This window comes from Halomonas sp. M20 (genome assembly GCF_020622265.1).
Taxonomy (GTDB): domain Bacteria; phylum Pseudomonadota; class Gammaproteobacteria; order Pseudomonadales; family Halomonadaceae; genus Modicisalibacter.
This window is the reverse complement of the sequence record NZ_JACNMQ010000004.1, coordinates 1-57,671: the sequence shown is the minus strand read 5'-3', so window position 1 is coordinate 57,671 and position 57,671 is coordinate 1. Positions and strand designations below refer to the sequence as shown.

45 protein-coding genes and 1 pseudogene (1 of these 46 running past the window's edge) are annotated in these 57,671 nt (G+C 58.6%); 35 read left to right on the top strand and 11 right to left on the bottom strand.

What is annotated here, in order from left to right:
- Both H7850_RS11555 and H7850_RS11550 read left to right on the top strand, forming a co-directional pair.
- A protein-coding gene (locus H7850_RS11555; protein WP_227369691.1) for a DUF294 nucleotidyltransferase-like domain-containing protein crosses the window boundary here: on the top strand, window positions 1-1,576 show its 3' portion. Its footprint begins 341 nt before the window's first position; 1,576 of the gene's 1,917 nt are visible here — the last part of the coding sequence; its start codon lies beyond the left edge, outside the window; it ends in the stop codon at window positions 1,574-1,576.
- Window positions 1,573-2,295: a 3'-5' exonuclease gene (locus tag H7850_RS11550; protein WP_227369690.1), complete on the top strand. Its 723-nt coding sequence runs from the start codon at window positions 1,573-1,575 to the stop codon at window positions 2,293-2,295. Before H7850_RS11555 ends, H7850_RS11550 begins: the two co-directional genes overlap by 4 nt.
- A gap of 69 nt (window positions 2,296-2,364) precedes the next feature.
- On the opposite strand, the gene H7850_RS11545 is transcribed toward H7850_RS11550, so the two are convergent.
- The 3 genes from H7850_RS11545 to H7850_RS11535 all read right to left on the bottom strand — a co-directional run bounded on the left by H7850_RS11545 (window position 2,365) and on the right by H7850_RS11535 (window position 7,725).
- A complete protein-coding gene (locus H7850_RS11545) occupies window positions 2,365-4,026 on the bottom strand; it encodes a BCCT family transporter (protein ID WP_227369689.1) in 1,662 nt (553 codons plus the stop codon).
- A 125-nt stretch (window positions 4,027-4,151) separates the two neighbouring features.
- Entirely contained in the window at window positions 4,152-5,816 is a 1,665-nt protein-coding gene (locus tag H7850_RS11540; RefSeq protein WP_413614156.1) for a BCCT family transporter, read from the bottom strand.
- Between the two features lie 268 nt (window positions 5,817-6,084).
- The gene (locus H7850_RS11535; RefSeq protein WP_227369688.1) at window positions 6,085-7,725 is read right to left on the bottom strand and encodes a BCCT family transporter; all 1,641 of its coding nucleotides are present in this window, start codon (window positions 7,723-7,725) and stop codon (window positions 6,085-6,087) included.
- A 391-nt stretch (window positions 7,726-8,116) separates the two neighbouring features.
- Between H7850_RS11535 and dnaX the strand changes: the two genes are divergently transcribed.
- From dnaX to H7850_RS11505, 6 genes are read left to right on the top strand one after another with little or no spacing between them, the layout of a single operon-like run.
- A complete protein-coding gene (dnaX, locus tag H7850_RS11530) occupies window positions 8,117-10,132 on the top strand; it encodes a DNA polymerase III subunit gamma/tau (RefSeq protein ID WP_227369687.1) in 2,016 nt (671 codons plus the stop codon).
- Between the two features lie 29 nt (window positions 10,133-10,161).
- Window positions 10,162-10,488, top strand: a complete 327-nt coding sequence (locus tag H7850_RS11525; RefSeq protein WP_227369686.1) for a YbaB/EbfC family nucleoid-associated protein — start codon at window positions 10,162-10,164, stop codon at window positions 10,486-10,488.
- Window positions 10,488-11,093, top strand: coding sequence for a recombination mediator RecR (gene recR / locus H7850_RS11520; protein ID WP_227369685.1), 606 nt, complete (start codon window positions 10,488-10,490; stop codon window positions 11,091-11,093). The genes H7850_RS11525 and recR overlap by 1 nt, the downstream gene beginning before the upstream one ends.
- Before the next feature lie 45 nt (window positions 11,094-11,138).
- Window positions 11,139-12,305, top strand: coding sequence for a ribonuclease D (gene rnd / locus H7850_RS11515; protein ID WP_227369684.1), 1,167 nt, complete (start codon window positions 11,139-11,141; stop codon window positions 12,303-12,305).
- Window positions 12,305-12,595: a YcgL domain-containing protein gene (locus H7850_RS11510; RefSeq protein WP_227369683.1), complete on the top strand. Its 291-nt coding sequence runs from the start codon at window positions 12,305-12,307 to the stop codon at window positions 12,593-12,595. The genes rnd and H7850_RS11510 overlap by 1 nt, the downstream gene beginning before the upstream one ends.
- Window positions 12,596-12,618: 23 nt before the next feature.
- Complete coding sequence (locus H7850_RS11505) at window positions 12,619-13,068, top strand: YcgN family cysteine cluster protein (protein ID WP_227369682.1); 450 nt, start codon at window positions 12,619-12,621, stop codon at window positions 13,066-13,068.
- Window positions 13,069-13,086: 18 nt separating this feature from the next.
- On the opposite strand, the gene H7850_RS11500 is transcribed toward H7850_RS11505, so the two are convergent.
- Window positions 13,087-15,144 carry a S9 family peptidase gene (locus H7850_RS11500; RefSeq protein ID WP_227369681.1) on the bottom strand — a complete coding sequence of 686 codons (2,058 nt, stop codon included), beginning with the start codon at window positions 15,142-15,144 and terminating at the stop codon, window positions 13,087-13,089.
- 49 nt (window positions 15,145-15,193) lie between these two features.
- On the opposite strand from H7850_RS11500, the gene H7850_RS11495 reads away from it, so the two are divergent.
- From H7850_RS11495 to H7850_RS11420, 16 genes are all read left to right on the top strand, one after another.
- On the top strand, window positions 15,194-15,622 hold the full coding sequence (locus H7850_RS11495; RefSeq protein WP_227369680.1) for a hypothetical protein: 429 nt from the start codon (window positions 15,194-15,196) through the stop codon (window positions 15,620-15,622).
- A gap of 13 nt (window positions 15,623-15,635) precedes the next feature.
- On the top strand, window positions 15,636-17,435 hold the full coding sequence (locus H7850_RS11490; protein ID WP_227369679.1) for a VWA domain-containing protein: 1,800 nt from the start codon (window positions 15,636-15,638) through the stop codon (window positions 17,433-17,435).
- Entirely contained in the window at window positions 17,428-18,216 is a 789-nt protein-coding gene (locus H7850_RS11485) for a class II glutamine amidotransferase (RefSeq protein ID WP_227369678.1), read from the top strand. The genes H7850_RS11490 and H7850_RS11485 overlap by 8 nt, the downstream gene beginning before the upstream one ends.
- Before the next feature lie 166 nt (window positions 18,217-18,382).
- The gene (locus H7850_RS11480; protein WP_227369677.1) at window positions 18,383-20,065 is read left to right on the top strand and encodes an AMP-binding protein; all 1,683 of its coding nucleotides are present in this window, start codon (window positions 18,383-18,385) and stop codon (window positions 20,063-20,065) included.
- A 78-nt stretch (window positions 20,066-20,143) separates the two neighbouring features.
- Window positions 20,144-24,205 (top strand): ATP-dependent RNA helicase HrpA, encoded by a 4,062-nt coding sequence (hrpA, locus tag H7850_RS11475; RefSeq protein WP_413614155.1) that lies wholly within the window; start codon window positions 20,144-20,146, stop codon window positions 24,203-24,205.
- A 58-nt stretch (window positions 24,206-24,263) separates the two neighbouring features.
- Complete coding sequence (locus H7850_RS11470) at window positions 24,264-25,391, top strand: beta-ketoacyl-ACP synthase III (protein WP_227369675.1); 1,128 nt, start codon at window positions 24,264-24,266, stop codon at window positions 25,389-25,391.
- Window positions 25,388-26,128, top strand: a complete 741-nt coding sequence (locus H7850_RS11465) for a VacJ family lipoprotein (protein ID WP_227369674.1) — start codon at window positions 25,388-25,390, stop codon at window positions 26,126-26,128. Before H7850_RS11470 ends, H7850_RS11465 begins: the two co-directional genes overlap by 4 nt.
- A gap of 13 nt (window positions 26,129-26,141) precedes the next feature.
- Window positions 26,142-27,320 (top strand): PP2C family protein-serine/threonine phosphatase, encoded by a 1,179-nt coding sequence (locus tag H7850_RS11460; protein WP_227369673.1) that lies wholly within the window; start codon window positions 26,142-26,144, stop codon window positions 27,318-27,320.
- A complete protein-coding gene (locus tag H7850_RS11455; protein WP_227369672.1) occupies window positions 27,307-27,825 on the top strand; it encodes an STAS domain-containing protein in 519 nt (172 codons plus the stop codon). The genes H7850_RS11460 and H7850_RS11455 overlap by 14 nt, the downstream gene beginning before the upstream one ends.
- Before the next feature lie 197 nt (window positions 27,826-28,022).
- A complete protein-coding gene (locus H7850_RS11450) occupies window positions 28,023-29,210 on the top strand; it encodes a Bcr/CflA family multidrug efflux MFS transporter (protein WP_227369671.1) in 1,188 nt (395 codons plus the stop codon).
- A 143-nt stretch (window positions 29,211-29,353) separates the two neighbouring features.
- Window positions 29,354-30,379, top strand: a complete 1,026-nt coding sequence (locus H7850_RS11445; RefSeq protein WP_227369670.1) for a PstS family phosphate ABC transporter substrate-binding protein — start codon at window positions 29,354-29,356, stop codon at window positions 30,377-30,379.
- Window positions 30,380-30,478: 99 nt separating this feature from the next.
- Complete coding sequence (pstC, locus tag H7850_RS11440) at window positions 30,479-31,735, top strand: phosphate ABC transporter permease subunit PstC (protein ID WP_227369669.1); 1,257 nt, start codon at window positions 30,479-30,481, stop codon at window positions 31,733-31,735.
- A gap of 19 nt (window positions 31,736-31,754) precedes the next feature.
- Entirely contained in the window at window positions 31,755-32,921 is a 1,167-nt protein-coding gene (pstA, locus tag H7850_RS11435; protein WP_227369668.1) for a phosphate ABC transporter permease PstA, read from the top strand.
- Window positions 32,922-32,958: 37 nt separating this feature from the next.
- A complete protein-coding gene (gene pstB / locus H7850_RS11430) occupies window positions 32,959-33,840 on the top strand; it encodes a phosphate ABC transporter ATP-binding protein PstB (protein WP_227369667.1) in 882 nt (293 codons plus the stop codon).
- Between the two features lie 49 nt (window positions 33,841-33,889).
- Complete coding sequence (locus H7850_RS11425; protein ID WP_227369666.1) at window positions 33,890-34,528, top strand: ATP-binding cassette domain-containing protein; 639 nt, start codon at window positions 33,890-33,892, stop codon at window positions 34,526-34,528.
- Window positions 34,519-35,322 carry an ABC transporter permease gene (locus H7850_RS11420; RefSeq protein WP_227369665.1) on the top strand — a complete coding sequence of 268 codons (804 nt, stop codon included), beginning with the start codon at window positions 34,519-34,521 and terminating at the stop codon, window positions 35,320-35,322. The genes H7850_RS11425 and H7850_RS11420 overlap by 10 nt, the downstream gene beginning before the upstream one ends.
- 47 nt (window positions 35,323-35,369) lie before the next feature.
- Here the strand turns inward: H7850_RS11420 and H7850_RS11415 are convergent, their stop codons facing one another.
- A complete protein-coding gene (locus H7850_RS11415) occupies window positions 35,370-36,557 on the bottom strand; it encodes an acetyl-CoA C-acyltransferase (RefSeq protein WP_227369664.1) in 1,188 nt (395 codons plus the stop codon).
- Window positions 36,558-36,813: 256 nt separating this feature from the next.
- Here H7850_RS11415 and H7850_RS11410 point away from each other — a divergent pair, with 256 nt between their 5' ends.
- Both H7850_RS11410 and H7850_RS11405 read left to right on the top strand, forming a co-directional pair.
- Complete coding sequence (locus H7850_RS11410) at window positions 36,814-38,472, top strand: AMP-binding protein (protein ID WP_227369663.1); 1,659 nt, start codon at window positions 36,814-36,816, stop codon at window positions 38,470-38,472.
- Complete coding sequence (locus H7850_RS11405) at window positions 38,472-39,233, top strand: SDR family NAD(P)-dependent oxidoreductase (RefSeq protein WP_227370014.1); 762 nt, start codon at window positions 38,472-38,474, stop codon at window positions 39,231-39,233. The genes H7850_RS11410 and H7850_RS11405 overlap by 1 nt, the downstream gene beginning before the upstream one ends.
- Window positions 39,234-39,343: 110 nt before the next feature.
- On the opposite strand, the pseudogene H7850_RS18320 reads toward H7850_RS11405, so the two are convergent.
- Window positions 39,344-39,913 (bottom strand): annotated as a pseudogene (locus H7850_RS18320) (AraC family ligand binding domain-containing protein); the annotation flags it as partial.
- Window positions 39,914-40,164: 251 nt separating this feature from the next.
- Between H7850_RS18320 and H7850_RS11395 the strand changes: the two are divergent.
- Together H7850_RS11395 and H7850_RS11390 are read left to right on the top strand one after the other, a co-directional pair.
- Window positions 40,165-41,976 carry an acyl-CoA dehydrogenase C-terminal domain-containing protein gene (locus H7850_RS11395; protein ID WP_227369662.1) on the top strand — a complete coding sequence of 604 codons (1,812 nt, stop codon included), beginning with the start codon at window positions 40,165-40,167 and terminating at the stop codon, window positions 41,974-41,976.
- 122 nt (window positions 41,977-42,098) lie between these two features.
- Complete coding sequence (locus H7850_RS11390) at window positions 42,099-43,175, top strand: AI-2E family transporter (protein ID WP_227369661.1); 1,077 nt, start codon at window positions 42,099-42,101, stop codon at window positions 43,173-43,175.
- 101 nt (window positions 43,176-43,276) lie between these two features.
- Here the strand turns inward: H7850_RS11390 and trxA are convergent, their stop codons facing one another.
- Window positions 43,277-43,600, bottom strand: a complete 324-nt coding sequence (trxA, locus tag H7850_RS11385) for a thioredoxin (RefSeq protein WP_227369660.1) — start codon at window positions 43,598-43,600, stop codon at window positions 43,277-43,279.
- Between the two features lie 312 nt (window positions 43,601-43,912).
- On the opposite strand from trxA, the gene cysB reads away from it, so the two are divergent.
- Window positions 43,913-44,884, top strand: a complete 972-nt coding sequence (cysB, locus tag H7850_RS11380; RefSeq protein ID WP_227369659.1) for an HTH-type transcriptional regulator CysB — start codon at window positions 43,913-43,915, stop codon at window positions 44,882-44,884.
- A gap of 7 nt (window positions 44,885-44,891) precedes the next feature.
- On the opposite strand, the gene H7850_RS11375 is transcribed toward cysB, so the two are convergent.
- From H7850_RS11375 to pabB, 4 genes are all read right to left on the bottom strand, one after another.
- Window positions 44,892-45,512 (bottom strand): phosphoadenosine phosphosulfate reductase family protein, encoded by a 621-nt coding sequence (locus H7850_RS11375; RefSeq protein ID WP_227369658.1) that lies wholly within the window; start codon window positions 45,510-45,512, stop codon window positions 44,892-44,894.
- 99 nt (window positions 45,513-45,611) lie between these two features.
- Window positions 45,612-46,400: an ABC transporter ATP-binding protein gene (locus H7850_RS11370; RefSeq protein WP_227369657.1), complete on the bottom strand. Its 789-nt coding sequence runs from the start codon at window positions 46,398-46,400 to the stop codon at window positions 45,612-45,614.
- Window positions 46,397-47,470: a FecCD family ABC transporter permease gene (locus H7850_RS11365; protein ID WP_227369656.1), complete on the bottom strand. Its 1,074-nt coding sequence runs from the start codon at window positions 47,468-47,470 to the stop codon at window positions 46,397-46,399. Before H7850_RS11365 ends, H7850_RS11370 begins: the two co-directional genes overlap by 4 nt.
- Window positions 47,471-48,868, bottom strand: coding sequence for an aminodeoxychorismate synthase component I (gene pabB / locus H7850_RS11360; protein WP_227369655.1), 1,398 nt, complete (start codon window positions 48,866-48,868; stop codon window positions 47,471-47,473).
- Between the two features lie 238 nt (window positions 48,869-49,106).
- On the opposite strand from pabB, the gene H7850_RS11355 reads away from it, so the two are divergent.
- The 6 genes from H7850_RS11355 (at window position 49,107) to prpD (ending at window position 57,343) form a co-directional block, all read left to right on the top strand.
- Window positions 49,107-49,838 carry a GntR family transcriptional regulator gene (locus H7850_RS11355; protein ID WP_227369654.1) on the top strand — a complete coding sequence of 244 codons (732 nt, stop codon included), beginning with the start codon at window positions 49,107-49,109 and terminating at the stop codon, window positions 49,836-49,838.
- Window positions 49,835-50,716 carry a methylisocitrate lyase gene (gene prpB, locus H7850_RS11350; protein ID WP_227369653.1) on the top strand — a complete coding sequence of 294 codons (882 nt, stop codon included), beginning with the start codon at window positions 49,835-49,837 and terminating at the stop codon, window positions 50,714-50,716. The genes H7850_RS11355 and prpB overlap by 4 nt, the downstream gene beginning before the upstream one ends.
- Before the next feature lie 48 nt (window positions 50,717-50,764).
- A complete protein-coding gene (gene prpC / locus H7850_RS11345; protein WP_227369652.1) occupies window positions 50,765-51,892 on the top strand; it encodes a 2-methylcitrate synthase in 1,128 nt (375 codons plus the stop codon).
- A gap of 84 nt (window positions 51,893-51,976) precedes the next feature.
- On the top strand, window positions 51,977-54,613 hold the full coding sequence (acnD, locus tag H7850_RS11340) for a Fe/S-dependent 2-methylisocitrate dehydratase AcnD (protein WP_227369651.1): 2,637 nt from the start codon (window positions 51,977-51,979) through the stop codon (window positions 54,611-54,613).
- Between the two features lies 1 nt (window position 54,614).
- Window positions 54,615-55,805 carry a 2-methylaconitate cis-trans isomerase PrpF gene (gene prpF / locus H7850_RS11335; protein ID WP_227369650.1) on the top strand — a complete coding sequence of 397 codons (1,191 nt, stop codon included), beginning with the start codon at window positions 54,615-54,617 and terminating at the stop codon, window positions 55,803-55,805.
- A 53-nt stretch (window positions 55,806-55,858) separates the two neighbouring features.
- On the top strand, window positions 55,859-57,343 hold the full coding sequence (prpD, locus tag H7850_RS11330; protein ID WP_227369649.1) for a 2-methylcitrate dehydratase: 1,485 nt from the start codon (window positions 55,859-55,861) through the stop codon (window positions 57,341-57,343).
- Window positions 57,344-57,671 lie beyond the last annotated feature (328 nt).

The window sequence follows — 57,671 nt, the reverse complement described above, 5'->3', positions numbered from 1 at the left end:
TCTTTGCGAGGAAAACGACGATTTCGCCGACTACGTCGAGGAGGGTGGGTCGGCACTGAAGACTACCGTGGAGCAGCAGCGTCATAATAGCGACATGATGACGTCCCGAGTGCGCAAGTTGATCCGACGCTATCCCACCATGGTCGAGCCATCGGCGACGCTGCAGGAGACCGCCATGCGCATGCGCGATGAGTCGTCAACCGCGGTACTCGTACTCAGCTTTCCGGATGAAGATCATTCACGGCAGTTTACCCTGGCGGATGGCCAAGCCTGGAAGCTGGCAGGAATCTTGACGGACCGCGACTTCTGTACCCGAGTGCTGGCCGCCGGCGTGACGCCGGAGTCACCGGTAACCGAGGTGATGTCCAAGGACCCGATTACCGTACAATCCGAGGAGTCCTTGTACGAAGCCATGCTCTGCATGCTGCGTAACAATGTACACCACCTGCCGGTGCTACATCGTCGTCGCCCGATCGGCATATTGCATCTATCGGATATCGTACGCTATGAGACCCATAGCAGCCTTTATCTGGTCAGCAATATCTTCAGTCAGTCCAATGTCGAGGGGCTCAAACGTCTGAGTGTCGAAGTGCATTCAGCCTTCGTGCAGCTGGTGTCGGAAGGGGCGGATTCCCAGATGATCGGCCGTGCGTTGTCCAGCATCGGTCGCAGCTTTACCCGGCGGTTAATCGAGCTTGCCCAGGAAGAGATTGGCCCGGCGCCGATTCCCTTTTGTTTCATGGCACTTGGCTCCATGGCGCGGGATGAACAGGCCATCGTCACGGATCAGGACAACGCCCTGGTCTTGAGCGACGATTTCGTCTCTGCAGACCACGACGACTACTTCCTGAAGCTTGCCACCTTCGTCAGCGATGGCTTGGCAGCCTGCGGATACAGCTATTGCAAGGGCGACATCATGGCCACCAATTCCCGTTGGCGGCAACCGTTGTCCGTGTGGAAAACGTACTTCTCGACCTGGATCGACGAGCCCAACCCCGAGCGTCTGCTCGACAGCTCGATCTTCTTCGATCTGGACGGCGTGTATGGCGAGGAAGTGTTCGTCGAGCAGTTGCAGGACCTGGTTGCGAGCAAGGCCTCGCAGAGCCCCTTGTTTCTTGCCGCAATGGCCCGTAATGCATGCAACCGTACGCCGCCGCTGGGGTTCTTTCGCACCTTCGTGATGGAAAAGGATGGCAAGCACGACAACTCCATCAATCTCAAGCGCCGGGGCACCGCGCCCTTTGTGGATCTGGTGCGGGTGCATGCCCTGGCCTGCGGCTCAAACGCCCAGAATACCTTCAATCGTCTCGAGGCCATCAATGCGGCTCGAATACTTCCCGAAGGGGGCAGCGCAAGGCTCGGTCATGCGCTAGAGTTCATTTCCATGGTGCGCCTGCGCCATCAGGTAATGGATATAGAGGCAGGGCAGCAACCGGACAACAACATCGAGCCGGAGAGCATATCCAGCCGCGACCGGCACTATCTGAAGGCGGCCTTCGAAACACTGAGTCATGCGCAAAAGTTCATCAAATTTCGCTATCCGATACCAACGAAGGGCCGCCGAACCGAAATATGACGTCTCTTCTTTCAAGCAAGCACGATCAGACAAACTGGGCGGACTACATGGCAAGCTGCGCCCAGGTGGCGCGGGATTCTGGTCTTCGGCGTTTTTACTCTGCGGGTATTCCAGATCCGCAAACGCCCATCGGTGACGTGCCATTGGTGGCCCTGGATCTGGAAACCACCGGGCTCGATGCAGTACGCCACGGTATCGTCAGCGTTGGCGCCCAGCCCTTTACGCTCAAGCGCATTCCCCTTGCGCAAAGCCACTATTGGGTAGTGCAGCCGCGCCAGCCATTAAGCGAGCAATCCATCACGTTTCATCACATCACCCACTCCGAGATCGAGACGGCGCCGGATCTTGGCGACATACTCGCGGAACTGCTGGAGGTTCTCGCAGGCAGTCTGGTGGTGGTGCATTACCGCAACATCGAGCGTCCCTTCCTCAATCGCGCTACCCGTACCCGAATGGGCGAGAATCTGCTGTTTCCCATGATTGATACCATGCAATTGGAGGCGCGAGTGCATCGCAAACGGCGCTGGGCCTGGTTGAAGCGGCTCAGCGGGCGCCCCTCTGCTTCGTTGCGCCTGGCGGAAAGCAGGGAGCGTTATCATCTACCGTTCTATACCGGGCATCACGCCTTGCTGGACGCGCTGGCGACGGCGGAGCTGTTCCAGGCTCAGATCGCTCGGCACTATTCACCGCAGACCCCAATCAGCGATCTGTGGTGCTGAGTACAGGCAGTTGGGTATGAAAAAAGCGGCCATGGCCGCTTTTTTTAACACCGGTTTCGATAGACTGACTCAGCCACGCGGCTCGCTCATGAGCCCCTTGACGATGGCGTAGCAGCAGGCAAGCAGCACCAGGGTGAAAGGCAGGCCCGTGGAGATGACCCCCGCCTGAAGCGCCGTCAAACCCCCGCCCAGCAGCAGAGCGATGGCAATGACGCCCTCGATGATGGCCCAGAAGACGCGCTGAACTCTGGGGGCGTTGACCTTGCCCCCGGCGGCGAGAGAGTCGATGACCAGGGAGCCGGAATCCGACGTGGTGGTGAAGAAGACGATGACCAGCACGATGCCCAGAAACGACGTGATCGACGAAAAGGGCAACTGGCCCAGCATGACGAAGAGCTGAAGTTCAAGATCCGCATTCTCGACGCCTTGGAACCCATCGGCAACGACCTGGTGGATGGCGGTATTGCCGAAAGCGGTCATCCAGATGATCGACACCACCGAAGGGATCAGCAGCACGGCAACCAGGAATTCCCGCACACTGCGGCCCCGGCTGATGCGGGCGACGAACATGCCCACCAGCGGCGTGATGCTGATCCACCAGGCCCAGTAGAAGGCGGTCCAGTCCTCGACGAAACCTCTGTCGTCACGACCGAAGGGGTTGGACAGGGCCGGTAGATGAGTTACGTAGGAAGCCAGGTTCTTGAAGAAGCCGCCAATGAGATACAGGGTCGGCCCCACGGCGATCACGAATACCAGCAGCAGGAACGCCAGCACCATGTTGATCTGAGAAAGACGCTGCACGCCCTTGTCCATGCCTGCCAGGATGGAGAGCAGGGCGATGGCGGTGATGCCCATGATCAGCAGCACCATGGTGATGTTGTTGTTCGGAATGCCGAACAGATGCTCCATGCCCGCGGTTGCCTGGGAAGCCCCGATGCCAAGGGAGGTGGCTAGACCAAAGAGGGTGGCGAATACCGCCAGGATATCGATGAGATGCCCTGGCCAACCCCAGATACGCTCTCCCAGGATGGGATAGAAGATGGAGCGCATGGTCAACGGCAGGCCCTTGTTGAAGGTAAAGAGCGCCAGCGCCAGGGCAACCACCGCATAGATGGCCCAGGGATGCAGCCCCCAGTGAAAGATGGTGGCCGCCATGGCGAGCTGCGTGGCCCTGGCGGAGTCATCGGACGCCGCGCCGAGAGGCGCCGAATCCGTGCGCAGGCCGCTCTCGGTGACGATACCGCCGGAGGCGTTGCTGAAGTGGGTGATCGGTTCGGCGACGCCATAAAATATCAGGCCGATGGCCATGCCCGCGGCAAACAGCATGGCGATCCAGCCGGTGTAGCTGAAATCCGGCTTCGCATGCTTGCCCCCAAGCCTGATCTTGCCGTAGGGCGAAACGATCAGACCGACGCACAACAGCACGAAGATATCCGCCGCCAGCATGAAGAACCAGGCTAGATTGCCGGTCAGCCAGGTGCGCATGCTGCCGAAAATCGGTTCGACCTCGTTTTGAAACGCCAGGGTGATGACGACAAAAAATACCACCATCAAGGACGATACGAGAAAGACCTTGCCGTGCAGATCGACATTCACGCCGAATTTGCGGGTCGTGATGTTGTCCTGCCCGATCACGTAATCGGTATCGATGAGGTTGGTGGGTCCTTCCGGAGTGGGAATGCCTTCACTGATGTCATCGTTAGTCGATGAGGTTGATGATTTCTTGTCCAAGAGCATCTCCTTGTCGTTTGTGCAAGACGTATCTCGAGAAAATAGAATCAAAAAGGGGCAAGCCTTTCTGTTGAAAAGCCTTGCCCCTTTATGCGTAAGCGTTTTCGCTATCTATTGGCCGGATATCAGCTACGGGGCTCGCTCATCAGTCCCTTGACGATGCCGTAGCAGCCCGCCAGCAGTATTAGCGTGAAGGGCAGGCCAGTGGAAACTGCCATGGCTTGCAGTGCGGTCAGCCCGCCACCCAGCAATAGCGCAATCGCAATGATGCCTTCAATGAGCGCCCAGAAGACACGCTGGCCCGTGGGAGCATCGACCTTGCCGCCGGAGGTGATGGTATCGATTACCAGGGAACCCGAGTCCGAGGAAGTGATGAAAAAGACCATGACCAGCACGATACCCACGAAGGACGTGACCGCCGTCAGGGGTAGCTGACCCAGCATGACGAACAGCTGCAGCTCCAGGGCGGCGTCTTTGACGCCCTCGAAGTTCTCGGTAACGATTTGGTTGATGGCGGTTCCCCCGAAGGCGGTCATCCAAAGCACCGAAATCAATGACGGCACCAGCAACACGGCGATCAGGAATTCGCGCACGCTGCGTCCGCGGCTGACCCGGGCAATGAACATGCCCACAAACGGTGACCAGCTGATCCACCAGGCCCAGTAGAAGGCGGTCCAGCCTTGGCGGAAGTTGTCGTCCTCGCGGCCGAAGGGGTTTGATAGCGCTGGTAAATGAATCACGTAAGAACCCAAGTTTTCGAAAAAGCCCGTGAGAATCGCCATCGTAGGGCCGACGAAGATCACGAACAGCAGCAGCAGAAAGGCCAGGCCCATGTTCAGTTGTGAAAGCCGCTGTACGCCCTTGTCGACACCCGCCACCACCGATAGCAGAGCGACCAGGGTGATGCCCAGAATCAGCACTACCATGGTGACGTTGTTGTCCGGGATGCCAAACAGGTAGCCAAGCCCCGCAGTCGCCTGGGAGGCGCCAAACCCTAGCGAGGTTGCCAGACCGAACAGGGTGGCGAAGACCGCCAGGATATCGATGATATGACCCGGCCACCCCCAGACGCGCTCACCCAGGATCGGGTAGAAGATCGAGCGCATGGTCAGCGGCAGGCCCTTGTTATAGGAAAAGATCGCCAGGGACAGCGCGACGATGGCGTAGATTGCCCAAGGGTGCAGGCCCCAATGGAAGATGGTGGCGGCCATGCCAAGCTCCATGGCGGCTTCCGCATCGCCCCCCGCGGCACCTAGAGGCGCCCAGTCGGTTCTGGCGCCGCCATCACCTGCCGTGATGCCTCCCATGGAAGAGGAGAAATGCGATATCGGTTCCGAAACGCCATAGAACATCAGTCCGATGCCCATGCCGGCGGCAAACAGCATGGCGAACCAACCCGCATAGCTGAAGTCCGGTTTGGCGTTCATGCCACCGATGCGTACCTTGCCCAGCGGTGATACCACCAATCCAAGGCACAAGAGTACAAAGACGTTGGCGGCCAGGATGAAGAACCAGTCCAGCTTGCCGGTGAGCCAACTGAGTACGCCACTGAAGATCGGCTCGACCTCGGTTTGCAGCGCCAATACCAGAACGACGAAGAATACGATCACCAGGGCTGAGATGCTGAAGACCTTGCCGTGAAGATCGATGGCCATGCCGAATTTACGGCCGCTGACGTTGTCCTGGCCAATGACGTAGTCCGTGTCGATCAGATTGGATTTGCCGGTCGGCGCTGGAACGCCTTCGGTGCTTTCGTCGTTCGTCGAGGGGGAGGATGGTTTATCGCTCAAGAGCGTCTCCTTGTTGTTTTCGTAAGAGTTTTTTCATAAGAATTGTTTGCGTAAGGCATGCAGCGGGGAAGTATAACTAAGCTTTGTCTGAAAAACCGGCAAGCGATGGCTAGGCAAGGCAAAAATTGGCGAAAAACTGGGTTTACAAAGTATAAATAAGTATTTTGACCAATTTTTAATGCCGTATGGGCACGCAGCCATTTTTCCGGCAGAGCGCAAAAGGGGTAAGGCTTTTCTTATAAAGCCTTACCCCACGGATTGCGAGCATCTAGCTGCGTGGTTCGCTCATCAGTCCCTTGACGATGGCATAACAGCCCGCCAGCAGAACCAGGGCAAAGGGCAGTCCGGTAGTAAGCACGGCGGCCTGCAATGCTTCCAGGCCGCCGCCCAGCAGCAGCGCAATGGCAATCGCCCCTTCGATGAGCGCCCAGAAGATACGCTGCGACTTGGGTGCATCCACCTTGCCACCGGAGGTAATGGAGTCGATTACCAGCGAGCCGGAGTCAGAGGAGGTGATGAAGAACACCATGACCAGCACGATGCCAACGAAGGACGTGATGGCCGATAGCGGCAGCTGGCCAAGCATCTCGAACAGCTGCAGCTCGACGGCGGCATCCGCGACCCCCTCGAAGCCGGCAGTGTACTGCTCGATGGCGGTACCTCCGAAGGCAGTCATCCATAGCACCGACACCAGCATGGGTACCAACAGCACGGCAATCAGGAATTCACGCACCGTGCGCCCACGGCTGACCCGGGCGATGAACATGCCCACAAACGGTGACCAGGAGATCCACCAGGCCCAGTAGAAGGCGGTCCACCCCCCCATGAAGCTGCTATCCTCGCGGCCGAAGGGGTTGGATAGCGCCGGTAGTTCCTTGAAGTAGGAGAGCAGGTTTTCAAAGAAACCGGTGGCGATCATCAGAGTCGGGCCAACGACGATCACGAACAGCAACAGTAAAAACGCCAGGCCCATGTTGACCTGGGAGAGACGCTGTACGCCCTTGTCCACACCGGCGACCACCGAGCCCAGCGCCACGAGAGTGATACCTATGATCAACACCACCATGGTGACGTTGTTGTTCGGCGTATCGAACAGGTAATGAAGCCCAGCCGATGCCTGAGTGGCTCCTAGACCCAGGGAGGTAGCCAGGCCGAACAAGGTGGCAAACACCGCCAGGATATCGATGATATGCCCCGGCCAGCCCCATACGCGCTCCCCGAGAATGGGGTAGAAAATCGAGCGCATGGTCAGCGGCAGTCCCTTGTTATAGGAAAATAGCGCCAAGGCCAATGCCACCACTGCATAGGTTGCCCAGGGGTGCAGGCCCCAGTGAAATATGGTAGCCGCCATACTGAGTGAAATGGCGCCCTGCTGATCACCCTGAGCGCCGCTCAATGGTGCCCAGTCGCCACCTTCAAATGCCGTGTTGAAGTGAGTCAGCGGTTCCGCCACACCATAAAACATCAACCCAATGCCCATGCCCGCAGCAAAGAGCATGGCAAACCAGCCGGCATAGCTGAAGTCTGGCGTGGACTTGGGACCGCCCAGGCGCACCTTGCCCAGGGGAGTAAAAATCAGAACCACCGTCAACAATACGAAGATATTGGCGGCGAACAGGAATACCCAACTGAGATTGCCGGTTAACCAGGTTCTCGCGCCGTTGAAAAGCGGCCCTGACTGGTCCGGAAAGGCCAGGGTGATCACGACGAAAAACAGAACCAGCAGCGACGATACCATGAAGACCTTGCCATGAAGGTCCACGTCGATGCCGAGTTTCTTGGTCTGAATATTGTCCTGACCGATCACGTAATCGGTATCGATCAGATTGGTTCGGCCTTCCGGCGAGGGAATGCCTTCGGTCCCTTCATTTGATTCTGGCGTATTGCTTGAATTGGAATTGTTCCCCATCAGTTTTCTCCATTGTCATGGATATGACTTTCAGTTGTGAATTCGATTTTCAAGACCATACGAAAATACAGAAATAGCGTGCGACTAGGCGCTATGCCGCTACTGGTCGGCCATGATGACATGAAATCATCACGGTAAGTACACGCTCATGGACAAGCGTGCTTGTATGAAATAAGTGCGAAGAGGCCCCCAGTATGCGGATTTTTCCGTCTTTATTCAAAATTACCCGGACCAGCAAACGGCAGATTTAAATTAATTCGGCGCATAATGAGCGCTTTTTCATGCCCAGGCGTTGCGCTTTGCGCGGCTCCCTCTAACGGCTAGAATATGGGTTGGAAGTCGTGGCGCTTCCCGCAAACCGATCATCCTCTCCGCAAGGAATCCGCGCTCAATGAGCTATCAGGTATTGGCCCGTAAATGGCGTCCGCGCACCTTCCATGAGCTGGTAGGCCAAGAGCATGTGCAGCGTGCGCTGGTCAACGCGTTGGATCAGGGCCGGCTGCACCATGCCTATCTGTTTACCGGTACACGCGGGGTGGGCAAAACGACCCTGGCGCGCATTTTGGCCAAATGCCTGAACTGCACCGCAGGCGGCCGCGGCGATGAAGGCGTTACTTCGCAACCCTGCGGCGAGTGCGACAGCTGTCGCGCCATCGACGAGGGCCGTTTTGTCGATCTGATCGAGGTGGATGCGGCTTCGCGTACCAAGGTGGAGGACACACGGGAACTGCTGGACAACGTGCAGTATGCGCCGGCCCAGGGGCGCTACAAGGTGTATCTCATCGACGAGGTGCACATGCTCTCCACTCACAGCTTCAATGCGCTGCTGAAGACGCTGGAAGAGCCGCCCCCTCACGTGAAGTTCTTGCTGGCCACCACGGACCCGCAGAAGTTGCCGGTTACGGTACTGTCCCGCTGCCTGCAATTTACTCTCAAGAACATGTCTCCGGAGCGCATCGTCGAACATCTGGATCGGGTGTTGGCCGCCGAAGACGTGGCCTTCGAACGAGATGCCCTGTGGCTGCTGGGCAAGGCGGCGGATGGCTCCATGCGCGATGCCATGAGCCTCACGGATCAAGCCATCGCCTTCGGGCAGGGAAGGATTGTTCGCGCCGACGTAGCCGCCATGCTGGGAACGCTGGATCAGCGCCTGTTGCTGGCACTCGTCGAGGCCCTGGCTGACGTGGATGCCGCGCGAGTGTTGAATGAAATTGCCGCATTGGCAGAGCAGGGGCCGGACTTCGCCGGCGTACTGGATGACTTGACCGGCGTTCTTCATCGCCTTGCCATTGCCCAGATGGTGCCGGATGCCCTCGATAACGGTCACGGCGATCGGGACGAGCTGCTTGCGCTAGCTGCGCGTTTCACCGCGGAAGACGTACAACTTTATTACCAGATCGGTTTGCAGGGTCGGGCCGATATGGACAGCGCTCCGGATGCGCGCACTGCTCTGGAGATGGCCCTGCTGCGCATGCTGGCATTTCGTCCTCAAGGCGTTCCCAAGCCGCCTCAGACACCGCTGCCGCTTCGTGGTGAATCCAGTCACGCTCAGCCGGCGCCCTCGTCTTCATCGACATCTGCCCAGGATGCATCCTCTTCCATGCCTTCCTCAGCGGAGAACGCGGAGCGCGACGATCAACAGAACGCCCGGCATGACGAGGAGGGGCTTGAAGTCGACAGCGCGCATCAAGCGGATGCGTTGCAGGATCTACCGCCTTGGGAAGCCTTGCCGGAAGCTCCACCTGCGTCTGCTGACGGGGCCTTGGTAGAGGCCGGGAAAGAACCGGTAGAAGAGCCAGAAGATGAGCCGATCCCGGTAGAGGAGCCTGAAGAAGAACCTGCCAAAGAAGAACCGATAGAAGACGCAAAGGTAGAGGCCGGCGAGAATTTTCAGAAAGATGAGGCTGCCGCAGAAGCGCATGCTTCGGACCCTGACGAAGCGTCGCTATCGCAAGAAAAAGAAGCGCCACAACCTCAGGAAAAGCCTGTGCTGTCCCAGGTGCCGGATATGCTGGATCATGATGCCTGGCTGGCCCTGTTTCCGCGCCTGACGCTATCCGGCTTGACGCGTAACCTGGCGGCCCACTGCATTCTGGATGAGGATGATGGTGCCCGGGTGCAGCTGCGGCTCGATCCGAGCCAAGCGGCCATGAACGCAGATGTTCATGTCGAGCGCATCCAGCGTGCGCTCTCCGAGATCGGAATCGAGCGGCGTGTAAGCGTGGAGCCACAAGCCATTCCCGAGAACATCGAGACGCCCAAGCTACGCAGCGATCGTGAAACCACAGAGCGTCATGCGGTGGCGGTTGAAGCCTTGCGGGGCGATCCCCACATTCAGCAGCTAGAGCAGGCATTTGGCGCTCGTCTACTGGAACAGACCGTCGCGCCTGCTGCGCAGGCCGATTGACTCCATAAACAACGCATAGAGGTAACAACATGTTCAAGGGCGGAATGGGCAACCTGATGAAGCAGGCCCAGGAAATGCAGGAAAAGATGCAGCAGGTGCAGGAAGAGATCGCCCAGGCCGAAGTGCTCGGTGAAGCCGGCGCTGGCATGATCAAGGTCACCATGAATGGGCGCCATGACGTGAGCAAGGTCGAGATCGATCCTTCGCTCATGGAAGAGGACAAGGAGATGCTCGAGGATCTCCTTGCCGCCGCGGTCAACGATGCAGTGCGCAAGGTCGAAAGCGCCTCCAAGGCCAAGATGGAAGAGGCCACTTCCGGTTTGAATCTACCTCCCGGCTTCAAGATGCCGTTTTAATGGGGTTTTCGCCGCTGGTCGACCGACTGCTGGAAACCCTCAGGGTACTTCCCGGGGTAGGGCCCAAGACCGCCCAGCGCATGGCGCTGCATCTACTGGAGCGGGATCGCGAGGGTGGGCAACGGTTGACGGAGGTGCTGGGGCGCGCACTCGCGGAAGTTGGCTATTGCCAGCGCTGCCGGACTCTCACGGAAGAGAGCATCTGCGCGCTGTGCAGCAGCTCCCGCCGAGACGAGGCTCTGCTGTGCGTTGTCGAATCGCCTGCGGACATGCTCGCCATCGAAGAAGCAGGGGGGTATCGTGGGCAGTACTATGTCCTACATGGTCATCTTTCCCCTCTCGATGGCATAGGCCCTGAAGACATCGGGCTCGACCGACTCGATGGTCGTCTCGATGAAGGGGGAGTCGAAGAGGTCATTCTTGCGACCAATCCGACCATCGAAGGCGAGGCCACGGCACACTATATTGCCGAACAGTTGCGTGAACGGGGCATACGCCTGTCGCGGCTGGCCTATGGAGTGCCCATGGGCGGTGAATTGGAGTATGTCGATGGCGGTACGCTGAGTCGTGCCTTCAATGGCCGTCTGCCCTTTGGCAGTGAATGATTCGCCCCATCCACAACAAGTATTCAATAGATAACTGAAGTCACCATGTCGCTAACCCCCGCCCTAACTCCTGCATTACATTGGATCGATACCCCGGCTGCTCTCGAACAGGCATGCGGTACGCTTGCCGAGGCACGCTTTCTGGCACTGGACACCGAGTTCATTCGAGAATCCAGTTTTCACCCTATACCCGCCCTTATCCAGTTGAGTGCTGGAAACGAGGTGTATCTCATCGATCCTCAGGCGCTGGAGCCCAATACGGCACTCTTGCGACTACTGGGGCCGGAAGGGCCGCTCAAGCTGCTGCATGCCTGCGGCGAGGATCTGGAAGTGTTGTCCAATTGGGCCGGTGTGCCGGTAGCACCGTTGATCGATACGCAGCTGGCTCAAGCGCTACTGGGCGAAGATGCGGCCATGAGCTATCAGCGCCTGGTGGAGTACTGGACTGGCGATGTGCTGGCCAAGGACGAAACCCGTTCCGATTGGCTGGAACGACCGCTCAGCGAAGCGCAGTGTCGCTACGCGGCTTTGGATGTGGCGTATCTACCCATCATCTGGCCTCAGCAGCGTGAAGCACTAATGAAGCAGGGTCGCCTGGAATGGCTCGAAGCGGATTGTGCCACGCTGGTGGCCCAGGCAGGCCGTGATCCGGCTGAAGACAACGAGTGGTATCGCCGCAATCGCCAACTATGGCGTCTCAAACCACGGGCGACGGCAACCTACCGACAGCTGACCCTCTGGCGGGAAGCAGAGGTTCGAGAGCGCAACATGCCACGCAACTGGCTGGTCAGTGACAAGGTTCTGTTCGCAATTGCGGATGCCCAACCGCGCAATCGCTACGAGTTGGCCTCCGTCGAGGGTGTCAAACCGACAATGGTCAAGCGCGAAGGGGATATGTTGTTGTCGATAGTCAGCAACACGGCGGGTCTTTCACCGCAGCAGCTCCCGGAAGCGCTGCCTTCACCGCTGACCGGGCCTTTCAAGCGTCGGCTCAAGGCGCTCAAGCAGGTCGTCAGCGACAAGGCACGGCAGCTCGGGATCGCTGCGGAGATACTGGCACGCCGCCGCCAGCTCGAGGAGTTGGTGATTGCGGATATGAAACACTTGCCATTGCCGCTGCCCTCCGGGTGGCGGGGTGAATTGCTCAACGACTCCTTCGAGCATGCGCTATGCGATAGTCGGGTTGATTGTCATGCTGCGAGGAGTGACTGATGCACAGATTGTTGTGTGAGGTGTTCAAGAGTTCGCGCAAGGAGGAGATGTATCTGTATGTCGATAAGGCCAGAGGTCTCGTCGACGTGCCGGAGGCGCTACTCGAGGGTTTCGGCAAGCCCATATCCGTCATGACGCTGTTGCTCAGTGAAGACAAGAAACTGGCTCGCGTGGACGCTGCCCGGATAATGCAAGCCATCGATGAAAAGGGCTTCTATTTTCAACTGCCTCCGGCCAAGGAGGAATATCTACTTGATTTGTATCGCACGCCTACCGAAGCGCGGTACTGATATAGTCGTAATCAGGAGGCGATATGCGCAACCGTTTCTGGGAACGCTTCTCTCTGGAAGAAATGGATCACCAGGAGTGGGAGGCGCTATGCGATGGCTGTGGGCGCTGCTGTCTGATAAAGCTCGAGGATGAAGACAGCGGCGAGGTCCTCACCTTGGACGTCGCCTGCAAACTGCTCGATACCCGGCAATGCCGTTGTCAGGATTACACCCATCGTTTCGCCCGCGTACCCGCCTGCACCCAGATGAATCTACAGACCCTGCGGGAGTTTCATTGGCTGCCGGACTCCTGCGCCTATCGCCGGCTTCATGAAGGACGAGGCCTGGCGGATTGGCATCCTCTAGTTTCCGGGGATCCCCAAAGTGTGCACCGCGCTCGTATCAGCGTTGCCGATTTTGCCGTTTCCGAGCGCGATGTACCCGAGGACAGATGGGAAGACCACATCATCGCCGTACTGCCCTGCGAAGACTGAAGGCTGCAACTTCTTGGCTCAAACAGCCGTTTTTACCAATCCCAGAGCCCAAAGAATGAACCCATCCTGACGTGCATTGTCCCGCCATGCCTTGAAGCGGCCGGACGCGCCTCCATGACCTGCTTCCATGTCGGTGTGCAGCAGTACCGGCCCTCGCGCAGTATCCATTTCCGTCAAACGTGCATAGAGCTTGGCCGGCTCCCAATAGGGTACCCGTGAATCGTGCCAGCTGCCTTGCAGGAACACTGCCGGGTAGGGCTGAGTCGTCAGATTGTCCAGGGGCGAGTATGCGCGTATGCGCCGCCGAGCCTCCGGCTCCTCAGGGTTGCCCCATTCGGTATATTCCGCGGTGGTCAGGGGTAGATCCGGATTTTCCATGGTGCGCAGTACATCGACGAAGGGCACATCGAGAACCGCGGCACAAAATGCCTCAGGGTCGAGATTGAGACTGGCCCCTACCAGCAGGCCGCCTGCGCTGGCGCCATAGGCGGCAATACGCTCACCGTCCGCCAGGTCTGCCTCTACCAGCGCGTCACGAGTCGCCAGGAAGTCGTGAAAGCTGTTCTCCTTGTGCTCGAGCTTACCGGCCAGATACCAGGGTTCGCCGCGATCGCCGCCACCGCGAACGTGGGCCACCGCAAAGGCCACGCCTCGGGATAAAAGCTCCAGGCGAGAAACCGAAAACCAGGGGTCGAGCACCTCGCCATAGGCGCCATAGCCGTACAGCAGGGTCGGCAGTGGTTTCTTGCCGAGTAAATCCCTGCGGGCCACGATTGACACCGGAATGCGTTCACCATCCGAAGCCGTTGCCCATAGTCGCCGGGAGACCAGTTGATCCGGGAGCAGATCGCCATGGATTGGCATGGCCTTGAGCAGGCGGCGCTCGCCATTGTCCAGGTCGTGTTCGATCCAGCGGGGCGGCAATGTGAAAGACTCTTCGTGCAACCGCAGTTTGCGTGCGTCGAAATCCGGCGTATCTCCCAGCATCAGGCTGCAGGGCGACTCCGGCAGCGGCAGGCGATAATCCTGACCAAGCACATGGCGAGAATCGAATATCATGACCCGAAGTTGCATCTGTGCTTCATGGTGGTCGCGTTCCGCGATCACCAGGCCCCACTCGAAGGCATCGATGTCTTCCAGGGTGTGGGTCTGGCGGTGGGACAACAAGGGGTGCCACTGATCGGGGTCGTCTTCCGGGGCTACATCGAGCCGAAAGTGGGGCGCTTCGCGATTGTGCAGAATATAGAAGTGGCCCGGGCGATGATCGATGCCATACTCCACGCCGCTTTCCCGGGGTTTTACGCAGCGGGGCGGTGTTGCCGGCGCGTGAGCGGGGATCAGGTGGCACTCCGAGGTGTCCTTCGAGGCAGTTTCCAGTACCAGCCATCGGCGTGAGCGGGTTTTGCCCATGCCGACCCAGAACTCGGTATCGCTCTCTTCGAAGATCCGCTGTGAATTCTGGGTGTCCAGCATGAAACACCAGACGCTGGCGGGGCGCTGAGTCGCATCGTAGCGGGTATACAAGAGCGTGCGATCATCCTCTGCCCAGACCAGTTCCGGACCGATGTCGCTCAAGAGTTTGCGCGGTGCGCCATTCGGCAACTGACGCAGATAAAGATCGAAGTATTCGTTCCCTTGAGTGTCCTCGGTCCAGGCAATCAAGGTTTCATCCGGTGAGATGGCCAGATCCCCAAGCTCGAAAAAGGGCTGTTCCGTGGCTCTTGCTTCAAGATCGAGCACCGACTGTCTGGCGGTATCATCATCGTTGGGATGGCGCCACCAGTGTGAATAATCCGCGTCCGCGGCGGTTTCGCTCCAGTAGGTAAAGCGCTCCAGCGGAGTTTTCAGGCTGGAAACCGCCAGTTCTCGCCGGGACAGATGCCCTCGGTAAAGATCCTCGATCAGAGGTTCGAGTGGCGACAACCACTGGGCGCACTGGGCATTGACCTGTTCGAGGAAATCGATGACCTGGGCATCGTCGCGATTTTCGAGCCAATGCCAATGAGGATCATCGTTGCGTTTGAAGTGCGTGATAGGCGAGCGGTGCGAAGGGCTAATCGGCGGCTGTGCTTTCATTGGGTGCGGTGTACCATGATCAACGAGTTCAGGACAAGGAAATAGAGTGATGTTGATATCCGATTCCATGCCATTGCTATGGCTGAGTTATCTTGCATTGTCGCTGTTTGTACTAGTGACTGGCTACCTCGGGATTCGCTGGCTGCCCCGGTTGCCACGGTTCGCGATCACGGGGCTGGTGGCAGGCGTATTGTGGATGCCTGCCGGGTTCACGCTGTCTCGCGTCGAGGGTCAAGCGGCCCACGAAGGCCTGGCGCCGGCGGTGGTCGTGAGCGGGGTTGCGTTTTTACAGAATGCATCGAAGACGTTTGGCAGCGCACTGGTGTTGCTGTTATTAGGGGCCGGGCTGGGAATCGCGTTAGGCGCCTTGCTATGGGGATGGTTGCGTCAACGCTCTTCAGGCGCGGAGCAACGACACGATGGGCAGAATCCCGCGCAGGCCACTTCTTCGCCACGGCGGGACCCGGTGGTGAGTTGAGAGGACGATGACAATGCGCGTACTGGTTGCCGGAATGTTGATGTTCTTCCTGCTCGAGGGCTCTGGTAGCTGGGCTCAGGAAAAAAACGGAAGCGGCGTCGAAAAGAGCGACGATGCCGACGTGCGCCTGGTAGTCGATGTATCCGGTAGCATGAAACAAAACGATCCCAACCGGTTGGGGAATAGCGCGCTCGAGTTATTGGTCTCTCTGCTACCCTCGGGCGTTACAGGCGGGCTATGGACGTTCGGGAGCGAGGTGAACAACCCGCTGCCAGCCTCGACCGTCGACTCAGCTTGGCGCCAACGGGCGTTGGCGCTCAAGCCCGAGCTGTCCAATTATCAGCAGTTCACCGATATTGAGCGTGCGGTACGGGAAACCGTCCAGGCCGGCGCGAATGGAACAAGACGAAATTTGATTCTGTTCACCGATGGCGTCGTCGATATTCCCGCCAATGGCAACGACAAACGCCAACAGGATGCCGCCTCTCGCAAGCGATTGTTGAACGAGCTGATTCCCAGGCTCGCCAAGGAGGGCGTCGTCATTCATACCATTGCCTTCTCGCCGGACGTGGATCAGTCCCTGGCGCGGCAAATGGCGGGCAAGACGGGCGGGCTTGCCGTGGTTGCTGAAACCCCCGAGGCATTGTTACGTGCCTTCCTGGACGTGGTCGATCGTATTTTTCCCGTCGATCAAGTGCCTCTGGAAGATGGCCATTTTGCAATCGATGGACAAGTTGACGGCTTCTCAGCCCTTCTGTTTCATGGTCCTGGTGCATCGCAGTTGACGCTGATCGGCCCCAATGGCGAGCGTTATACCGCCGACGATCACCCGGATAGCGTTCAATGGCAGACGCAGAATCGCTTCGATATCATCACCGTGCCTGAACCCGAGTCAGGGCAGTGGCGCATCGACGGCCCCATCGGAAAGGGTAGCCGTATCAATATCGATTCATCCCTGTCTCTGCGCAGCGCCGAATTGCCCACGGAGCTCTACATGGATTTCGTCACTCGGCTCGAAGCCTGGGTGGAAGGGCAAGGCGCTCTCCAAAAACCGGATGGCAAGCCCGCCGACCTGACGCTTCGTGCCGAGCTTGCAAACGCGCAAGGGCAAACCGTTCGCTCGGTACAACTGACCTCCGACAACGGGCATTTTTCAGGGAGTCTGCCCGCGCCGGATTTCGTCGGTAACGCTCGATTGTCGTTGATAGCGAGCAGTGAAGGTTTTCAGCGTTTGCGTCAGCAAGCGGTCAACGTACTGCCAGCGGTCAGCGCCCAGGTCGATCAGCCCGCCACCAGGGTCAAGCTGCAAGGCGAATACCCGCTTCTAAGCGATGACAACACGCGTATAAAAGCACAGCTGCAAGGTAAAGAGCTCCCCGTGGTTACCGTCGACTCGACGCAGTGGCGTATCGAGCTCCCGGAGCTTGATCCGGATATCTCGCTGCCGCTTCGTTTGACGGCCACCGCAACCTTGGGTAGTGAAACTCGCGTGCTCGAATTACCGGTGTTGATCCTCAATGACGACGCGCGCAGAGGTTTGGGTGATGCCAGTCTGGATCGCCAGGGGCTTAGCGGTGAGCGTATGGAACAGGCCCCCATTGACGCCAAGTCAGATGCTTCCCTTGCGGAAAAACTCAACACGAAGCTAAGCCGTATCGCCAACACGGTGCCGCGTCTGGTGCGGGAACATTACGACGACCCTGCGGCCTGGCTGGCGATTGCCGCTGGCATCGTTTTGCTGTGTATCATTGCGGTATGGCGGCGCCGCGCCACTCACCGGCATCGTCATCAAAGAGAGGAGCCGCATGTGTGAATTGCTTGGCATGAGTGCCAACGTACCTACGGATATCTGTTTCAGTTTCAGCGGTTTCCTGCGTCGGGGCGGCGACACCGGCCCCCACGGCGACGGCTGGGGCATTGCCTTTTATGAACAGGGGGGATATCGCGAGTTTCGGGATCCTCACCCTTCCTCCGCATCCCCCATCGCCCGCTTGATCTGCGACTATCCGATCAAGTCGAACATCGTGATCAGTCATATTCGTCAGGCCAACGTCGGAGCAGTCGGTCTGGCCAACACTCATCCCTATACCCGGGAGATGTGGGGGCGCCAGTGGTGCTATGCCCACAATGGCCAGCTCGAAGATTGGCAAACACTCGAATTATCGTTCTATCGCCCGGTGGGCAGTACCGACAGCGAACATGCGTTCTGCTGGCTGCTAGGCGAACTGCGCCAGCAATTTCCCGAGCCACCGGAAGAACCGAGGCTGTTGTGGGCGGCCCTTCACCGGTTGTGTGAACGGTTGAGAACCCTAGGCGTATTCAATCTGCTCCTTTCCGACGGTCAGCGTCTTTACTGTTTCTGTTCGACGAAGCTCGTCCATATCACCCGGCGAGCCCCCTTCGGTAAAGCACAGCTGCGCGATGCGGATCTGGTGATCGATTTTGTCGAGCACACGACCTGCAATGACATCGTATCGGTGATTGCTACGGAGGCATTGACCGACAACGAGGCATGGCAGCGAATGGACCCGGGAGAGTTGCTGGTATGGCGCCAGGGGGAGGTACTGGCCCGTTACTCGGCTGCCGATGTATAAATCTGGCAGAATATAAACCCTAGTTTCAAGCGGGTGTTTTAAAGTAGTCGACGCTGTTAGTCTGATGCCAAACGCTAACGCTCCTCCAGATGCGCTTTTCAAGTGCCGCCGGTCGGGGCAACAACAAGAAATCGCTATCGAGCGACAAAAATGCGGAGAGTGGCCCATGAGCCAGCACACCACTGAATCCATCCTGTCCGGTCCACCGCTCGAGGGGATGGATGCCTACACCTCGGTGATGGATATCTTTCATGCCTCGGTCGAGCGTTTTTCCGACAAGCCTGCCTTCAGTTGCATGGGAAAAGTGCTGACCTACCAGGAGCTGGGGCGTCTGTCAGCGGACTTTGCCGCCTGGCTGCAGCATGAAACCGATCTCGAGCCCGGCGATCGGATTGCCATTCAGTTGCCCAATGTCCTGCAGTTTCCCGTAGCGGTATTCGGTGCACTGCGTGCTGGCCTGGTGGTGGTCAACACCAATCCGCTCTATACGGAGCGGGAGATGCAGCATCAGTTCAGCGATTCCGGGGCCAAGGCGATCGTCATTCTTGCCAACGTCGCGGACAAGCTGGAGCGCATTGTCGAGCGTACGGACATCGAGCACGTCCTAGTCACCGAGATTGGCGATCTGCATGGGTTCCCCAAGCGCCAGCTGATCAATGTCGTGGTCAAGCACGTCAAGAAAATGGTGCCGCGCTATTCGCTGCCCGGCCATGTCGGCTTTCGTCAGGCTCTGGAGAAAGGCCATGGGCTTGAACACAGCGATGTTCCTCGTAATGCCGAGGACACCGCAGCACTGCAATATACCGGCGGCACCACGGGGCTTGCCAAGGGGGCGATGCTCACCCATACCAATCTGATCGCCAATATGCTGCAGGCCCGGGTGCAGATGTCGGGCGTGTTCAATGAGGGCAGCGAAACCATCGTGGCACCGCTGCCGGTCTATCACATCTATACCTTTACCGTTAATTGCATGCTGATGATGAACACGGGCAATCACACCGTACTGATTACCAATCCACGGGATATAGATGGCTTCATCAAGACGTTGAAGTCGATCCGATACACTGGTTTCGTGGGGCTCAACACCCTATTCAACGCCTTGTGCAACCGCGAGGACTTTCGCTCACTGGACTTTTCTGCCTTGAAGTTGACCATTTCCGGCGGCATGGCGCTGACCAAGGCGGTGGCCAAGCGCTGGGAAGAGGTGACCGGTTGCCCGGTAACCGAAGGCTACGGTCTGACGGAGACCTCGCCCATCGTCTCCTTCAACCCGCCGGAGGCGATTCAGCTGGGCACCATCGGCAAACCGGTGTCGGGGACCTCGGTCATGGTCATCGATGCGGATGACAAGCGTTTGCCTCTGGGTGAGATAGGGGAGCTATGCGTGAAAGGCCCTCAGGTGATGAAAGGCTACTGGCAGCGCCCGCAAGATACCGCCAAGGTAATCGACGATGAAGGCTGGCTGCGTACCGGCGATGTCGCGGTGCTGCAAGAGGATGGCTATATCCGCATCGTCGATCGCAAGAAGGATATGATTATCGTCTCCGGTTTCAACGTCTATCCCAATGAAGTTGAGGATGTGGTCGTCGCCCATCCCGAGGTGATCGAGGCGGCGGCTGTCGGCGTGCCGGATGAGACCAACGGTGAAACCATCAAGCTCTTCGTGGTCGCTCGTACACCCAGCCTGGACGCGGAGACACTACGTGCCTGGTGCCGCAAGGAGCTGGCGGCCTACAAGGTACCCAAGTTGATCGAGTTTCGCGATGAACTGCCCAAGACCAATGTAGGGAAGGTGCTGCGTCGCGAACTGCGTGACGACAAAGGAGACAAAACGCTATCGTCACGATGAATGCGATCGATTAGGCTACCCGCCATTCAAGCGATATAATGCATTATTTGCCCTGGCACTGCCGGGGCAATTTGTCTTATGCCATCTCCAACGAGGTTGTCCTTGAGCAGCACGCTCTCATCTTCTTCTACTGTTACACAACACGCCGAACTGACTGCCCTCAAGGCGCGACTCGACGACTGCCTATTGCAGGACGCTGTGAAACTGAAGCCGCGCCTGGATGGGCTCGAGCGTCGTGTGCGGCAGGGCAAGCCCGTGGATAGAGGGCTTGCGGAGATCAACCAGCGTCTGCAGGCTTCCCGGGAAAAGCTCTCCCTGCGGCGCAATCAAATCGTCAGCCTGAACTATCCGCCAGCGCTTCCCGTCGTCGAACATCGGGAGGAATTGCTCAAGGCGCTCGAATCTCATCAGGTCGTGGTCGTGGCGGGCGAGACAGGCTCCGGCAAAACCACCCAGCTGCCCAAGATGTGCCTGGAACTTGGCTTGGGGCGGCGTGGGCTGATCGGTCATACCCAGCCCCGGCGTCTGGCGGCCCGCTCCGTTGCAACGCGGCTTGCAGAAGAATTGGAAGTGCCCTTGGGCGAGCAGGTCGGCTATCAGGTCCGCTTCACGGATCAGACCAACGAACGCACCCTGGTCAAGCTGATGACCGACGGCATTCTGCTCGCCGAGACCCAGAACGACCCGGATCTCAGCCGTTACGAAGCGATCATCATCGACGAGGCCCACGAGCGCAGCCTCAACATCGATTTCCTGCTGGGCTATCTCAAGCGCTTGATGGCCCGCCGCCCGGATCTAAAGATCATTATCACCTCGGCCACCATCGACGTGGAGCGTTTTGCCGCGCATTTCGCCGCTCCCCAGCCGCAGGGCGATCCGACACCGGCACCGGTGGTGCAGGTTTCCGGCCGCACCTATCCGGTAGAGGTCCACTATCGTCCCCTGGTGCGTGAGGCGGACGATGAAGGCGATCGCACCCTGCAAGAGGGAATCCTACATGCCATGGAGGAGATCGAGGCGGTCGAGCGAGAGAAGCGCTGGTTCAATGGCCCTCGTGACGTGTTGATCTTTCTGCCCGGTGAGCGAGAGATTCGCGAAACCGCGGACACCTTGCGTCGCGCGGATTTCAGGCATACGGAAGTGTTGCCGCTTTACGCACGGCTGTCCAACGCAGAGCAGAACCGGGTATTTCAATCCCACACCGGGCGCCGCATCGTACTGTCGACCAACGTGGCGGAAACCTCCCTCACGGTACCGGGTATTCGCTATGTGATCGACCCGGGGCTGGTGCGCATCAGTCGCTACAGCTACCGGGCCAAGGTGCAGCGCCTGCCCATCGAACCGGTGAGCCAGGCCAGTGCGGACCAGCGCAAGGGCCGCTGCGGGCGTATTGCCGAAGGGGTGTGCATTCGCCTTTACAGCGAGGAAGACTTCCTCGCCCGGTCCGAGTTCACCGAGCCGGAGATACAGCGCACCAACCTGGCCTCGGTCATTCTGTCAATGCTCTCCTTGAAGCTGGGGGATATCGCCGCGTTTCCCTTCGTCGACGCACCGGATTCACGCTTCATCAAGGATGGTTTTCGTCTGCTGTTCGAACTCGGTGCGGTGGATGAGGGCAACCGCTTGACGAAAACCGGCCGGCGATTGGCGCGATTGCCCATCGATCCGCGTCTGGCGCGGATGGTGCTTGCCGGCGCCGAGGGAGAGTGCCTGCGCGAAGTGCTCATCGTAGTCAGTGCGCTCTCGGTACAGGACCCGCGGGAGCGCCCGGCGGAGAAGCGTCAGGCCGCGGATCAGGCCCACAAACGCTGGGAAGATCCCGACTCGGATTTCGTTGCCTGGCTCAATCTCTGGACAGGGTTCGAGCGCGCTCGAGAAGACCTTTCCGGCAATCAGCTGCGGCGCTGGTGTCGCGAGCACTACATCAACTACATGCGGGTGCGGGAATGGCACGATACCTATCGCCAATTGCGCCAGCTGCTGCGGGATATGGAGATTCATCTGCCGGCAGCGCCACCGCCCGTGGCCATCGATGCGGAGAAAGCGGAAGAAGCGGACCGTACCGCGCTCAAGCAGCAGCATCTTCGTTTGCACCAGGCGCTGTTGACCGGACTATTGTCGAATATCGGCCAGTTCATCGAAAACCGCGAATACCTGGGGGCGCGCAATCGCCGCTTCATGATCCATCCCGGGTCGGGGTTGGCCAAGAAGACACCCAAATGGGTCATGGCCGGGGAGCTGGTCGAAACCTCGCGACTCTTCGCGCGGCAGGCCGCCCGTATCCAGCCGGAGTGGATCGAGCCGTTGGCAGATCAGCTGACCAAGCGCAGCTACAGCGAACCGCATTGGGAAATGAAACGCGCCCAGGTGGTGGCCTTCGAGCAGGTAACCCTGTTCGGCCTGCCGATCGTGGCGCGACGCAAGGTGCACTATGGGCCGATCGCGTCGCAAGAGGCGCGGGAAATATTCATTCGTCGCGCCCTGGTCGAAGGCGAGTATCGGACCAAGGCAGAGTTTTTCACGCATAACCGAGCATTGATCGATGAGGTGGAAAACCTTGAAGATCGGGCGCGAAAGCGCGATATTCTGGTTGATGAAGAAACACTGTTCGATTTCTACGATCAGCTGTTGCCGGAAGGTATCGTCAACGGCAAAAGATTCGAGCACTGGCGGCGCAAGGCGGAAGCCGACGACCCGAACCTGCTGAAACTCGACAAAGCGACGCTGCTGGCGCGAAGTGTCGATGACGTCAGCACCGTTCAGTACCCGGATACGCTGATATTGAACGGCGTGAGCTATCCGCTGAGCTATCATTTCGCGCCGGATGCCGAAGATGACGGGGTAACCATGACCGTACCGGCCACGATGCTGTCGCAACTGCCGCGCCATCGGCTCGATTGGCTGGTGCCGGGGCTGCTGCGGGAAAAGTGTATCGCGCTGCTCAAGTCGCTGCCCAAGTCGGTGCGTCGTCAGGTCGTGCCGATTCCGGATTGGGTCGACGCGGCGCTCGCGGCCGTGGCGCAGGCCAACGTGCCATTGACCGAGGCGCTGGGTGAGTTCCTGCGGGTCAAGACGGGGCTGAGGCTGGCCCCCGAGGATTGGCGCAGAGAGCAGTTGCCACCACATCTGACCATGAATCTCAAGGTAGTGGATCACGAGGGGCACTTTCTTGGACAGGGGCGCGATTTATCCGCTCTCGAAAAGCGCTTCTCCGAAGCCGCAAGAGCCGGCGCTCAAGCATTGAGTGAAACCGCCGATGCAGCGGAAGAGGTAGATGAATTGCCCGCAGCGCCCCTGGCAGAGTCCTATTCCACCGTTCAGGCGGGCATACGAGTGGCGGCCTATCCTGCGTTGGTTGAAGGCACGTCGCGAGCTGACCGTGACCGCTCATTGGCCATCACGCTGTTCGATCACCCGGATAAAGCCCGGCAGGCACACCGTCAGGGCATCAAACGCCTGGCCATGCAGCGTTTGCCGGATCAGGTGAAATCGCTCAAGCACCTCAAGGGGTTGGATCGCTGCGCATTGTTGTTTGCCAAGACGGGCAGCAAAGCGCAGCTGATCGAGGACTTGGTCGAAGGGGTTTTCCTGCATGAGATTGCCTTCGACCCTTTGCCGCGCTCCCAGGAGGATTTCGAGGCGCGCTTGGCAGCGCAGCGCCACGAGCTGGTGCCCTATGGCGAATCCTTGATCGGTACGCTGCATAAGGCGTTGGAAGGTCATCTGGCGGTGACCCAGGCCTTGAAAGGTAATCTCAGCATGGCGCTGGCGCTGGTGTATGGCGATCTAAAAGCGCAGATGCAACGGTTGGTGCATCCCGGCTTCATCAGTGACGCCGGCGACTGGCTCAATGAATATCCGCGCTACATGCAGGCGGCGCAGATTCGTCTCGAAAAGGCGCCTCGGGAGCGTATGCGCGATCAGATGCTAATGCAGCAGGTACAGGATTTCGAGTCACGGCTGGCCAACCGTCGCAAAGCGCAGCAACAAAATGGTGACGAGGTGTTAGCCCTCGACGAGTTTGGTTGGTGGCTCGAAGAGCTTCGGGTATCGCTGTTCGCCCAGCAGTTGGGCACCCGCGAACCGGTCTCGGTCAAGCGGCTCGAGCGTCGCTGGGCCGAAATTACCGGTCGGGGATGATTGAAATATCGAGAATGGACGCGACGGCTATTGGCTGGTCGCCGCCAGGAGAGAGCCAATGACACATGCGGTGATTACCGGCACGGGGCTTTACACCCCGGAGCATGCCATCGACAACGACGCGCTGGTAGCGTCTTTCAATACTTGGGTCGATAGCGAGAATGCGCGCCACGCGGAGGCCATCGAGCGGGGCGAACGTGAGCCGTTGGCGCATTCCAGCACGGAATTCATCGTCAAGGCCTCGGGTATTCACAGCCGCTACGTGCTGGATGCCGAGGGTATTCTCGACCCTGAGCGCATGCGGCCTCGTTTGCCGCAACGTGCCAACGACGAACACTCGATCCAGTGCGAGATGGGCTTGGCGGCGGCTCGGGAAGCCCTGGACCGGGCCCAGGTTGCGGCCAGTGATATCGATCTGGTCATCGTTGCCTGCTCCAATCTCGAGCGCTCCTATCCGGCGGTTGCCGTGGAGTTGCAGGCGGCCTTGGGCGCTGGGGGTTATGCCTTCGACATGAACGTAGCCTGCAGTTCCGCGACCTTTGCCATCGAAACGGCCGCCAATGCCGTGGGTAATGGCAGCGTGAAACGGGCGCTGGTCGTCAATCCGGAAATCTGTTCCGCGCATCTCAATTTTCGCGACCGGGATAGCCATTTCATCTTCGGTGATGCCTGTACCGCCATCGTCATCGAAGCCGACGACGTCGCGATTGCGACATCGCGCTTCGAGATTCTTGGAACCCGCCTGGTAACCCGTTATTCGAATGCCATTCGTAACAACGCCGGCTTTCTCAATCGAGTAACCGACAGCGATCCTCTTGCCGAAGACAAGCTGTTCGTACAGGAAGGGCGTCGGGTATTCAAGGAGGTATGCCCGATGGTGGCGCAACTGATCATCGATCATCTGGCGTCCTTGCAGATGACCGGCGATCAGCTTACGCGCCTGTGGCTGCATCAGGCCAACCGCCATATGAACGACTTGATTGCACGGCGGGTACTGGGCGCAGACCCGACTCCAGGGCAGGCACCTATCATTCTCGATCGCTATGCCAATACCAGCTCGGCAGGATCGATCATTGCACTGCATTTACATCACGACGATCTGGCGGATGGCGCCTTGGGTGTCGTGTGCTCTTTTGGTGCCGGTTACAGTGCCGGCAGCATTATTTTACGTAAGGCAAAGAAATGAAAAATCATAGTAAGTTATTGACAGGTCTAGTAATGGGGGCATTGCTGACCGGCTGCGCCAGCCAAGGCGCGCAGCAGGAAAAACCCGTCGACCCTTGGGAAGGGTTCAACAGAAAAGTATTCGCTTTCAACGACACCCTTGATCGCTATGCGTTGAAGCCGGTTGCTAAGGGCTATGACACCATCACGCCGGACCCGATCCAAACCGGTGTAGGTAACTTCTTTTCCAACCTGGGAGAGCTGCGCACCGTTCTTAACAGTGTGCTGCAGTGGAAGTGGAACAATGCCGGAATCGCGTCGGGGCGTTTTCTGGTTAACACGACCCTGGGGCTAGGCGGGGTGCTGGATCCTGCCAGCCGCATGGAGTGGATGGCGAGAGAAGAGGACTTTGGCCAGACGCTGGGGGTATGGGGCGTAGCCGAAGGTCCTTATGTCGTGCTGCCGCTGCTCGGCTCGAGCACCGTGCGGGATACCTCGGCACTGCCGGTAGACTGGTATACCTATCCGCTGACCTATGTCGAAGAAGATAGTGTGCGCTATGCCATACGCGCGTTGCAGCTGGTCAATGTGCGCGCCAGCCTGCTGGAGCAGGAGAAGCTGATCAGTGGAGACCGCTATGTCTTCTTGCGGGATACCTATCTGCAACTGCGTCGCTTCGAGGTGAACGATGGCAGAACGGGAGACGACCCGTTCGCAAGCGATGACTTCGATTTCAATGACAGCGACTTCGCCGACTAGGATAGAGGCCACCATGGCTCGCTCGAGCGTTCTCATCGCGATTCTGGATCTGCCCGGCAGCGAACGTGACGCCTTGGCGCAAATGATCGCTACCCAGGGTTTCGATGTCATCGTGCCGGAAGATGACCAGGCACTGCCCGCCGAAGCGGCGCTGGTCGTCGCCCATGTGCGAGCGGTAGAGAGCGGGCAATGGCCCTCATTGATCGAATGGTGGTCCGTCATTGCCGTTGCGGACGCCCAAGCGGATACCGAGCTCGAAGAGGCGTTTGCTGCAGGAGTGCGTGAGTATCTGCTCGAGCCGTTGCACCATGCTGCACTGCTGGAGCGTCTGATCGTCAACGCGCTGGCTCGTCATGCCGCGGACGCCCGGCAGGTGCAGGAGTGCGCGGATCTGCTGGAACAAAACGACGTTCTCGAGACCCACCTGGCCATGCTGCGCCTCGACCAGCAGTCCGGGGGGCAGATACAGCGCAAGCTGCTGCCGGCAATGTCGCAAACGATCAATGGCGTGCAATGTACGTACTCGTTGACCCCGTCGCTTTATCTTTCCGGCGACTTTCTAGATTTTCAGCGCATCGACGAGCGCTACAGCGTTTTCTATTTCGCCGATGTGTCAGGTCATGGCGCCTCGTCCGCGTTCGTGACGGTACTGCTCAAGTATCTTTGCAACCGTTGGCTTCAGGAGCGAGGCAACGAGGCACCGTCATCCTTGCCCTCGATATGGCTCAAGCAACTCAATGATGAGTTGTTGGATACCGGCATCGGCAAGCATGCCACCGTGTTTGTCGGCGTCATCGATCGTGAACTACGCTATCTCCACTATTCTTTGGGTGCGCAACTGCCCATGCCCATGTTGATCAGCAAGGCGGAGCTAGTGACACTGGAAGGCGAGGGTATGCCGGTTGGCCTTTTTCCCGGTACCGTTTATCCCTCCTACGGCTGTGAGCTACCGGAGAACTTTTGCCTGTGGCTATGTTCGGATGGGGTGCTGGAATGCTTGTCTGGCAATAGTATCGAGCAGCGTCTCGACGAGTTGCACGCGCGAATAATTCAATGTTCCGACGTACCGGCCCTGCGGGTGATGCTGGGAGTCAAGGCAGCCGATCCCGAGAGCGGTAATTCGGAGCATCAGTCTCTTCCGGATGATCTGACCATTATGAGGCTAAGCGGATTCGATCATGATAACTCATGAAGGGCGGCTGAAAGCGGCTTTCGATGATGGCGTGTTCGTTCTCAAGCTATGCGGCGACGTTCGCTTGACCCTGTGCGCCACGCTGGACAACCAGGCCCAGCGCCTCGCGGCTACGCCGGGGCTCAAGAGCGTCATCATCGATTTACGTGAGGCATCCAACGTGGACTCCACCGCGCTGGGCTTTCTTGCGAAAGTCGCCATCGCGGTTAAAGGACGCATCGAGTACCCTCCGACAATCGTGGCGGATCATCCCGATATACGCCGGCTACTTGATGTCATGGGGTTTGCGCGCTATTTCATTTTGACATCTTCTTCTATCGACGAACCCGAAGAGTTGAAGGATCTGCCTCGGGTAGAGGCCGATAAGGAGGAACTGCAGCAGCGTGTTCTCGAATCCCATCGCATTCTAATGCGCATGAGTGAGCACAATCGCAAGGAGTTTCAACCCTTGGTGGAGCTACTCGAAGCCGAGGAGATCAAGTCGACTCATGGCGCGCCACACTGACAAGCCTCGCCAGCAAGTACCGACTGGCAGGCCGACCTCCAAATTAAATGGCACGGCCTTGTGCAATAGAGCACCCAGGGGTTCCAGACAGCGGAAGCGATAAGCCATCGCTTCCGTGGTTCTGCTATCATCCTCGATCCTCTCATTCGTCATTGTCATGTCGCTGACGGCGCCATTTAGGCACTACAAGGAAGCTCATGCAGAAAGTGGATCCTCGGCGTATCGCGCTGCTGGTGGCAGCCAATACCGCCCTGGCGCCTTTTGCCATCGATGCCTATCTGCCGGCGATTCCGGCCCTGGCCGAGGCCATAAATGCGAGCGTGCATCACACCCAGCTGTCGATCAGTATTTTTCTGGCCGGGTTCGCTCTGGGGCAGTTGGTGTTCGGACCGCTCTCCGATCGTCTGGGGCGTCGGCCGATACTGTTTACCGGCATCAGCGTGTTCGTGCTGGCCAGTCTGGCCCTTACCCAAGTCGAGACCCTTGAAATGCTGTGGCTGCTGCGGTTCGTGCAGGCTCTAGGCGGTGGGGCGTCAGTGGTCAATTCCGCAGCTATCGTGCGGGACTGCTTCAGCGGGCGCGAGGCGGCCAAGGTGTTGTCTACCATGGTCATGATCATGCTGCTGGCGCCTCTGATCGCACCGGCGCTGGGTAGTTTGCTGCTCTATCTGGCGGACTGGTGGTCGATTTTCGTCTTTCTTGCGATGTATGCGGGCTTCGTACTTTGGCTGCTCAAGCGTTATCTGCCGGAAACCCGGGGGCGCGATCCCGATGCGCCGGGATTCAGCCAGGTGCTGAACAACTACCTTGCCGTGTTACGCCACCGGGAGGCGATGGGCTACATCGGTGCGGTGGCCATGTCCTTTGCGGGGATGTTCGCCTTCATCACCGGTTCGCCTTTCCTGTACATGGAGTATTTCGGGCTTTCGCCGGCGGTCTATCCCTTCGTTTTCGGCGCCAACGTCATCGTTATGGCGGGCTCGAACCGGCTCAACATTCGCCTGCTCAGATATAGCTCTCCTCAGCGCAATCTGTTGCTGGGGCTGGGAGTGCAGTTGGCAAGCGGGCTACTACTGGCAGCGGTTCTGCTGCTCGGACTGGGGTCGCTCTACGTGGTGGCGCCGCTGATGATCGTCTTTGTCGGCATGCAGGGCTTGATCAGCCCCAATGCCATGTCGTCGATGCTCGATCATTTCCCCAGAATGAGCGCCACCGCCACGGCGCTGCTAGGCAGCATCCAGTTCTCCTGCGGAGCGCTGGCGGGGGTGCTGGTAGGAATCTTCGAGGTCTACAGTGCCTGGCCCGTGGTGCTGGTGATGTTGGGAGCCACCGTCCTTGGCAATCTGGGGGTGCGGGTGTTGTGTGGTAAGGCCTTGCGCAACTAAGAAAACGCTTCTCCAGGTAGCCTTGGAAGCACACATTTATCGCCTTCGTTCTCTTCTCTTTGTTCCTGTCATGAACCTGTCATTTTTCCTTGGCATCCTGTGTCTTGCCAAGGTTGATCACGCTCATCGACAGGAGTTAGCGCATGAATCGCATCTTCAGGACAACCGCTATCGCCGCCGCCGTATTCAGTGTCGCCGGTGTCGCCCAAGCACGGGACCAGATGCGTATCGTCGGTTCCAGCACCGTCTATCCGTTCGCCAGTTACGTTGCCGAGGAGTTTGGTGCCACTACCGACTATCCAACCCCGGTGATCGAGTCCACCGGCTCCGGCGGTGGTCTGCGACTGTTCTGCAACGGGGTCGGCGAGGGGACGCCGGATATCACCAATGCCTCTAGACGCATGAAAACCTCGGAATTCGAGCGCTGCCAAGAGAACGGCGTGACCGACATTACCGAGGCCAAGATCGGTTATGACGGCATCGCCTTCGCGCAGTCGAACAGCAACGACTCCATCGACGTCACCCGGGAGCAGCTCTTCATGGCCCTGGCCGCCAAGGTGCCCCAAAGCGGTGATGAGAATGGCGAACTGGTCGACAATCCTTACAAGAAGTGGAGCGATATCGACGCCTCCTTGCCGGATCGTGAGATCGCTGTCTATGGTCCGCCCACCACCTCCGGTACTCGGGACGCCTTCGAAGAACTGGTCATGGAAGCCGCCTCGGAAGATATGGATGCCTACGGCGGCGAAGTTTACACCGACATTCGTTCCGATGGCGCCTATATCGATGCGGGCGAGAACGACAACCTCATCGTGCAACGCCTTTCCGAGAATACAGATGCTTTCGGTATCTTCGGTTACTCCTTCCTCGAAGAAAATGCCGATAGTTTGAACGGCGCTTCGATCGATGGCGTAGCCCCCGAGCCCGAGGCGATCAGCTCCGGTGAATACCCGGTATCACGCTCGATGTTCTTCTACGTGAAGAATCAGCATGCCGATGAGGTGCCGGCGATGTATGAATATGCCGATCTGTTCATGAGCGAGCAGATGATCGCGCCGATGGGTTATCTACAAGGACTGGGGCTGATCCCGCTGCCGGAAGAAGAGCGTCAAGCCGAGCGCGACGCGGTGAAGGGTAAGGAAACGCTTGAGCTTTCTGCGCTGAAGTAAGCGCTTCTGGAAGTCACAGGATGGGCCGATAGCATTTGCTATCGGCCTATGCCGAGATAGGGTCCTGTTGATTTTTGGGTTCATCACACGAGAGTTCTGATGCCGATCAACCAAATTTATCTGCTGTTTTCTGCCGTACTCATCTTCCTGGGATTGGCGGCCTTTTTTCTGGCGCGTGCCCGGGCCTCGCATCTTCGTACCCATGGTACGGCGATGGCCGCTCAACCTGACCAATACGCCTGGTTTTCGGTACTGAGCACCGCCGGCCCCGCGCTGTTGGTGGCCGCCTTGGGCGCCTTCGTCCTGCTGCTTCTCGGAGCGGACATTCCCACGCTCTATCTGCTTGGGGCCAGTCTGGGGGTGGCCGTTATCGGCTTGCTGATTGGTCTTTCCCAGGTGCGTCCGGATTTTCACGCGCGTCAAGCCATCGAGAGGGTGATCCGCACTATTTTGGCAGCGGCGGCAATGGTCTCCATCGTGACGACCCTGGGTATTCTGATCTCGATCGTGTTCGAGGCAGTTCGCTTCTTTCAAATGCAAAGCTTCTGGGAGTTCATTACCGGTACCACTTGGGCACCGGGCAATAGCTTCCTGGCCGCTGCCGGACGCGCCGACGAAGGTGCCAGTGCGGCCCAGTTCGGGTCGGTGCCGCTGTTTGCCGGTACCTTTCTCATCACTCTGATTGCCATGCTGGTAGCGATCCCCATCGGCCTCATGGCCGCCGTCTACATGGCGGAATTCTCTCCGGCTCGAGTGCGCACCCTGGCCAAGCCGGTACTGGAAGTGCTCGCGGGTATTCCCACGGTGGTCTACGGCTTTTTTGCCGCCATTACCGTGGCGCCGATCATCGTCGATGTCGCAGGTTTCTTCGGATTGGATGCCTCCTTCAATAATGCCCTGGCCCCGGGCATCGTCATGGGCATCATGATCATTCCGTTCATCTCGTCGCTTTCCGACGATGTGATTAACGCGGTGCCGGATAGCATGCGCGAAGGCTCCCTGGCATTAGGGATGACCAAGGCGGAGACCATCACCAGCGTGGTCTTGCCTGCCGCCATTCCCGGCATCATCTCCGCATCCCTACTGGCGGTCTCCCGGGCCCTGGGGGAGACCATGATCGTGGTCATGGCCGCAGGCATGCGACCCAATCTGACCGCCAACCCGCTGGAGGACATGACCACGGTGACGGTGCGTATCGTTGCCGCCTTGACTGGGGATCAGGAGTTCGAGAGTGCCGAAACCCTCTCTGCGTTTGCCCTGGGGTTGGTGCTGTTCGTGGTGACCCTGGTGCTGAACATGGTCTCGGTGATCATGATTCGTCGCTTCCGCGAAAAATATCGCTCCAACGAACTATGAGAATGCAAAGGATGACCCCATGAGCCAATCCTTCGACGAGATCACCGCTCAGCTCAAGCGTCGCCATCACAAGACGGCCCGACTGAAATGGCTCTCCATGGGAGCGCTTGCGCTGGCGGCGACCTTTCTGGTGGTGTTCATCAGCGACATGCTGGTGAAAGGCTTGCCGGCGTTTCAACAAGCGCAGATCCAGGTAGAAGTCACCTACAGCGAGCAGAGCCAGAAGATGCCGCCGGCGGCGGTGAACGAGGATGTACGGCGTCTGGTGAGCCGAGGTTTCCTGCGCACTTTGCCCATGAGGATGCGGGACAACCCGGATTTGACGGGCACCACTCGCATGGAGTGGGCGCTGGCGGATAGTGCGGTGGATCAGTATCTCAAGGGCCACCATACGCGACTCAAGGACGATCAGATGGTCGTCATCGACGATCTGCTGGCGAAAGGGCAGGTGGAACTCAGGTTCAATACTCGCTTTTTCACCGCCGGCGACTCGAAGATGCCGGAGCTTGCCGGCATTGCCTCCGCGGCGGTGGGTACGGTGATGACGCTGATCGTGACCATGCTGGTGTGTTTTCCCATCGGCGTGATGACGGCGGTGTACCTTGAAGAGTTCGCCACGGACAACTGGCTGACCCAGATCATCGAGATCAATATCAATAACCTGGCGGCAGTCCCATCGATCCTGTTTGGCCTGTTGGGCCTGGCCATCTATATCAACTTCTTTGGCGTGCCGCGCTCGACCCCGCTGGTCGGGGGGCTGACCCTGGCCTTGATGACGCTCCCGGTGATCATCATTGCCACGCGAACCGCCTTACGCAGCGTGCCGGACACCATTCGTCAGGCGGCCTTCGGGGTCGGCTGCTCCCGTTGGCAGGTAGTGCGGGATCATGTGCTGCCATTGTCCTTTCCGGGCATTCTTACCGGCTCGATCATCGGTCTGGCCCAGGCCATGGGCGAAACCGCACCGCTGATCATCATCGGCATGGTGGCCTTCATCCCCGACGTAACCGCCTCCTTTACCGATGCCGCCACGGTGATGCCGGCGCAGATATTCACCTGGGCCGGCGAGCCGGATCGCGCCTTCGTCGAGAAGACCGCCGGCGGCATATTGGTTCTGCTTGCCGTGCTCATCTCGCTTAATGCCACCGCAGTATGGATGCGCAAGAAATTTGAACGGCGCTGGTAAGCATCCTCCATATTCATGACTTGACCAGGAAACTCTTATGCTCAACGAACAGCTTGCCAATCGAGAAGCCGACCCCGCGGAGCTCTCGAAGGAGTCGGTGTCTAAGCCGGCACAGCCCTCGACCCAGGGAAACCCCGTCAATATCAACGAGGATGCGTGTCACGAGTTGAGCATCCGCGTGCGTGATCTCAATCTCTGGTATGGCACCAATCAGGCGTTAAAGAACATCAATATCGATGTCTATCAGCACAACGTTACCGCGTTGATCGGCCCTTCCGGTTGCGGCAAGTCGACCTTTCTGCGGTGTCTCAATCGCATGAACGATCTGATTCGCAGCGTCAAGATCGAAGGGCTGGTGGAGATGGACGGACGAGATGTCAACGATCCCAAGATGGACGAGATCGCCCTGCGTCGGCGGGTGGGCATGGTGTTCCAGAAGCCCAATCCGTTTCCCAAATCGATCTATGAAAATATCGCCTACGCGCCGCGCATGCATGATCTGGTGAGCCGTAAGGCGGAACAGGATGAGTTGGTGGAACAGGCGCTACGCGCCGCCGGGTTGTGGAACGAAGTCAAGGATAAGCTTCATCAGCCGGGCACCTCACTCTCCGGTGGTCAACAGCAACGGTTATGTATTGCCCGAGCGATTGCGGTGAAGCCGGACGTGATCCTCATGGATGAACCAACCTCGGCGCTGGACCCGATATCGACGGCGACCATTGAGGATCTGATGGACAAGCTCAAGCAACAGTTCACCATCGTCACGGTGACCCACAACATGCAGCAGGCGGCGCGGGTCGCGGATTACACGGCGTTTTTCCATCTCGGTGAGCTGATCGAATACAACGATACGCGGCTGATGTTCTCCAACCCCCATACCAAAAAGGCGGAGGACTACATTACCGGGCGCTATGGTTGACTCCAAAGTTGCTATGCTCGCCCTACACGGGCGAGTCCATGGGGGAGGAGTGGCCACAAACGAATCCTTGCGTCTCGATGGAGTGAGTCTGGACGATCTTCTGGTCCCGGTTCACTTGACAGTGGCACCGGGCGAAATTGTCTGCCTCTCTGGAGCCAGCGGCTCGGGCAAGAGCCGAATGTTGCGTGCCTTGGCGGATCTGGAGCCTCACGGCGGCGAGGTTCGGCTAGGTGAAGAAGAGCAGTCCAGCATGGTGGGGCATCTTTGGCGTCGAGCTGTCATGCTGGTGCCGGCGGAGAGCCACTGGTGGGCGGATAGCGTTGGCGAGCACTTCGCCGACGAGCCGGATATCTCTGATATCGAAGCGCTGGGCTTCGAGCGCACGGTGCTGGAGTGGCAGATCAGCCGGCTCTCCTCCGGGGAGAAGCAGCGCCTGGCGCTGCTGCGTGCATTGTGCCGGAAACCTTCGGCTCTGCTGCTCGACGAACCCACCGCCAACCTGGACGAAGCCAACGTGCATCGCGTCGAGGCTTGGCTCACGTCACGCATTCGCCAGGAAGGCTGGCCGGTGCTCTGGGTCGCCCATCATGGCGCTCAGATTGCTCGCGTTGCCGATCGTCATTTGCGTATCGAGGCGGGGCAACTGGTGAACAGCACGGCAAACGAAGAGGCGAGCCCATGGACGTGATCGCACTCTCCTGGTGGCAACTGGCACTGGCGGCGCTGCTGGTCGTAGCGTTGGCCGGCTGTATGACGGCAGTCCGTCTGGGCATGAGCCGGAGCCTGCTGATCGCCGCGGCGCGCACCGCGATCCAGCTTGCCCTTGTCGGCCTGGTGCTGGAGGCTCTGTTCGCCTCGGCGCAACTCCATTGGGTGGCGTTGATGGCGTTGGGCATGTTGTTGATCGCCGGTCGCGAGGTGATGGCGCGCCAGAAGCGCCGCCTGCGCGGCGGCTGGGCTTTTGGCATCGGCACCCTGGCGATGTTTCTCTCCTCGTTTACCGTTGCGATATTGACCTTGACCGTGATCATCGGTCCGGAGCCCTGGTATCAACCGCAGTATGCCATCCCGCTGCTCGGCATGATGCTCGGCAATACCATGACCGGGGCGGCATTGGCCCTGGATCGTCTGACGGATACCGCTTGGCGTCAGCGCGGTGTGATCGAGAATCGCCTAATGCTTGGCCAGCCTTGGCAGGAGGCGATCGGCGACATTCGCCGTGAGGCGATGCGTAGCGGTCTGATGCCCATGATCAATGCCATGGCCGCCGCCGGGGTGGTCAGCCTGCCGGGCATGATGACCGGTCAGATCCTCGCCGGCACCGCGCCGGCTTTGGCGGTCAAGTATCAGATCCTCATCATGTTCACCATCACTTTGGGCACCGGATTCGGCACCCTGGCGGCAGTAGCGGCGGGCAGTCGCCGACTGTTCGATGGCAGGGAGCGGCTGAGGCTAGATCGTCTGTCGGTACCTCAGTCATGAAAACGCCCGCCTTCCGGTAGATAAGGCGGGCGTCGGTGCAGCGACGATCAGTCGATCAGTTCGACCGCCACCGCCGTCGCCTCGCCTCCCCCAATGCACAGGCTGGCGATGCCGCGCTTGCCACCACGCTGGCGCAGGGCATTGAGCAGGGTGGCGATGATCCGCGAGCCAGTGGAGCCGATCGGATGACCCTGAGCGCAGGCGCCGCCGAACACGTTGACCTTGTCGTGTGGGATGTCGTGGTCGTCCATGGCCATCAAGGTAACTACGGCGAAGGCTTCGTTGATCTCGAACAGGTCGACATCACTCGCTCGCCAGTCGAGTTTTTTCAGTAGCTTGTCGATAGCACCCACCGGGGCGATGGTGAATTCGCTTGGATGCTGGGAGTGGGTGCTATGGCCGAGAATGCGGGCAAGGGGCCTGGCACCCTCGCGCTCGGCGGCCTCGGAGCTTGCCAGGATCAAAGCCGAGGCGCCATCGGAGATGGAACTGGCATTGGCGGCGGTGATGGTGCCGTCCTTGGCAAAGGCCGGGCGCAGGCCGCGAATCTTGTCGAGCTTGGCCTGGAAGGGCTGTTCGTCGCGCTCGACGACGCTTTCGCCGGCGCGGGTGGTGACCGTGACCGATACCATTTCGCCGCTCAGCTCGCCTTTCTCGTGAGCCGCCATGGCACGCTCGAGAGAAGCTATGGCGAAATCGTCCATGCGCTCCCGAGAATAGCCGCGCTCATCCGCCACCTGCTGAGCGAAGGCGCCCATCAGTTTGCCGGTCTCGGCGTCCTCCAGACCGTCGAGGAACATGTGGTCCTTGAGTTCGCCGTGGCCGAGACGATAGCCGCTGCGGGCCTTGGTCAGCACATGCGGTGCATTGGACATCGATTCCATACCGCCGGCCAGCAGAATGTTGCCGCTGCCGGCGCGAATCAGATCGTGAGCCATCATGGTGGCCTTCATGCCGGAACCGCATAGTTTGTTGATGGTAGTGGCGCCGATGCCATCCGGAATGCCGGCCTTGCGCATGGCTTGGCGTCCAGGCCCTTGCTTGACCCCGCCGGGCAGCACGCAGCCGATGATGCCCTCGTCTATGCTGCTGGCATCTATGCCGGCACGTTCGATGGCGGCGCGGATGGCGGCTGCCCCCAGCTCCGGGGCGGTAAGGCTGGACAGGCTGCCGAGCATTCCACCCATGGGCGTGCGGGCGCCGGAAAGAATCACGACATCGGATGAGGCGGTCATGGTGTTCTCCTAAAAAAGATGAACGGTAGAGCAATGCTGGATTGAATAAAGACAAGCAGTGTCTTTAGTGAAGCCTTCTTGACGACCTTGTGCAATGGATTGCGGTACTGTTTATCCCTTGGTCTAAAGACGCGACGGGCATGTTCCCTTGTGCCTTTGCAACACTCTGGCTAGGGTTTACCGAGGCACCCGGGTCGGGCAAGCTACAGTCAATATTGGTTGACGTTTACGTTAACGAAAAACAGGGAGTCGAACAATGACAACAGTACCCAAGGATTACGCATCCTATATGGATCGCTTCTCGATCGATGAGACAGTGGCCCGGCTGGATGATCATCAGGATGGAAAGCTGAATGCCTTCGATGCCTGCTGCGCCCGCCACCTGCGCGAGGGCAATGGCGAGCGTATCGCTTTGGTACATGAAGACACCCAGGGTGGGGTGACTCGCTGGAGCTATGCGGAACTGGAACAGGCCAGCGCGCGCCTGGCAGGGTGGTTGCAATCGGCAGGCCTTGGCGCAGGGGATCGTATCGCCTGCATGTTGCCGCGCACGCCTGAGTTGATGATTGCGGTGTTGGCGACTTGGCGTATCGGTGCCGTCTATCAGCCCTTGTTCACCGCCTTCGGCCCCGATGCCGTGGATTTTCGACTGGCCCGAGCGGGTGCGCGTCTCGTCATCACCGATCAGGCAAACCGGCATAAATTAGATGATCTCAGCCAGTGCCCACCGGTACTGCGTATCAGCGACGCTGACAATGAACATAAGGAAGATCTCGATTGGAAAGCCGCCATAGCGCATCCGGCGATAGAAACAGAGCCGCCACGACTCGATCCTAGCGCGCCTTTCCTGCAGATGTTCACCTCTGGCACCGTGGGCAAGCCCAAAGGGGTGGCGGTGCCTTTGTCGGCGCTATCCGCCTTTGCCCTGTACATGGAATTGGCCATCGATCTGCGGGTGGAGGATCGCTTCTGGAATATGGCGGACCCGGGCTGGGCCTACGGGCTCTACTACGCGATCGCAGGTCCGCTGTTGTTGGGCGCCACCACGCATTTTTGCGAGACGGCCTTCGATGCTCAGGGCGCGCTTGATTTCATGATCAAGCACGGGATTACCAACTTCGCCGCTGCCCCCACCGCCTACCGTTTGATGAAGGCCTCAAACCTGTTCGATGAGGCAAAAGACAAGCTCTCGCTGCGGGTAACGAGTTCCGCCGGCGAACCTTTGAATACCGAGGTGGTGAGTTGGGTCGAGGGCGCGTTAGGTTGCCCGGTAATGGATCACTATGGCCAGACCGAAACCGGCATGACCTGCTGCAATCACCATGCCCTTGAGCATCCAAAACCGGTAGGGGGAATGGGCACGCCATTGCCGGGTTATCGCCTCGCGGTATTGGATGCGGAATACAATGAGCTGCCGGTAGGGGAGCCCGGTGTGCTGGGGGTGGATATCGCCGCTTCACCGGCGCACTTCTTTCCCGGCTACACCTGGCAGGAGAAAGAGCCTTTTGCCGAAGGCTATTATTTGACTGGCGACGTGGTGGTGCGTGAAGCCGACGGCACCTTTTGCTTCGCCGGCCGTAACGACGACATCATTACCACCGCCGGTTACCGGGTCGGGCCGACCGACGTGGAGAACTCCGTCATGGCCCATCCCGCCGTGGCGGAATCCGCGGCGGTGGGCAAGCCGGATTCAATCCGGGGTGAGGTAATCAAATCTTACGTGGTGCTCCGCGATGGTTTCGAGCCGAGCGAGGCATTGGCGGATGAAATTCGCCAGCGGGTGCGGGATCGCCTGTCGTCTCATGCCTATCCACGAGAGATCGCGTTCGTCGACACCCTGCCCAAGACCCCCAGCGGCAAGATTCAGCGCTTCAAGCTGCGTGCCGAAGCCGCCGACGATAAGGAGACATCGTGATGCATGTGCAGGAGCGCAATTTTCTGATTACCGGGGCCGCCTCGGGGCTAGGCGCGGCCACCGCGGAGCGCCTGGTGGCCAGTGGCGCCAAGGTGGTGCTGTGTGATCTGAGTGACGCTGTCGAGGCCGTCGCGACCCGATTGGGGGACTCGGCGCTGGCCTGCCAAGGCGATATCACCAGCCCCGAGGATATGCAGGCCGCCGTGGATCATGCTGTCAATCTGGGCGGATTGCACGGTGTGGTGCACTGTGCCGGTGTGGTCAGCGTGGCCAAGTTACTCGACCGGGAAGGCAACCCAGCAGATCTCGAGGCCTTTGCAAAAACGATCAACATCAATTTGATTGGCACCTTCAACGTGCTGCGTCTGGCCGCCGCCGCCATGGCCAAGAATCCGCCGGAAGGCGAGGACGGGGAGCGCGGTGTCATCGTCGATACCGCCTCGATTGCCGCCTTTGATGGCCAGGTGGGACAGGCCGCCTACAGCGCGTCCAAGGCGGGTGTTGCCGGTATGACGCTGCCCCTGGCGCGCGAGCTTTCGCGCCAGGGCATCCGGGTGATGACCATCGCCCCGGGGGTGTTCGAGACACCGATGATGAGCGGTATACCCGAGGAGGCGGTGGCATCACTCTCCGCGGCGGTACCGTTTCCCAAGCGGTTGGGAAAGGGCGCGGAATATGCTGCACTGGCGGAGCAGATCGTGACCAACACCATGCTCAATGGCGAAGTGATTCGTCTGGATGGCGGTATTCGTATGCAGTGATCTTTCTTCTCTACGCGCAAATGCGCATTTTGTTCAATACGGCCTCGGATGGCGTGCCCGCGCCGGAGTCTGGCCAGGCCGTACTGCACACGACGATTGGTCAGATAGGCATGAGGCGTCATGCCGTAGCGGCGTTTGAAGGCACGAATCAGGTGAGACGGCGACATCTCCGCGGCGCTGGCAATCATCTCGAGGGTCAAGGCCTCGACACAATGCTCGGAAATGAATTCGGCGGCGCGGCTGACCTTTTGATTCTCAGGCCAGGAGATGATCGAGGCGGGACGTGATCGTTGCTGGAGGGTCGAGAAAAACTCGATGGCAGTGCTGTGTTTGTGCAAGACATCGCTGTCTTGATCGATAAGCGTTGCATAAAGATGGTTCAAGCCGCGATAAAGCAGCGGATCCCTAGTGGCCACCATCGAGAAAGGCTGAAAATCCCCACCGTGGCTGAATCCCAGAGTGCGCTGTAAATCGCCAAGCCAGGATGTATCCACATAGAACATGCGATATGACCAGGGTTGGTTTTCGGTGGGATTGCAGGCATGAACCTCTTCCGGATTCATCATCACGACCGAGCCTTCCGCAACCGTCTGACGTGTGTTTCCGTTCAGATAGGTACTGTGTCCGGCAGTGATTACGCCGATAGAGAAGGTCGTGTGGGTATGTTTGTCGTAACACACACGCCGACCATCCTCCACGCCACGAGCCTCCAGGAAAGGTAGCTGGTCATCGCGCCAGAAACGAATGCCCGTAGCGTCTTCGTTTTTCACTCTGTTTTCCTTTTTGGGCTATGACGAACAGCATAGCCTTTGCGCAAACAACCGCCTAATTCAAACGAACGCTTGACTTGACTCGATGGCTGACATAATTTCAAACGCACGTTTGATAGTGGTGCGGCAACCACTATGCCGTTCATTCAGGAGTGTTCATCATGCCCGATTACCAGGCCCCACTACGAGATATGCGTTTCGTCATGGACGAAATGTTGGCTTATCCAGATCATTACGCCCGTATTGGCAAAGGCGACGATGCTTCGCCGGATCTCGTCGCCGCGATTCTCGAAGAGGGCGGACGTTTCGCTCGCGACGTGCTGTTGCCACTCAATACCAGCGGCGATCACGAAGGCTGTCACCTGGAAGGAGGCGAGGTCAGAACACCCAAGGGGTTCAAGCAGGCCTACGCCCAATACGTCGAAGGCGGCTGGCCTGGGCTGTCGTCCGATCCCGAACATGGTGGGCAGGGCCTGCCGGCGTCATTAGGCATGGCGCTTTCGGAGATGATCTGCGCCAGCAACCTGGCCTGGGGTATGTATCCGGGGCTCTCCCACGGTGCGGCTGATGCATTGCGTCATCATGGTACCGACGAGCAGAAGAGTGCCTATCTGACCAAACTGGTGGAGGGCGTCTGGACCGGCACCATGTGCCTTACCGAACCCCATTGCGGTACCGACCTGGGATTGATCAAGACTCGGGCTATTCCGACCGACGACGGCGCTTATCAGGTCACCGGTACCAAGATCTTCATTTCTGCCGGGGAGCACGATCTTGCAGAGAATATCGTGCATCTGGTGCTGGCCAAGCTCCCGGATGCACCGGAAGGCTCCAAGGGCATTTCGCTGTTCGTCGTTCCCAAATTCATGCCAGACGCCGAAGGGAATCCCGGCGAACGCAATGGCGTCACCTGTGGCTCGCTGGAGCACAAGATGGGCATTCACGCGAATGCCACCTGCGTGATGAACTTCGACGAGGCCAAGGGCTTTTTGGTCGGGCAGCCGCATAAAGGCTTGGCTTGCATGTTCACCATGATGAACGTGGCGCGCATCGGGGTCGGCGTTCAAGGGCTGGGGCTGATGGAGGCGAGTTTCCAGAACTCATTGGTCTATGCGCGAGATCGCCTGCAGATGCGAGCCTTGTCCGGCCCCAAGGCGCCGGATAAACCCGCCGACCCGATCATCGTGCACCCGGATGTACGACGCATGCTGCTAACCCAGAAGTCGCTGGCGGAAGGCGGACGCATGCTGGTGATGTATACCGCCCAGCTGGTGGATGTCACCGAATATGGTAGTGATGCCGCGGAGCGTGAGCGCGCCGAAACATTATTGGGATTGTTGACCCCTATCGTGAAGGCTTTTCTGACCGAGTTGGGTTTCGAGGCGACTAACGAAGGTATGCAAGTGTTCGGCGGGCACGGTTTCGTTCAGGAGTGGGGAATGGAGCAATTTGTCCGCGACGCCCGTATCACTCGGCTCTACGAAGGCACGACCGGTATCCAGGCCCTGGATCTTCTCGGTCGCAAGGTGTTGATGAGCCAGGGGGAAACCCTGAAAGTGTTCACTAAGGAAATTCACAAGTTCTGTCAGTCCGAGGCCAATAACGCCGGGCTCAAGGAGTTCATCGAGCCACTTTCCAAACTCAATGCCGAGTGGGGCGAGCTGACCATGGCTGTGGGCATGAAGGCCATGCAAGACCGTGAAGAGGTGGGAGCCGCCAGCGTCGACTATCTGCTTTATTCCGGCTATGTCACGCTTGCTTATCTATGGGCGCGTGCGGCGCGTACAGCCGGTCAAGCACTGGCAACCAGCATTGGTGAGTCGGCGTTCTATCAGGCCAAGCTGGATACGGCACGCTTCTATTTCCAGCGTCTCTTGCCGCGGACTCGTGGTCATGTCGATATGATCCGTGCCGGTGGGGAATCGTTGATGGCCATGCCTGCAGAGAACTTCGGACTAGGTTTCGAAATATAGTATCCTCAAAGAAGACGGTGAAGAGGTGGGTGAAAACCCACCTTTTTTGTTCGTATTCGACAGACCAGTGCAGCACCGTCTTGTCATCATGATAATGAAGGTACAGCGCCAGGAAGGCCTCCATGCAAAACGATATAGAAGAAGACGTTAGACGGGATATACCGCTCAATCTGCTGGTAGGGTTGGCATCCTTGGTAATCATCATTGCCGGCATGAAGTTGGGGGCTGCTATACTGGTGCCGCTCATCCTTTCATTGTTCATTGCCGTCATCTGCAATGCGCCGGTTCAGTGGTTACATAAAAAAGGCTTGAGTAAGCAGATATCGGTATTGATCACCCTGGTGATCTTTGGTCTTGTTGTGATGATGTTGAGCATACTGCTGGCCGGCAGCATGGCCGCTTTTATGCAAGCAATACCCGAACTCAAGAAGGAGTTGGTGGCTCAGTACTATCTGTTCATAGGCTGGGCGCCAGGCCTGAGTGGCTATCTTCAACCGGGGACCATCTCCCAGTGGCTGGATTTTTCGACTCTTTCGCAGTTCATTCCGTCGTTGCTCGAAAGCATCGGTACGCTATTGTCCCAGAGCTTATTGATCGTTCTGCTAGTAGGTTTCATGCTCTTCGAGACGTTGAGCTTTCGCACCAAGATTGCCATCGCTTTGGAAAATCCGGCACCTAGTCTGCGTCGTTTCAATGAATTCAGCTACAACTTGAGACACTATCTGGCGGTCAAGACGCTAATCAGCCTGGTCACTGGTGTTCTTATTTTTATCGCCTGCTGGGCCACGGGATCCAGTTTCCCTCTGCTGTTCGCCACGCTGGCTTTCCTACTCAATTTCATCCCCAATATCGGCTCGGCGCTGGCTGCGATACCCGCAGTATTTTTGATGCTGGTGACGCCGGATGGCGGGGCCGCGCAAGCAGGTCTTTTAGGGCTGTGCTATCTATTGGTCAACTTCATCATGGGCAACCTGATCGAACCGCGAGTCATGGGCCAGACATTGGGTCTGTCCACACTGGCAGCCTTCATGTCATTGGTGGTGTGGGGGTGGATATTGGGGCCAATCGGCATGCTGCTGGCGGTGCCTTTGACCATGACTTTGAAGATCGCGCTCAACAGCCACCCAAATACCATCTGGCTGGCCAGGATGATGGGCGGAAAGCTCGGGCGTAGACACGATCGGGGAAACGCTGCGTAAAGTAGTTGATGGTATGACTATCGGGTAGCGCTGGAAATTGAATCGCCCTGGCAAGGCAGGGCGATTTAATAGCATCAGCAGGCATCGTCGAATGCGGCAGTTCAGGCGTTTTGTTCGATGAACTGGGACAGCTGAGACTTGGACTGGGCGCCTACCAGCGAGGCCACCTTGGCGCCGGATTTGAACAGCATGACCGTAGGAACGCCACGAACGCCGTGTTCAGCGGCGATTTCTGGTGCATCGTCTACATTGACGCTGACAACCTTGATTTGTTCTTTCTTTTCGTCGGCGACTTCCTCGACCACTGGCGACATCATCTTGCACGGCCCACACCAGGGTGCCCAGAACTTCAGCAGAACCGGCGTCTCGGCATTGAGCACTTCCTGCTCGAAATTGGTGGCGGTAACGTCAATATTATTAGCCATAAAACTCTCCAGATTTCTTGCGCCGTCATTAGCGGAATAATTAGATGGTAGCGCTCGACCAAGCGGCTGGCAAATGAGCTTAACTACAATTGTCGATAGGCATGAACTATGAAGACGTTCGGTTCAGCGCTGTGCTTGCTCTAGTCATGCCCGCGAACTATCATGATGAATATGCTTTAAAGTGATTAAAAGATACAGCATTTAGTGCTTTAAGCTATTATGTGTGCACAGGCGACACCGCCCAGGCGAAATAGAAATCGCGCGGATGAAATAAGAGTTCTGTCAAGCCCCTGAGTTGGAGATATCTCTGGTATGAAGCTGCAACAGTTACGCTACATATGGGAAGTCAGTCGACACAACCTGAATGTTTCAGCCACTGCGCAAAGCTTATTCACCTCTCAGCCGGGGATATCCAAGCAGATACGTCTTCTTGAAGATGAGTTGGGTATCGAGATTTTCGCGCGTAGCGGAAAACACCTCACCCGTATCACGCCTGCGGGGCAGCCGATCGTCGACCTGGCGGGGGAGGTGCTTAGAACCGTCGGTATCATCAAGGAGGTTGCGCAAGAGCATAGCAACGAGCGGTGTGGCAATCTTTCCATTGCCACCACGCATACTCAGGCGCGTTATGCGTTGCCCCCCTTGATCAGCGAGTTCACCCGAAAATATCCTGAGGTGGCCCTGCACATGCAGCAGGGAACGCCCAAGCAGATTGCTCAGATGGTCTGCGAAGGCCAGGCGGATTTTGCCATCTGCACCGAGGCTCTGGAGCTTTTCACCGATCTGATCCTGTTGCCTTGCTATCGTTGGAATCGCTGCATCCTGGTGCCAAAGAACCACCCCTTGACCCAGGTCGACAAGTTGACCCTCCAAGCACTGGCGGAATACCCCTTGGTCACCTATGTCTTCGGTTTCACCGGTCGTTCTCAACTGGACGATGCATTTCGCGATAGCGGGTTGAAACCCAACGTGGTATTGACGGCGGCGGACGCCGACGTGATCAAGACCTATGTGCGTTTAGGATTAGGGATCGGTATCGTCGCCCACATGGCGGTGGATTCGGAGCTCGACAGCGATCTGGTACCCCTGGATGCCAGTCATCTTTTTGAGAGTTCGACGACCAAGATCGGTATCCGCCGGGGCACCTTCATGCGCGGCTACATGTATGACTTCGTGCAGCGCTTCGCGCCACACCTGGATCGCGATACCGTCGACGCTGCCATGGCGGCGGGACCGCGCAGCGAAGATTCACTATTTGACAACATCGAACTGCCGGTGCGCTGATCGCTGCCTAGTGTTGTAGATGCAGCCCACACTCCCGCTTCTCTTCCACCTTGGTAGGATCGAAGTAATCGAAGTTGTTGGGCAAATCCCATTGCTGCAGATACTGATGCATATCGCGAGCGCTCCAATTCAGCAGCGGGGCGATCTTGAGCAAGCCATCGGCGTTTACCGAGACCGGTTGCATTTGTGCTCGCTGTGGCGAATCTTCGGCACGCAGTGCGGTAAACCATGTTCGAGGTGCCATTTCGCGCAAGGCTCGCTCGAAAGGTTCTAGCTTCACTTCTTCGGTAAAGCTTGGGTGCCGAGGATCGTCTATCGAAGGAGTTGCACCCTCGAGAGCCTCGCGATGAGCGCGAGAGCGCCGCGGATGATAGGTGTGCAGATTCAGCGCTAGACGCCGACTAATAGCATCGGCAAATCGGTAGGTTGCTTCGGTGTTATAGCCTGAATCCATCCATAGAACAGGGATATCCGGCCTTTCCCGAGTCACCATGTGGAGGATCACGGCTTCGAAGGGGCGAAAATTGGTCGTGCAGATAGCGTATTCGTCCAGGCTTAGTGCCCAACGAACAAGCCCCTCTGGATCCTTGCCGAATTGCTCGTTGATAGCGTTTATATCCAGGTTCATCCGACTCTCCTGAAAACTGCGGTGCGACGCTGTCGCGGATAATGATTGCTACCCTAACAAGCGGGGAGCGGTTTGCCCCAATACTGTTTGGTTAGATACTTATATACCCAACCGGCGAGTTGCGGTCAGGGGCGTGATCCTAGGCGGGGCGTTTTCGGACCATTCGACCTGGGCTTCAATGGCATAGACATCCCGCAGACGTGCCGGGGTGAGAACGTCGCCTGGACCACCCCAGGCAGCCGTATGTCCCGCCTTGAGCATCCACATATGCGCAGCGAAGCGTGCCGCCAGATTGAGATCGTGAATGGCCATGACCAGGATCATGGCGCTCTCCTGTGCTCGGCGAGACAACCAGTCCAGTACCTGCAATTGATGATGCAGATCGAGGGCGCTGGTGGGCTCGTCGAGCAGTAAGACCCGAGGTTCCCGCACCATGGCCTGGGCCAGGGCGACCCGTTGACGCTCCCCCCCAGACAGTGTGGCTAAAGTCCGTTCCGCCATCTCCTCAAGCTCTAGATCGCGCAGCATGTCCCGCACCCGGTAAAGCCCTTGGCGACCGTTTTCCTTTATGCGAGTCCGTCGTGCCAACATGATGGCTTCGAAAACGGTGAGAGCCGAACTCGAACCGGGTTGTTGCGGCAAATAGTAGAGATGCTCGGCCCGAACGGCAGGGGAAACGCCCGTCAGCGCCATGCCATCAAGGCTGATCCTGCTGCACGGCGCAAGCCGCTCCAGACCGGCGATGCCCTTGAGTAACGTCGATTTGCCAGCGCCATTGGGGCCGAGCAGGGCGGTGATTTCACCCGGTTTCGCCAGTAAACCTTCGATGTTGTCGAGAATCTGTTTGTCCCCCAGGCGGCAGCTCAAACGTTCGATACGTAAGCTCATCCCCAGAATTCCTTACGACTCTTGAGTATGAGTGAAACGAAAAACGGTAGACCGATCAGGGCGGTGATAATACCGATGGGGGAAAGAATGCCCGGTATCAGCGTCTTGGAAAGAATCGATGCCACGGACATGATCAAGCCACCACACAGCGCTGCCATGGGCAGAAAGATACGCTGATCTTCCCCCACCAACAGTCGCGCAATATGCGGCCCGACCAGGCCGACGAAACCGATGGTACCGACGAAGGCCACCGCCGTGGCCGCCAGCAGTGAGCTACATAATAATACCGTCAAACGCAGCCGGCCCACGTTGATGCCCATAGCCTTGGCATGTAGTTCTCCCAGGCGCAGGGCGGTCAGTTGCCAGCGTGCTCGAACGAACACGGGAATGCAGACGGCAAGGCTTATCAGCATCAAGCCGATCTTGTCCCAACTGGATTTGCCTAGACTCCCTAGCGACCAGAAGATGAGTTGCTGCAGCGCTTGGGCGGAAGCCAGGTACTGCAACAATCCCAGCAGGGCATTGAAGAAGAACATGATGGCAATTCCCATCAATACCATGGTCTGCACGTTCACGCCGCGCAGGCAATTTATCCCCCAGATAATCACGGTGGCGAGCATGGCGAAGACGAACGCATTGCCGGTGACCAGAAGAGTGCCGGCCAGCGGCGCCACTCCTGCTCCGAAGATGATCGCCAGGGCGGCGCCGACGCTGGCCGCGGATGAGATCCCCAGGGTGAAAGGATCCGCCAGTGGATTGTTGAGGATGGTCTGCATTCCGGCGCCGGCCAGGGCCAGGCTAATGCCAACCAGTACCGCCATCGCAGCGACGGGTAGACGTATCTCCCACACCACGATATTGACGATGTCCGATGCAGCAGCAGGGGTCAGTAGCGCCGTGAGTACACTCTTGGGTGAGTAATGGCCGGGCCCGATGGCGACATCGGTGAAAAAAGAGAGCAGCGTCAGCGCCGACAAAAAGGCAAGAAGAAAAAGGTGGCGTCGCCTTCGCGCCAGATAGCGTTCGACGCTATCGGAACGGCGAATCGCAGTAGAGCTTGTAGTAGTCACTTATCGTTCCTGAGCATCATATGACTGTTGGCTCCCTTCTGCGATGGACTCGGCATGAGTCAGGGCATCCATCAACCGGCCGATCTTATGGAGTGTTTCGCGATATTCGGCTTCTTCGTCGGAGTCCGCCACCAGCCCGCCACCGCCCCACAGATGTAATCGGTCGGCATCCGCCAGGACCGTGCGAATCGCGATCGAGGTATCCATGTGGCCGCGAATATCGACATAGCCCAGGCTGCCGCAATACACGCTGCGACGACTCGGTTCCAGTTCGTCGATGATCTGCATGGCGCGTACCTTGGGGGCACCGGTAATCGACCCCCCGGGAAAGGCAGCGGCAAGCAGGTCGAGTGGGGTTTTTCCCTGCCCCAGCTCGCCGGTTACCACGCTTACCAGATGGTGGACGTTGGCATAGCTTTCCAATTGACAAAGCTGCGGCACCTGTACGCTACCTGGCCGGCATACTCGGCCTAGATCGTTGCGCAGCAGATCGACGATCATGACGTTTTCGGCACGGTCCTTGGGGCTTTGCACAAGCTCTTCAGCATAGACTTTGTCCATCTCGAGCGTGGTCCCCCGGGGCCGAGTGCCCTTGATGGGGCGGGTTTCCACGCGATCGCCACGCACCTCGATGAAGCGCTCCGGAGACAGCGACATGACCGCCTTGTCCTGCCAGGCCAGGTAGCCTCCAAAGGGCGTTGGAGTTGCCTGGCGCAGCAAACAATATGCCTGCCAGGGATCGCCCTTGTAACCGGCACTAAAGCGCTGAGCCAGATTGATCTGGTAGCAATCTCCGGCCTGCAGATACTTCTGTACATCACGAAAGCGCTGGCCGTATCCGGCGCGATCCATTTCCGCACAGAAAACGCTCGTGAGAGCAAAGGGACTGGTGGAAGCAGGTGCGCGATTCAGCCATGCCTGAACCTGTTCACGCCGCTCGGCGGTAGCGACCAGCCAGGTCTGGCGCTGTTCATGATCCTGAATTACGGCCCAATCATAAAGACCCAGGCGGCTTCGTGGCAGTGTCACGACATCCCGGAATTGATTCAGCGAACCTCCAGTCTCTGATCCAAGATCATACCCCCAGTAGCCGATCAATCCGCCAAGGAACGGTAGCTCACTATCAGGGGGGGCAAGGTCAAGTGTATCAAGCAAGGCTTGTTGCGCGGCGAATGGCGCGGTCGGCAATGGGATATCGGCATCACAGTGCACCTGGCCCTGCTGATCGAGCGTGAGAACGGCGCAGGGGTCGCTTGAAAGAATGTCGTAACGACCGCCTGGCGCATCAGGACGACCACTGTCGAGCAGCACGGCACCTGGTCGTTGGGCTAGACAAGTAAAAAGCGTCAACGGATTCTGGTGATAGGGCAGCGGCGTGATGAGCAGCCGTGGTTTCATGCAATGGATCCCCTTGGCAAGGCACCCATTCTAGGCATCCTTGATCAATTTGTCCTGTTGCGGCACGTAAATGAAATGCATGTGTATTGATCTCATTGGTAATTGATTGTCGACAATCGGAGTGGTAATCCTGTGACAAATGCCACTAATGTATATGAGCGCATCGGACTCATAGCCTATTGACCCTTGGTGAGAGTGTGACTAGAGTCTGCAGACACCATAATTGTCGACAATCGCAATGACTTTGACTATCGAGAACAGCGAAGTGCCGGAAGTTCGTACCCTTGCCGAACGTGTCTTCAACCAGCTCCAGGACGCGATCGTTCGCGGTGAACTGGCGCCGGGCACGAAGATCACCGAACCGGGGTTATCGAAGGTTTACGGCATCTCTCGCGGTCCGTTGCGAGAAGCCATGCGCCGCCTCGAGACCCATCGGCTGATTGAGCGGGTGCCTCACGTAGGTGCTCGGGTGGTCAAGCTATCGATGCAGGAGCTGATCGAGTTGTTCGATGTGCGCGAGGCGCTCGAAAGCATGGCGGCCCGGCTGGCAGCCCGGCACATGACGACGGAAGAGATCGCCGGATTGCGCAGTGTTCTGGCGGTACATGAGGATCAGGCGGATCTAAAAAGCGGTGAGGCCTATTATCAGCGTGAAGGCGATCTCGATTTTCACTTCCGCATCGTGCTGGGTAGCCACAATCGCATGCTGACGACGATCCTGTGTGACGATCTCTACTATCTTGTAAGACTCTATCGTACCCAGTTCAGCGCCAGCGGCACGCGGCCACAGCGGGCCTTCGTCGAGCATCATCGTATCGTCGATGCCATCGAGGCGGGTGACGAGGAGCTCTCCGAATTGCTGATGCGCCGTCATATCAGTGCATCTCGAGAGAACGTCGCCAATCGCTATGCCATCGTATTGCAGCAGGAAACCAGTTCCACGCCTTCCCCCCAGAGGATTCCGTCATGAGCACACCCGGTACACGCTTTCGTAGCGCTCTCGAAGCCAATCGACCGCTTCCCATCGTCGGCACCATCAACGCCTACACCGCTCTCATGGCGAAGAAGGTCGGTCACCAGGCGATCTATCTTTCCGGGGGCGGGGTGGCCAACGCCTCCTTCGGGTTGCCTGATCTGGGCATGACCACCATGAACGATGTGGTTGAAGATGCGCGGCGTATCACCGCCGCCACGGATCTGCCGCTACTGGTGGATATCGATACCGGTTGGGGCGGCGCTTTCAACGTGGCGCGCACCATTCGCGAAATGGAGCGGGCAGGCGTGGCAGCGGTGCATCTCGAGGACCAGGTGGCCCAGAAGCGCTGTGGCCACCGTCCCAATAAGGAGATCGTTTCCAAGCAGGAGATGGTCGATCGCATCAAGGCCGCCGCGGATGCTAAACAGGACCCAGCTTTCTATCTCATTGCTCGCACGGATGCCTTCCAGATGGAGGGGCTCGAAGCAGCAATCGACCGGGCCAATGCCTGCATCGAGGCCGGCGCGGATGCCATCTTTGCCGAGGCGGTGCATACGTTGGATGACTACCGCGCCTTTTGCGAGGGGGTGGAGGCACCAATACTCGCCAACATCACCGAGTTCGGCGCCACGCCGTTGTTCACCCAAAAAGAGCTGGATGAGGTGGGTTGCCGCATGGTGCTGTATCCGCTGTCGGCGTTCCGGGCCATGAACGCAGCGGCCCTCAAGGTCTATCGCAACATCCTCGAGAAAGGTGATCAGAAGGATGTCGTCGAGCTTATGCAGACTCGAGACGAGCTTTACGATTTTCTCGACTATCACACTTTCGAGCGCAAGCTGGATGAGCTGTTTACCGGCAAGGGCAACGACTGAATAACGCGATACGCTATCAACCAAACAGGGAATATCTGGAGATCCATCATGGCAGACAAACCGACCAATGGCGCCGGCCTGCGCGGCCAGAGCGCCGGTAGTACAGCACTATGCACCGTGGGCAAGGAAGGTTCCGGCCTGACCTATCGCGGTTACGATATTCACGACCTGGCGGATCATGCCCGCTTCGAAGAAGTGGCCTATCTGTTGCTCAAGGGCAAGCTGCCCAATCAGCAAGAATTGAACGATTATGTGGCCAAGCTCAAAGGCTTGCGCGATTTGCCGGAGGCGCTCAAACGGGTACTGGAAGAGATTCCGGCGGATGCCCATCCGATGGACGTGATGCGCACCGGTGCCTCCATGCTGGGTAATCTCGAAACCGAGCAAAGTTTCGACGAGCAGCAGGACCAAAGCGATCGCATGCTGGCGGCGTTTCCCGGCATCATCAACTACTGGTATCGCTACTCCCACGACGGCGTGCGTATCGACACCGATACCGACGACGAATCCATCGGTGGCCACTTCCTGCACCTGCTGCACGGCAAGCCGGCATCGGAGCTGCATGCCAAGGTGATGAATGTCTCGTTGATCCTCTACGCCGAGCATGAGTTCAACGCCTCGACCTTCACCGCTCGCGTATGTGCCTCGACGCTATCCGATATTCATAGCTGCGTGACCGGTGCCATCGGCTCGCTGCGGGGGCCGCTGCACGGCGGCGCCAACGAAGCCGCCATGGCCATGATCGAGGACTGGCAGTCGTCGGATGAAGCCGAGCGCGAAATCATGGGCAAGCTCGAGCGCAAGGAGAAGATCATGGGCTTCGGCCATGCGGTCTACAAGGATTCCGACCCGCGCAATGCCATGATCAAGAAGTGGTCGAAGGAGCTTGCCAAGGAAGCAGGGGACGATCGGCTTTATCAGGTTTCCGAACGGGTTGAGGAGGTCATGTGGCGGGAGAAGAAGCTGTTCTGCAACGCCGACTTCTTCCATGCCAGTGCCTATCACTTCATGGGCATTCCGACCAAGCTGTTCACCCCGATATTCGTCTGTTCGCGCCTCTCGGGCTGGTGCGCCCACGTCTTCGAGCAGCGGGAGAACAACCGCATCATCCGACCCAACGCGGACTACACTGGGCCGGAGAAGCAGGAGTGGTTGCCCATCGAGCAGCGCGACTGAACGCTGGTTAGAAGATTTCATGGCCGTGGCGGCGACGCCACGGCCATTTACGATCTAAACACTATCCGATGGATACCCGTTTAAATGAACACCGACTATCGCAAACGCCTACCCGGCATCGATCTGGACTACTTCGATACCCGCGAGGCAATCGAGGCGATCCGATCCGGCGCCCACGCCAAACTACCTTATACCTCCCGCGTGCTGGCGGAGCAGCTGGTGCGTCGCTGCGATCCGGCGATGCTCACCGATTCCCTCAAGCAGCTGATCGAACGCCGCCGCGATCTGGATTTTCCCTGGTATCCGGCTCGGGTGGTGTGCCACGACATCCTGGGCCAGACCGCCCTGGTGGATCTCGCCGGCTTGCGGGACGCCATCGCCGAAAAAGGCGGTGACCCGGCCAAGGTCAATCCGGTGGTGCCGACCCAGTTAATCGTCGATCACTCTCTGGCCGTCGAACACGCGGGTTTCGAGAAGGACGCATTCGATGCCAACCGGGCCATCGAGGATCGCCGCAACGAGGATCGTTTCCACTTCATCGACTGGACCAAGACCGCCTTCAAGAACGTGGACGTGATCCCGGCGGGCAACGGCATCATGCACCAGATCAACCTGGAGAAAATGTCGCCGGTGATCCAGGTGCGCCCGGATGAGCAGGGGCGGCGCGTAGCCTTTCCGGATACCTGCGTGGGCACCGATAGCCATACGCCCCACATCGACTGTCTGGGCGTGATTGCCATCGGGGTTGGCGGGCTCGAGGCGGAAACCGTGATGCTGGGCCGGCCTTCCATGATGCGCCTGCCGGACATCGTCGGCGTCAAGCTGACCGGCAAGCGTCCACCCGGCATCACCGCTACGGATATCGTGCTGGCGATTACCGAATTCCTGCGCAACCAGAAAGTGGTTTCGGCCTACCTAGAATTCTTTGGGGAAGGTGCGAAGGATCTCACCATCGGCGACCGGGCCACCATCTCCAATATGACCCCGGAATTCGGTGCCTCCGCCGGTATGTTCTATATCGACGAGCAGACAATCGACTACCTGAAATTGACCGGACGCGAACCGGAACAGGTCGCCCTGGTCGAGCAGTACGCCAAGGAAACCGGCCTGTGGGCGGAGGATCTGGTGGATGCCGAGTACGAGCGGGTGCTGGAGTTCGATCTGTCGAGCGTGGTACGCAACGTGGCCGGGCCATCGAACCCGCATCGGCGGGTGGCGACCACGGATTTGCAGGAGCGCGGCATCGCCGTACGCTCTTATAAGGACAGCGACAAGGCGCTGGCGGAAGAGAGGGAGGGCAAGATGCCGGATGGCGCGGTGATCATCGCCGCCATCACCTCCTGCACCAATACCTCGAATCCGCGCAACGTCGTAGCCGCCGGCCTGCTGGCGAAAAAGGCCAACGAGCTGGGACTGATCCGCAAGCCCTGGGTGAAATCGTCCTTTGCGCCAGGGTCCAAGGTCGCGCGCCTGTATCTGGAAGACGCCGGGCTGCTCCCGGAGCTCGAAAAGCTTGGCTTTGGCATCGTCGCCTACGCCTGCACCACCTGTAACGGCATGAGCGGCGCCCTGGACCCCAAGATTCAGCAGGAGGTCATCGATCGCGATCTGTACGCCACGGCAGTGCTCTCGGGTAATCGTAACTTCGATGGGCGTATCCATCCCTATGCCAAGCAGGCCTTTCTCGCCTCGCCACCGCTGGTGGTCGCCTACGCCATTGCCGGCACCGTGCGCTTTGACATCGAGCAGGACGTGCTGGGTACGGACGAGCAGGGCGACCCGGTCACCCTGAAGGATATCTGGCCCTCAGACGAGGAGATCGACGCCATCGTCAAGGAAAGCGTCAAGCCGGAGCAGTTCCGGCAAATCTATATCCCCATGTTCGATCTGGGCAAGGTGGAAGAAGCGGAAAGCCCGCTATACGACTGGCGCGAGATGAGCACCTATATTCGTCGACCGCCGTATTGGGAAGGCGCATTGAGGGCCGAGCGCACCATGAAGGGAATGCGCCCCCTGGCAATACTGCCGGACAACATCACCACGGATCACCTGTCGCCGTCGAATGCCATCATGATGGACAGCGCCGCCGGTGAATATCTGCACAAGATGGGCCTGCCGGAAGAGGACTTCAATTCCTACGCCACCCACCGGGGCGATCACCTGACCGCTCAACGCGCGACCTTTGCCAATCCCAAGCTGATGAACGAAATGGTGCGGGACGAAAACGGCAACGTGATCCAGGGCTCCCTGGCCCGGGTAGAGCCGGAAGGCAAGACGATGCGTATGTGGGAAGCGATCGAGACCTACATGGAACGCAAGCAGCCTCTGATCATCGTGGCTGGCGCGGACTATGGTCAGGGGTCGTCTCGGGACTGGGCGGCCAAGGGCGTGCGTCTGGCCGGGGTGGAGGTCATTGTTGCCGAGGGCTTCGAGCGCATTCACCGTACCAATCTGGTGGGCATGGGCGTGCTGCCGCTGGAGTTTCAGCCGGGCACGACCCGAAAGACGCTGGAGCTGGACGGTACCGAAACGTTCGATGTGACCGGCGATTTCACCCCGCGGGCCACCATGACCCTGGTGATCCACCGTCGCAATGGCGAGACCCTGGAGGTGCCAGTAATCTGTCGTCTGGATACTCAAGAAGAGGTCTCGATCTACTCCGCGGGGGGCGTATTGCAGCGCTTTGCCCAGGACTTCCTCGAAGCCGAAGAGGTGGCCTGACATGAGCCAGACTCCTCAGGTTCGAATCCCCGCCACCTATATGCGTGGCGGCACCAGCAAGGGTGTGTTCTTTCGCCTCGATGATCTGCCGGAAGCCGCCCAGCGCCCCGGGCCGGCGCGAGATGCACTCCTGTTGCGAGTGATCGGAAGCCCCGACCCGTACCAGAAGCAGATCGACGGTATGGGCGGGGCGACCTCGAGTACCAGCAAGACGGTGATCCTGTCGAAAAGCGCCTCGCCGGATCACGACGTCGACTATCTGTTCGGCCAGGTCTCCATCGACAAGCCCTTCGTCGACTGGAGCGGCAACTGCGGCAATCTTTCCGCGGCGGTGGGGCCCTTCGCCATCGAAAGCGGTCTGATCGATGCGAAGCGCATTCCCGACAACGGCATCGCCACGGTGCGCATCTGGCAGGCCAATATCGAAAAGACTCTCGTGGCCCGGGTGCCGATGACCGATGGCAAGGTCCAGGAAACCGGTGACTTCGAACTCGACGGCGTGATGTTTCCGGCCGCCGAGGTGGCGGTGGAGTTCACCGATCCGGCGGACGGTGACGGGGCCATGTTTCCCACCGGCAGCGTGATCGACGAGCTCGAGGTGCCGGAAGAGGTGATAGCCGGCGGCCGGCTCAAGGCGACACTGATCAATGCCGGTATTCCGACCATTTTCGTCAATGCCACGGATATTGGTTATACGGCCACAGAATTACAAGAGGCGATCAACAGCGATACTCGCGCCCTGGCACGTTTCGAGGCCATTCGTGCTCACGGCGCGGTGCGCATGGGTCTGATCGAGCATGTCGACCAGGCCGCCAGTCGCCAGCACACCCCCAAGGTCGCTTTTGTTGCGCCACCGGCGAATTACCTTTCCTCCAGCGGTAAGCAGGTGGAGGCAAGCGACATCGATCTGCTGGTGCGCGCGCTATCCATGGGCAAGCTGCACCATGCCATGATGGGTACCGCAGCAGTGGCGATCAGCGTGGCGGCGGCGGTGCCGGGCACTCTGGTCAATCTTGCTGCCGGCGGGGGAGCGCGCACGTCCGTGAGCTTCGGTCATCCTTCCGGCACCTTGCAGGTGGGTGCCGAGGTCAGCGAGGTGAATGGCCAATGGACGGCGACCAAGGCCATCATGAGCCGCAGCGCGCGGATATTGATGGAGGGTTTAGTTCGCGTGCCCGGCGATAGCTTTTAGATGAGCTAGGCTTTGGGGAGTAGGAGTTTTTTCATCAGCAAGAGGGGAGAGCAATGAGTGCCAACGTGGAAGCCAATGTTCGTCCGGATTATGACGAAGAGCTGCAGAAGATTGCCGACTATGTGCTCGACTACAAGATCAAGAGCTCGGAGGCGCTGGATACGGCCCGCAACTGTCTGATGGATACCCTGGGCTGCGGCTTGCTGGCGCTGCGCTTCCCTGAGTGCACCAAGCATCTGGGGCCATTGGTCGAAGGAACCCTCGTGCCCCATGGTGCTCGTGTCCCTGGCACCTCGTTTCGGCTCGATCCGGTCAAGGCGGCCTGGGACATCGGTTGCATCATCCGCTGGCTGGACTACAACGACACCTGGCTGGCCGCGGAATGGGGGCATCCCTCGGATAACCTGGGCGGCATCCTGGCCGTCGCCGATTATCTATCTCAGAAGCGTCTGGCCGTGGGCAAATCGGCGTTGATCATGCGCGACGTACTCGAAGCCATGATCATGGCACACGAGATCCAGGGCGTCATTGCGCTCGAAAACTCCTTCAACCGCGTGGGGCTCGATCATGTGGTGTTGGTCAAGGTGGCCACCACCGCCGTGGTCGCCAAGCTGATGGGGGGCGATCGTGAGCAAGTGCTGGCAGCGCTCTCTCACGCCTGGGTCGATGGCCAGAGCCTGCGTACCTATCGTCATGCGCCCAACGCAGGGTCGCGCAAGTCCTGGGCCGCGGGTGATGCGACTTCTCGCGGGGTGCGGCTGGCAGACATTGCGCTCAAGGACGAAATGGGTATTCCCAGCGCGCTGACTGCGCCTCAGTGGGGGTTCTACGATGTGCTGTTTACCAAGTCCAACAAGGATCACCAGATCAAGCCAGAAGAAAAGCGTCGCTTCAGTTTTTCTCAGGGCTACGGCACCTATGTAATGGAAAACATCCTGTTCAAGATTTCCTTCCCCGCCGAATTCCATTCCCAGACCGCCTGTGAAGCTGCCGTTCTGCTGCACCCCCAGGTCAAGGATCGTCTCGATGACATCGACAAAATCGTCATTACCACCCATGAGTCGGCGATTCGCATCATTTCCAAGGTGGGTAAACTGGCCAACCCTGCGGATCGGGATCACTGTCTGCAGTACATGACCGCCGTACCTTTAATTTTCGGCAACCTCGTCGCCGAGCACTACGAAGACAGCTTCCATGAGGCCAACCCGATCATCGACGAGTTGCGTGAGAAAATGGAAGTGGTCGAGGATGAGCGCTACACCCGGGAATATCTGGAGGACGACAAGCGCTCCATCGCCAATGGGGTGCAAGTGTTCTTCAAGGACGGCAACAAGACCGAGCAGGTGATCGTCGAATACCCGGTCGGGCATCGGCGCCGTCGCGACGAAGGCATTCCTCTGCTGGAAGAGAAGTTCAAGGCCAATCTTGCAACGCGTTTTCCGGCAGGTCGCAGCCAGAAAATCTTCGATCTATGCAGGCAGCAGAAGGCGCTCGAGGGTACGCCGGTCAATGAGTTCATGGACCTATTCGTCATCTAAGATAGGCTTTGTGCGAGCGGCCCCTGGGGCCGCTCAACTTGCACTCATCTATCGTCTTTTCAGACTATAAAAATAACCTTGGCACCATTCGATACCATGAACTAAAATTTTTTCATCCAAAGGGCTTGTCAGGCCCGATCTGGATCCGTAAAGTACGCATCCGCTGCTGCCGACGAGGGGTCACCCGAGAGGCACCAGCACCGCTCTTTAACAATTGATCAGGTAATTCATGTGGGCGCTTGTGAGCGATCGGATGCCAGTCATCTAGATCGAGGCAAGCGACTCGTCAAGAGACGTTTGACCCTTGAGCAGGATTGTTCCGCCTCCC

Coding starts and splice junctions, on each gene's coding strand:
- H7850_RS11550 (WP_227369690.1), top strand. CDS start 1,573: ATGACGTCTCTTCTTTCAAGCAAGCACGATCAGACAAACTGGGCGGAC.
- H7850_RS11535 (WP_227369688.1), bottom strand. CDS start 7,725: ATGGGGAACAATTCCAATTCAAGCAATACGCCAGAATCAAATGAAGGG.
- dnaX (WP_227369687.1), top strand. CDS start 8,117: ATGAGCTATCAGGTATTGGCCCGTAAATGGCGTCCGCGCACCTTCCAT.
- H7850_RS11525 (WP_227369686.1), top strand. CDS start 10,162: ATGTTCAAGGGCGGAATGGGCAACCTGATGAAGCAGGCCCAGGAAATG.
- recR (WP_227369685.1), top strand. CDS start 10,488: ATGGGGTTTTCGCCGCTGGTCGACCGACTGCTGGAAACCCTCAGGGTA.
- rnd (WP_227369684.1), top strand. CDS start 11,139: ATGTCGCTAACCCCCGCCCTAACTCCTGCATTACATTGGATCGATACC.
- H7850_RS11510 (WP_227369683.1), top strand. CDS start 12,305: ATGCACAGATTGTTGTGTGAGGTGTTCAAGAGTTCGCGCAAGGAGGAG.
- H7850_RS11505 (WP_227369682.1), top strand. CDS start 12,619: ATGCGCAACCGTTTCTGGGAACGCTTCTCTCTGGAAGAAATGGATCAC.
- H7850_RS11500 (WP_227369681.1), bottom strand. CDS start 15,144: ATGAAAGCACAGCCGCCGATTAGCCCTTCGCACCGCTCGCCTATCACG.
- H7850_RS11495 (WP_227369680.1), top strand. CDS start 15,194: ATGTTGATATCCGATTCCATGCCATTGCTATGGCTGAGTTATCTTGCA.
- H7850_RS11490 (WP_227369679.1), top strand. CDS start 15,636: ATGCGCGTACTGGTTGCCGGAATGTTGATGTTCTTCCTGCTCGAGGGC.
- H7850_RS11485 (WP_227369678.1), top strand. CDS start 17,428: ATGTGTGAATTGCTTGGCATGAGTGCCAACGTACCTACGGATATCTGT.
- H7850_RS11480 (WP_227369677.1), top strand. CDS start 18,383: ATGAGCCAGCACACCACTGAATCCATCCTGTCCGGTCCACCGCTCGAG.
- hrpA (WP_413614155.1), top strand. CDS start 20,144: ATGCCATCTCCAACGAGGTTGTCCTTGAGCAGCACGCTCTCATCTTCT.
- H7850_RS11470 (WP_227369675.1), top strand. CDS start 24,264: ATGACACATGCGGTGATTACCGGCACGGGGCTTTACACCCCGGAGCAT.
- H7850_RS11465 (WP_227369674.1), top strand. CDS start 25,388: ATGAAAAATCATAGTAAGTTATTGACAGGTCTAGTAATGGGGGCATTG.
- H7850_RS11460 (WP_227369673.1), top strand. CDS start 26,142: ATGGCTCGCTCGAGCGTTCTCATCGCGATTCTGGATCTGCCCGGCAGC.
- H7850_RS11455 (WP_227369672.1), top strand. CDS start 27,307: ATGATAACTCATGAAGGGCGGCTGAAAGCGGCTTTCGATGATGGCGTG.
- H7850_RS11450 (WP_227369671.1), top strand. CDS start 28,023: ATGCAGAAAGTGGATCCTCGGCGTATCGCGCTGCTGGTGGCAGCCAAT.
- H7850_RS11445 (WP_227369670.1), top strand. CDS start 29,354: ATGAATCGCATCTTCAGGACAACCGCTATCGCCGCCGCCGTATTCAGT.
- pstC (WP_227369669.1), top strand. CDS start 30,479: ATGCCGATCAACCAAATTTATCTGCTGTTTTCTGCCGTACTCATCTTC.
- pstA (WP_227369668.1), top strand. CDS start 31,755: ATGAGCCAATCCTTCGACGAGATCACCGCTCAGCTCAAGCGTCGCCAT.
- pstB (WP_227369667.1), top strand. CDS start 32,959: ATGCTCAACGAACAGCTTGCCAATCGAGAAGCCGACCCCGCGGAGCTC.
- H7850_RS11420 (WP_227369665.1), top strand. CDS start 34,519: ATGGACGTGATCGCACTCTCCTGGTGGCAACTGGCACTGGCGGCGCTG.
- H7850_RS11415 (WP_227369664.1), bottom strand. CDS start 36,557: ATGACCGCCTCATCCGATGTCGTGATTCTTTCCGGCGCCCGCACGCCC.
- H7850_RS11410 (WP_227369663.1), top strand. CDS start 36,814: ATGACAACAGTACCCAAGGATTACGCATCCTATATGGATCGCTTCTCG.
- H7850_RS11405 (WP_227370014.1), top strand. CDS start 38,472: ATGCATGTGCAGGAGCGCAATTTTCTGATTACCGGGGCCGCCTCGGGG.
- H7850_RS11395 (WP_227369662.1), top strand. CDS start 40,165: ATGCCCGATTACCAGGCCCCACTACGAGATATGCGTTTCGTCATGGAC.
- H7850_RS11390 (WP_227369661.1), top strand. CDS start 42,099: ATGCAAAACGATATAGAAGAAGACGTTAGACGGGATATACCGCTCAAT.
- trxA (WP_227369660.1), bottom strand. CDS start 43,600: ATGGCTAATAATATTGACGTTACCGCCACCAATTTCGAGCAGGAAGTG.
- cysB (WP_227369659.1), top strand. CDS start 43,913: ATGAAGCTGCAACAGTTACGCTACATATGGGAAGTCAGTCGACACAAC.
- H7850_RS11375 (WP_227369658.1), bottom strand. CDS start 45,512: ATGAACCTGGATATAAACGCTATCAACGAGCAATTCGGCAAGGATCCA.
- H7850_RS11370 (WP_227369657.1), bottom strand. CDS start 46,400: ATGAGCTTACGTATCGAACGTTTGAGCTGCCGCCTGGGGGACAAACAG.
- pabB (WP_227369655.1), bottom strand. CDS start 48,868: ATGAAACCACGGCTGCTCATCACGCCGCTGCCCTATCACCAGAATCCG.
- H7850_RS11355 (WP_227369654.1), top strand. CDS start 49,107: ATGACTTTGACTATCGAGAACAGCGAAGTGCCGGAAGTTCGTACCCTT.
- prpB (WP_227369653.1), top strand. CDS start 49,835: ATGAGCACACCCGGTACACGCTTTCGTAGCGCTCTCGAAGCCAATCGA.
- prpC (WP_227369652.1), top strand. CDS start 50,765: ATGGCAGACAAACCGACCAATGGCGCCGGCCTGCGCGGCCAGAGCGCC.
- acnD (WP_227369651.1), top strand. CDS start 51,977: ATGAACACCGACTATCGCAAACGCCTACCCGGCATCGATCTGGACTAC.
- prpF (WP_227369650.1), top strand. CDS start 54,615: ATGAGCCAGACTCCTCAGGTTCGAATCCCCGCCACCTATATGCGTGGC.
- prpD (WP_227369649.1), top strand. CDS start 55,859: ATGAGTGCCAACGTGGAAGCCAATGTTCGTCCGGATTATGACGAAGAG.